At 60.1% G+C, this 56,106-nt stretch carries 57 protein-coding genes and 1 pseudogene (1 of these 58 running past the window's edge); 18 read left to right on the top strand and 40 right to left on the bottom strand.

Annotation, left to right across the window (positions count from 1 at the left end):
• Positions 1-41: 41 nt before the first annotated feature.
• From lpdA to sdhC, 14 genes are all read right to left on the bottom strand, one after another.
• Complete coding sequence (gene lpdA, locus MRBLMR1_RS26320) at positions 42-1,448, bottom strand: dihydrolipoyl dehydrogenase (protein ID WP_148148164.1); 1,407 nt, start codon at positions 1,446-1,448, stop codon at positions 42-44.
• Between the two features lie 62 nt (positions 1,449-1,510).
• Positions 1,511-2,152 carry a LysE family translocator gene (locus MRBLMR1_RS26315; protein ID WP_148148163.1) on the bottom strand — a complete coding sequence of 214 codons (642 nt, stop codon included), beginning with the start codon at positions 2,150-2,152 and terminating at the stop codon, positions 1,511-1,513.
• Between the two features lie 12 nt (positions 2,153-2,164).
• The gene (locus MRBLMR1_RS26310; RefSeq protein ID WP_148148162.1) at positions 2,165-2,578 is read right to left on the bottom strand and encodes an MAPEG family protein; all 414 of its coding nucleotides are present in this window, start codon (positions 2,576-2,578) and stop codon (positions 2,165-2,167) included.
• Positions 2,579-2,608: 30 nt separating this feature from the next.
• Positions 2,609-3,841 carry a 2-oxoglutarate dehydrogenase complex dihydrolipoyllysine-residue succinyltransferase gene (gene odhB, locus MRBLMR1_RS26305; RefSeq protein WP_148148161.1) on the bottom strand — a complete coding sequence of 411 codons (1,233 nt, stop codon included), beginning with the start codon at positions 3,839-3,841 and terminating at the stop codon, positions 2,609-2,611.
• 60 nt (positions 3,842-3,901) lie between these two features.
• A complete protein-coding gene (locus tag MRBLMR1_RS26300; protein WP_183686351.1) occupies positions 3,902-6,901 on the bottom strand; it encodes a 2-oxoglutarate dehydrogenase E1 component in 3,000 nt (999 codons plus the stop codon).
• Positions 6,902-7,106: 205 nt separating this feature from the next.
• Complete coding sequence (sucD, locus tag MRBLMR1_RS26295; RefSeq protein WP_148148159.1) at positions 7,107-8,012, bottom strand: succinate--CoA ligase subunit alpha; 906 nt, start codon at positions 8,010-8,012, stop codon at positions 7,107-7,109.
• Between the two features lie 17 nt (positions 8,013-8,029).
• Positions 8,030-9,223 carry an ADP-forming succinate--CoA ligase subunit beta gene (sucC, locus tag MRBLMR1_RS26290; RefSeq protein ID WP_092999534.1) on the bottom strand — a complete coding sequence of 398 codons (1,194 nt, stop codon included), beginning with the start codon at positions 9,221-9,223 and terminating at the stop codon, positions 8,030-8,032.
• Positions 9,224-9,291: 68 nt separating this feature from the next.
• Positions 9,292-10,254, bottom strand: coding sequence for a malate dehydrogenase (gene mdh / locus MRBLMR1_RS26285; protein ID WP_112509119.1), 963 nt, complete (start codon positions 10,252-10,254; stop codon positions 9,292-9,294).
• Between the two features lie 175 nt (positions 10,255-10,429).
• Positions 10,430-11,596 (bottom strand): cell division protein ZapE, encoded by a 1,167-nt coding sequence (zapE, locus tag MRBLMR1_RS26280; protein ID WP_148148158.1) that lies wholly within the window; start codon positions 11,594-11,596, stop codon positions 10,430-10,432.
• A gap of 24 nt (positions 11,597-11,620) precedes the next feature.
• Positions 11,621-12,148 (bottom strand): protease inhibitor Inh/omp19 family protein, encoded by a 528-nt coding sequence (locus MRBLMR1_RS26275; RefSeq protein ID WP_148148157.1) that lies wholly within the window; start codon positions 12,146-12,148, stop codon positions 11,621-11,623.
• Positions 12,149-12,358: 210 nt separating this feature from the next.
• On the bottom strand, positions 12,359-13,138 hold the full coding sequence (locus MRBLMR1_RS26270) for a succinate dehydrogenase iron-sulfur subunit (RefSeq protein ID WP_148148156.1): 780 nt from the start codon (positions 13,136-13,138) through the stop codon (positions 12,359-12,361).
• Between the two features lie 18 nt (positions 13,139-13,156).
• Complete coding sequence (sdhA, locus tag MRBLMR1_RS26265) at positions 13,157-15,001, bottom strand: succinate dehydrogenase flavoprotein subunit (RefSeq protein ID WP_148148155.1); 1,845 nt, start codon at positions 14,999-15,001, stop codon at positions 13,157-13,159.
• A gap of 6 nt (positions 15,002-15,007) precedes the next feature.
• Positions 15,008-15,388 (bottom strand): succinate dehydrogenase, hydrophobic membrane anchor protein, encoded by a 381-nt coding sequence (gene sdhD / locus MRBLMR1_RS26260; protein ID WP_148148154.1) that lies wholly within the window; start codon positions 15,386-15,388, stop codon positions 15,008-15,010.
• Positions 15,389-15,400: 12 nt separating this feature from the next.
• Complete coding sequence (gene sdhC, locus MRBLMR1_RS26255; RefSeq protein WP_148148153.1) at positions 15,401-15,790, bottom strand: succinate dehydrogenase, cytochrome b556 subunit; 390 nt, start codon at positions 15,788-15,790, stop codon at positions 15,401-15,403.
• A 278-nt stretch (positions 15,791-16,068) separates the two neighbouring features.
• On the opposite strand from sdhC, the gene MRBLMR1_RS26250 reads away from it, so the two are divergent.
• Positions 16,069-16,551 carry a hypothetical protein gene (locus tag MRBLMR1_RS26250; RefSeq protein ID WP_148148152.1) on the top strand — a complete coding sequence of 161 codons (483 nt, stop codon included), beginning with the start codon at positions 16,069-16,071 and terminating at the stop codon, positions 16,549-16,551.
• Positions 16,552-16,563: 12 nt separating this feature from the next.
• Here the strand turns inward: MRBLMR1_RS26250 and MRBLMR1_RS26245 are convergent, their stop codons facing one another.
• The 6 genes from MRBLMR1_RS26245 to tsaD all read right to left on the bottom strand — a co-directional run bounded on the left by MRBLMR1_RS26245 (position 16,564) and on the right by tsaD (position 21,346).
• Entirely contained in the window at positions 16,564-16,947 is a 384-nt protein-coding gene (locus MRBLMR1_RS26245) for an ester cyclase (protein WP_148148151.1), read from the bottom strand.
• Positions 16,948-17,837: 890 nt separating this feature from the next.
• Complete coding sequence (locus MRBLMR1_RS26240; RefSeq protein WP_183686353.1) at positions 17,838-18,482, bottom strand: class I SAM-dependent methyltransferase; 645 nt, start codon at positions 18,480-18,482, stop codon at positions 17,838-17,840.
• A 9-nt stretch (positions 18,483-18,491) separates the two neighbouring features.
• Positions 18,492-18,932 (bottom strand): EVE domain-containing protein, encoded by a 441-nt coding sequence (locus MRBLMR1_RS26235; protein WP_148147846.1) that lies wholly within the window; start codon positions 18,930-18,932, stop codon positions 18,492-18,494.
• A gap of 8 nt (positions 18,933-18,940) precedes the next feature.
• Positions 18,941-19,243 (bottom strand): YciI-like protein, encoded by a 303-nt coding sequence (locus tag MRBLMR1_RS26230; protein WP_148147845.1) that lies wholly within the window; start codon positions 19,241-19,243, stop codon positions 18,941-18,943.
• Between the two features lie 25 nt (positions 19,244-19,268).
• Positions 19,269-20,252, bottom strand: a complete 984-nt coding sequence (locus MRBLMR1_RS26225) for an NAD(P)H-dependent glycerol-3-phosphate dehydrogenase (RefSeq protein ID WP_148147844.1) — start codon at positions 20,250-20,252, stop codon at positions 19,269-19,271.
• Entirely contained in the window at positions 20,249-21,346 is a 1,098-nt protein-coding gene (gene tsaD / locus MRBLMR1_RS26220) for a tRNA (adenosine(37)-N6)-threonylcarbamoyltransferase complex transferase subunit TsaD (RefSeq protein ID WP_148147843.1), read from the bottom strand. The genes MRBLMR1_RS26225 and tsaD overlap by 4 nt, the downstream gene beginning before the upstream one ends.
• A gap of 70 nt (positions 21,347-21,416) precedes the next feature.
• Between tsaD and hemC the strand changes: the two genes are divergently transcribed.
• From hemC to MRBLMR1_RS26190, 6 genes are all read left to right on the top strand, one after another.
• Positions 21,417-22,346 (top strand): hydroxymethylbilane synthase, encoded by a 930-nt coding sequence (gene hemC / locus MRBLMR1_RS26215; protein WP_148147842.1) that lies wholly within the window; start codon positions 21,417-21,419, stop codon positions 22,344-22,346.
• Positions 22,347-22,349: 3 nt separating this feature from the next.
• Positions 22,350-23,060 (top strand): uroporphyrinogen-III synthase, encoded by a 711-nt coding sequence (locus MRBLMR1_RS26210; protein WP_148147841.1) that lies wholly within the window; start codon positions 22,350-22,352, stop codon positions 23,058-23,060.
• 91 nt (positions 23,061-23,151) lie between these two features.
• Positions 23,152-24,465, top strand: a complete 1,314-nt coding sequence (locus MRBLMR1_RS26205) for a mitofilin family membrane protein (RefSeq protein ID WP_148147840.1) — start codon at positions 23,152-23,154, stop codon at positions 24,463-24,465.
• A 14-nt stretch (positions 24,466-24,479) separates the two neighbouring features.
• Complete coding sequence (locus MRBLMR1_RS26200; RefSeq protein ID WP_148147839.1) at positions 24,480-26,099, top strand: heme biosynthesis protein HemY; 1,620 nt, start codon at positions 24,480-24,482, stop codon at positions 26,097-26,099.
• Positions 26,100-26,122: 23 nt separating this feature from the next.
• Positions 26,123-26,605, top strand: a complete 483-nt coding sequence (locus MRBLMR1_RS26195) for a tellurite resistance TerB family protein (RefSeq protein WP_148147838.1) — start codon at positions 26,123-26,125, stop codon at positions 26,603-26,605.
• 3 nt (positions 26,606-26,608) lie between these two features.
• Positions 26,609-27,391 (top strand): glutamine amidotransferase, encoded by a 783-nt coding sequence (locus tag MRBLMR1_RS26190; protein ID WP_148147837.1) that lies wholly within the window; start codon positions 26,609-26,611, stop codon positions 27,389-27,391.
• A gap of 28 nt (positions 27,392-27,419) precedes the next feature.
• Here MRBLMR1_RS26190 and MRBLMR1_RS26185 read toward each other — a convergent pair whose 3' ends face one another.
• Entirely contained in the window at positions 27,420-28,658 is a 1,239-nt protein-coding gene (locus MRBLMR1_RS26185; RefSeq protein WP_183686355.1) for an MFS transporter, read from the bottom strand.
• A gap of 189 nt (positions 28,659-28,847) precedes the next feature.
• On the opposite strand from MRBLMR1_RS26185, the gene MRBLMR1_RS26180 reads away from it, so the two are divergent.
• Together MRBLMR1_RS26180 and MRBLMR1_RS26175 are read left to right on the top strand one after the other, a co-directional pair.
• Positions 28,848-29,138, top strand: coding sequence for a YggT family protein (locus tag MRBLMR1_RS26180; RefSeq protein WP_148147835.1), 291 nt, complete (start codon positions 28,848-28,850; stop codon positions 29,136-29,138).
• Positions 29,135-29,443, top strand: coding sequence for a DUF167 domain-containing protein (locus tag MRBLMR1_RS26175; protein ID WP_148147834.1), 309 nt, complete (start codon positions 29,135-29,137; stop codon positions 29,441-29,443). The genes MRBLMR1_RS26180 and MRBLMR1_RS26175 overlap by 4 nt, the downstream gene beginning before the upstream one ends.
• Here the strand turns inward: MRBLMR1_RS26175 and ppa are convergent, their stop codons facing one another.
• From ppa to MRBLMR1_RS26140, 7 genes are all read right to left on the bottom strand, one after another.
• Positions 29,444-29,977 (bottom strand): inorganic diphosphatase, encoded by a 534-nt coding sequence (gene ppa, locus MRBLMR1_RS26170; protein WP_148147833.1) that lies wholly within the window; start codon positions 29,975-29,977, stop codon positions 29,444-29,446.
• A gap of 135 nt (positions 29,978-30,112) precedes the next feature.
• Positions 30,113-30,622: a GNAT family N-acetyltransferase gene (locus MRBLMR1_RS26165; protein WP_148147832.1), complete on the bottom strand. Its 510-nt coding sequence runs from the start codon at positions 30,620-30,622 to the stop codon at positions 30,113-30,115.
• Positions 30,623-30,820: 198 nt separating this feature from the next.
• Complete coding sequence (gene typA / locus MRBLMR1_RS26160) at positions 30,821-32,641, bottom strand: translational GTPase TypA (protein ID WP_148147831.1); 1,821 nt, start codon at positions 32,639-32,641, stop codon at positions 30,821-30,823.
• 124 nt (positions 32,642-32,765) lie between these two features.
• Entirely contained in the window at positions 32,766-34,445 is a 1,680-nt protein-coding gene (locus tag MRBLMR1_RS26155) for an ABC transporter permease (protein WP_148147830.1), read from the bottom strand.
• Between the two features lie 128 nt (positions 34,446-34,573).
• On the bottom strand, positions 34,574-35,533 hold the full coding sequence (locus tag MRBLMR1_RS26150; protein WP_148147829.1) for an ABC transporter substrate-binding protein: 960 nt from the start codon (positions 35,531-35,533) through the stop codon (positions 34,574-34,576).
• A 28-nt stretch (positions 35,534-35,561) separates the two neighbouring features.
• Positions 35,562-36,656 carry an ABC transporter ATP-binding protein gene (locus MRBLMR1_RS26145; protein ID WP_148147828.1) on the bottom strand — a complete coding sequence of 365 codons (1,095 nt, stop codon included), beginning with the start codon at positions 36,654-36,656 and terminating at the stop codon, positions 35,562-35,564.
• A gap of 112 nt (positions 36,657-36,768) precedes the next feature.
• The gene (locus MRBLMR1_RS26140) at positions 36,769-38,856 is read right to left on the bottom strand and encodes a M3 family metallopeptidase (RefSeq protein WP_148147827.1); all 2,088 of its coding nucleotides are present in this window, start codon (positions 38,854-38,856) and stop codon (positions 36,769-36,771) included.
• A gap of 158 nt (positions 38,857-39,014) precedes the next feature.
• Here MRBLMR1_RS26140 and MRBLMR1_RS26135 point away from each other — a divergent pair, with 158 nt between their 5' ends.
• Together MRBLMR1_RS26135 and MRBLMR1_RS26130 are read left to right on the top strand one after the other, a co-directional pair.
• Complete coding sequence (locus MRBLMR1_RS26135; protein WP_148147826.1) at positions 39,015-39,512, top strand: MarR family winged helix-turn-helix transcriptional regulator; 498 nt, start codon at positions 39,015-39,017, stop codon at positions 39,510-39,512.
• Between the two features lie 22 nt (positions 39,513-39,534).
• A complete protein-coding gene (locus MRBLMR1_RS26130) occupies positions 39,535-40,710 on the top strand; it encodes a multidrug effflux MFS transporter (protein ID WP_148147857.1) in 1,176 nt (391 codons plus the stop codon).
• Between the two features lie 53 nt (positions 40,711-40,763).
• Here MRBLMR1_RS26130 and MRBLMR1_RS26125 read toward each other — a convergent pair whose 3' ends face one another.
• From MRBLMR1_RS26125 to MRBLMR1_RS26115, 3 genes and pseudogenes are all read right to left on the bottom strand, one after another.
• Positions 40,764-41,987 (bottom strand): argininosuccinate synthase, encoded by a 1,224-nt coding sequence (locus tag MRBLMR1_RS26125; RefSeq protein WP_148147825.1) that lies wholly within the window; start codon positions 41,985-41,987, stop codon positions 40,764-40,766.
• A 111-nt stretch (positions 41,988-42,098) separates the two neighbouring features.
• The gene (locus MRBLMR1_RS26120) at positions 42,099-42,272 is read right to left on the bottom strand and encodes a type II toxin-antitoxin system RelE/ParE family toxin (protein ID WP_500066956.1); all 174 of its coding nucleotides are present in this window, start codon (positions 42,270-42,272) and stop codon (positions 42,099-42,101) included.
• A 111-nt stretch (positions 42,273-42,383) separates the two neighbouring features.
• Positions 42,384-42,635 (bottom strand): annotated as a pseudogene (locus MRBLMR1_RS26115) (type II toxin-antitoxin system ParD family antitoxin).
• 102 nt (positions 42,636-42,737) lie between these two features.
• On the opposite strand from MRBLMR1_RS26115, the gene MRBLMR1_RS26110 reads away from it, so the two are divergent.
• Together MRBLMR1_RS26110 and MRBLMR1_RS26105 are read left to right on the top strand one after the other, a co-directional pair.
• The gene (locus MRBLMR1_RS26110) at positions 42,738-43,595 is read left to right on the top strand and encodes an SDR family NAD(P)-dependent oxidoreductase (protein WP_148147824.1); all 858 of its coding nucleotides are present in this window, start codon (positions 42,738-42,740) and stop codon (positions 43,593-43,595) included.
• A 71-nt stretch (positions 43,596-43,666) separates the two neighbouring features.
• Complete coding sequence (locus tag MRBLMR1_RS26105; protein WP_148147823.1) at positions 43,667-44,308, top strand: LysE family translocator; 642 nt, start codon at positions 43,667-43,669, stop codon at positions 44,306-44,308.
• Positions 44,309-44,329: 21 nt separating this feature from the next.
• Here MRBLMR1_RS26105 and MRBLMR1_RS26100 read toward each other — a convergent pair whose 3' ends face one another.
• The 3 genes from MRBLMR1_RS26100 to MRBLMR1_RS26090 form a co-directional block, all read right to left on the bottom strand.
• Positions 44,330-45,124, bottom strand: a complete 795-nt coding sequence (locus tag MRBLMR1_RS26100; protein WP_148147822.1) for an ABC transporter ATP-binding protein — start codon at positions 45,122-45,124, stop codon at positions 44,330-44,332.
• Complete coding sequence (locus MRBLMR1_RS26095; RefSeq protein WP_148147821.1) at positions 45,121-46,032, bottom strand: ABC transporter permease; 912 nt, start codon at positions 46,030-46,032, stop codon at positions 45,121-45,123. Before MRBLMR1_RS26095 ends, MRBLMR1_RS26100 begins: the two co-directional genes overlap by 4 nt.
• Positions 46,033-46,101: 69 nt before the next feature.
• On the bottom strand, positions 46,102-47,055 hold the full coding sequence (locus tag MRBLMR1_RS26090; protein WP_148147820.1) for an ABC transporter substrate-binding protein: 954 nt from the start codon (positions 47,053-47,055) through the stop codon (positions 46,102-46,104).
• Between the two features lie 263 nt (positions 47,056-47,318).
• On the opposite strand from MRBLMR1_RS26090, the gene MRBLMR1_RS26085 reads away from it, so the two are divergent.
• Entirely contained in the window at positions 47,319-47,714 is a 396-nt protein-coding gene (locus MRBLMR1_RS26085; protein ID WP_500066945.1) for a MarR family winged helix-turn-helix transcriptional regulator, read from the top strand.
• Positions 47,711-49,579, top strand: a complete 1,869-nt coding sequence (locus MRBLMR1_RS26080; protein ID WP_148147818.1) for an FUSC family protein — start codon at positions 47,711-47,713, stop codon at positions 49,577-49,579. Before MRBLMR1_RS26085 ends, MRBLMR1_RS26080 begins: the two co-directional genes overlap by 4 nt.
• Positions 49,580-49,590: 11 nt before the next feature.
• Here MRBLMR1_RS26080 and rlmN read toward each other — a convergent pair whose 3' ends face one another.
• The gene (rlmN, locus tag MRBLMR1_RS26075) at positions 49,591-50,835 is read right to left on the bottom strand and encodes a dual-specificity RNA methyltransferase RlmN (RefSeq protein ID WP_148147817.1); all 1,245 of its coding nucleotides are present in this window, start codon (positions 50,833-50,835) and stop codon (positions 49,591-49,593) included.
• Positions 50,836-51,053: 218 nt separating this feature from the next.
• Entirely contained in the window at positions 51,054-51,557 is a 504-nt protein-coding gene (locus tag MRBLMR1_RS26070; protein WP_148147816.1) for an invasion associated locus B family protein, read from the bottom strand.
• Positions 51,558-51,810: 253 nt separating this feature from the next.
• On the opposite strand from MRBLMR1_RS26070, the gene MRBLMR1_RS26065 reads away from it, so the two are divergent.
• Positions 51,811-52,371, top strand: a complete 561-nt coding sequence (locus tag MRBLMR1_RS26065; protein WP_148147815.1) for a sigma-70 family RNA polymerase sigma factor — start codon at positions 51,811-51,813, stop codon at positions 52,369-52,371.
• A gap of 19 nt (positions 52,372-52,390) precedes the next feature.
• Here the strand turns inward: MRBLMR1_RS26065 and MRBLMR1_RS26060 are convergent, their stop codons facing one another.
• From MRBLMR1_RS26060 to MRBLMR1_RS26045, 4 genes are all read right to left on the bottom strand, one after another.
• Positions 52,391-52,783 carry a YkvA family protein gene (locus tag MRBLMR1_RS26060; protein ID WP_148147814.1) on the bottom strand — a complete coding sequence of 131 codons (393 nt, stop codon included), beginning with the start codon at positions 52,781-52,783 and terminating at the stop codon, positions 52,391-52,393.
• Between the two features lie 97 nt (positions 52,784-52,880).
• Positions 52,881-53,183 (bottom strand): 4a-hydroxytetrahydrobiopterin dehydratase, encoded by a 303-nt coding sequence (locus MRBLMR1_RS26055; RefSeq protein WP_148147813.1) that lies wholly within the window; start codon positions 53,181-53,183, stop codon positions 52,881-52,883.
• Between the two features lie 30 nt (positions 53,184-53,213).
• Positions 53,214-53,801, bottom strand: a complete 588-nt coding sequence (thpR, locus tag MRBLMR1_RS26050) for an RNA 2',3'-cyclic phosphodiesterase (RefSeq protein ID WP_148147812.1) — start codon at positions 53,799-53,801, stop codon at positions 53,214-53,216.
• 69 nt (positions 53,802-53,870) lie between these two features.
• Complete coding sequence (locus MRBLMR1_RS26045; RefSeq protein ID WP_148147811.1) at positions 53,871-54,521, bottom strand: arylesterase; 651 nt, start codon at positions 54,519-54,521, stop codon at positions 53,871-53,873.
• Between the two features lie 55 nt (positions 54,522-54,576).
• On the opposite strand from MRBLMR1_RS26045, the gene MRBLMR1_RS26040 reads away from it, so the two are divergent.
• Together MRBLMR1_RS26040 and MRBLMR1_RS26035 are read left to right on the top strand one after the other, a co-directional pair.
• Positions 54,577-55,308: an ABC transporter ATP-binding protein gene (locus MRBLMR1_RS26040; RefSeq protein ID WP_500066944.1), complete on the top strand. Its 732-nt coding sequence runs from the start codon at positions 54,577-54,579 to the stop codon at positions 55,306-55,308.
• On the top strand, positions 55,305-56,106 hold the start of the coding sequence (locus MRBLMR1_RS26035; protein ID WP_148147809.1) for an ABC transporter permease. The gene runs 1,742 nt beyond the window's last position; only the first 802 of its 2,544 coding nucleotides appear in the window; its start codon is at positions 55,305-55,307; its stop codon lies off the right edge, out of view. Before MRBLMR1_RS26040 ends, MRBLMR1_RS26035 begins: the two co-directional genes overlap by 4 nt.

Here is a 56,106-nt window from a genome sequence, read left to right as displayed (position 1 = left end):
GACTCTAGTCCCGCCTTTCGCATTTCGAATATTCGGACCGATTACATATGGATCGGCTTGGCGAAGGTCGACAGGGCTGCTTCCTTGACGGCTTCCGACATGGTCGGATGCGCGTGGCAGGTACGGCCGAGATCTTCCGACGAACCGGAGAATTCCATCAGCACCGTGATTTCGTGGATCATCTCGCCGGCGCCGAAGCCGACGATGTGACCGCCGAGAACCCGGTCGGTTTCCTTGTCGGCGAGGATCTTGACGAAACCGTCGGTCGCCAACATCGCGCGGGCGCGACCGTTGGCGGTGAACGGGAACTTGCCGACCTTGTAGGCGATGCCTGCAGCCTTCAGTTCCTCTTCCGTCTTGCCGACCGAAGCGACTTCCGGCTGGGTGTAGACGACGCCAGGAATGACGTCATAGTTCACGTGACCATGCTGGCCGGAAAGGATTTCGGCGAGAGCAACGCCTTCGTCTTCCGCCTTGTGCGCCAGCATCGGGCCCTTCACCACGTCGCCGATCGCATAGATGCCGGCAACATTGGTCTTGAAGCCATGGTCGATTTCGACGCGACCGCGATTGTCGAGCGCAACGCCTGCACCTTCGAGGCCGAGACCTTCGGTATAGGGCTTGCGGCCTGTGGAGATCAGAACCACGTCGGCTTCGACGGTAACGGCCTCGCCACCCTTGACCGGCTCATAGGTGACCTTGGCGCCGTTTGCGGTCTTCTCGACCGCCGTCACCTTGGCTTCGGTGCGGATATCCATGCCCTGCTTGGCGATCATCCGCTGGAACTGCTTCGACACGTCGGCATCCATGGCGCCGAGCAGCTTGTCTAGATATTCGATGACGGTAACCTTGGCGCCGAGGCGCATCCAGACCGAGCCGAGTTCCAGACCGATGACACCACCGCCGACGACGATCATGTTCTGTGGAACCTTGTCGAGCGAAATCGCACCGGTCGAGGACACGATGACCTTCTCGTCGATCTCAACATTGACGCCCGGAATGCCGGCAACGTCGGAACCGGTAGCGATGACGATGTTCTTCGTCTCCAGTTCCTGCACCTTGCCGTCTTCGCCCGTGACGGAAACCTTGCCGGCGGCAACGATCTTGCCAGTGCCGATAAAGCCGTCGATCTTGTTCTTCTTGAACAGGAAGGCAACGCCATCGGTGTTCGACTTGATGGTCGCATCCTTGTGCGCCATCATCTTGGTAAGGTTCAGCGTCGGTGCTGCAACCTCGACGCCCAGCGTATCGACGCCGTGGGCGACCTGGTGGAACATTTCCGACGCGTGCAGCAGGGCCTTGGACGGAATGCAGCCGACATTCAGGCAAGTGCCGCCATAGGTGGCGCGCTTTTCGACGACAGCGACCTTGAGGCCGAGCTGCGCTGCCTTGATTGCGCAGACATAACCACCGGGACCGCTTCCGATAACGACGACATCATAAGCCATGTTCTAATTCCTGATTTCTGGTTTTGGCAGGCTCATTCCCGCCAGCGTTTCGAGAATGGCCCTCAGGCCGCTTTTTCAGTTGCGAGTTTAATTCCGAGCGCGATGAACACCACGCCGCTGGTTCTATCGATCCACTTGCTGGCGCGCGAAAATGCAGCCCGCATGCGCGGCGTCGTCATGAACGCGCTGACGCCGACGAACCAGATGATCAGGCAGGTCGCCATCACCAGCCCGTAGCTGAACTTGATCGCCATCGGCGTATGGGCGCTGACGACTGTCGAGAAGATCGACAGGAAGAAGAAGACCGGCTTCGGGTTGAGCGCATTGGCGGCGAAACCGAGCGTGAATGCCTTCAATGCCGACTGTACCTTGGAAGCATCACCCTGCGCCTCGGTGGAAACCGTGATCTCCGTCCGCCCGGCCTTCAATGCCTTGATGCCGATATAGACGAGATAAGCAACGCCCAGCCATTTGACGATGTTGAACAGATAGACCGACTGCGAGATGATCAGCCCGAGGCCGAGGATCGTGTAGCTGACATGAAACATCAGAGCCGTGCCGATCCCGAAGCTGGTGATGATCGCCTGCCGGCGGCCATGAACCAGCGCCTGCCGCATCACCATGGCGAGATCCGCACCCGGCGAAACGATCGCGAAGGAGAAGATCGCCATCAGCGAGATCAGTTCGATCATATAGGCATGCATGTTGAATATCCCTCAGAGCAGCAGCGCGGCCATCATGATCAGCAGTCCGGCAAGGCTCAGTAGCCAGACCATCGAGCGGACATAGGGAATGCCCGCCAGATAGAGCGGAACATAGGCAATCCGCGCGATCAGCCACACCCAGGCGCCACCGATGCCAAGCCCGGTCGGGTCGCCGATAAAGGCAAGCCCGAGAAGCAGGCCAATAAAGGCCGGATAGGTTTCCTGATAGTTCTTCGAGGCACGCGCAGCACGCCCCGCCGCCGCATTCTTCGGTGCGATATCCTCGTCGCGCGGTCCGGCATTCCATTTGGAACCCAGTTCACGCGTGGCAAGAAATCCCTGCAGCAGAATATGAAAGAGCAGCAGGACCACACTCAGACAAAGCACGACCACGAGATGGGTTGCATTTGCCGAAGCGGGTTCCATGCTGCTCTCCCTTAGATCAGGACGTAAGGCTTAGAGATCGAGAACCAGGCGTTCCGGATCTTCCAGGCTTTCCTTGACGCGAACGAGGAAGGTGACCGCTTCCTTGCCGTCGACGATGCGGTGATCGTAGGAGAGCGCGAGATACATCATCGGGCGGATGACGATCTGGCCGCCGACGACGACCGGACGCTCCTGGATCTTGTGCATGCCGAGGATACCCGACTGCGGAGCATTGAGGATCGGCGAGGACATCAGCGAACCGTAGACGCCACCATTGGTGATGGTGAACGTACCGCCCTGCATGTCGGCCATCGAAAGCGAACCGTCGCGCGCTGCCTTGGCAAGACGGCCGAGTTCCTTTTCGACGCCGGCGATCGAGCGCTGGTCGGCGTCACGGATGACCGGAACGACGAGGCCCTTGTCGGTGCCGACAGCCATGCCGACGTGGCAGTAGTTCTTGTAGATGATGTCGGTGCCGTCGATCTCGGCGTTGACAGCCGGCAGTTCCTTCAGCGCGTGGGTCACGGCCTTGGTGAAGAAGCCCATGAAGCCAAGCTTGACGCCATGCTTCTTCTCGAACACGTCCTTGTAGCGGTTACGCAGGTCCATGACCGCCTTCATGTCCACCTCGTTATAGGTGGTCAGCATGGCGGCGGTGTTCTGCGCATCCTTGAGGCGCTTGGCGATCGTCTGGCGCAGACGGGTCATCTTCACGCGCTCTTCGCGAGGCGCATCCTCGGCCGAGGAAACCGCGCGCGGAGCAGCCGGAACGGCAGCCAGGGCCGGAGCGGACGGGCCTTTGGCGATGGCGGCAAGAACGTCGCCCTTCAGAACCTGGCCGCGCTTGCCCGAACCGTCGATATCGGCAGTCGAGATGTTGTTGTCGGCAGCAACCTTGGCAGCAGCCGGTGCAGCCGGCATCGAGGACGCGGCAGCAGGAGCAGCAGCGGCCGGTGCGGCGGCAGCCGGGGCCGGAGCAGCTTCTGCAGGCTTTGCAGCAGGAGCGGCAGCAGCCGTGCCAACAGCGCCTTCTGCGATCTGGCCGAGCAGCGCGTCGAGACCGACAGTCTCACCGTTCTGCGCAACGATTTCGGTCAACACGCCGGAAGCCGGGGCCGGAACTTCGACGGTAACCTTGTCGGTTTCCAGTTCGACCAGCGGCTCATCGGCCTTGACCGTATCGCCGACCTTCTTGAACCAGGTGCCGACGGTCGCCTCGCTGACGGACTCGCCGAGGGTTGGAACGCGGATTTCGGTTGCCATGATCTGTTTCCGTTTTTCTCAAGATTCGTTTCGAACAAATTAGGGGAGACGGCTGAAAAATCAGCCGCCGAGAGCGTCTTCGAGGAAAGCTTCCAGCTGTGCCAGATGCTTCGACATCAGGCCGGTCGCAGGCGATGCTGCTGCCGGACGGCCCGTGTAGCGGACGCGCTGATACTTGGCATCGATATGCGCCAGAACCCATTCCAGGTAAGGGTCGATGAACGACCAGGCGCCCATGTTCTTCGGCTCTTCCTGGCACCAGACCATTTCCGCGTTCTTGAAGCGCGACAGCTCGTTGATCAGAGCCTTGGCCGGGAACGGGTAGAGCTGTTCGATACGCAGCAGGTAGACGTCGTCGATGCCGCGCTTTTCGCGCTCTTCGAGAAGGTCGTAATAAACCTTGCCGGAGCACATCACGACGCGACGGATCTTGGCATCCTTCTGCAGCTTGATCGGGCCATCCTTGATGACTTCGGCATCGTCCCACAGCAGGCGGTGGAAGGAGCTTTCGCCCGCCAGTTCCGCAAGCGTCGAGGTTGCACGCTTGTGGCGCAGCAAGGACTTCGGCGTCATCAGGATCAGCGGCTTGCGGAAGTCGCGCTTCACCTGGCGGCGCAGGATGTGGAAGTAGTTGGCAGGCGTCGTGACGTTGGCAACCTGCATGTTGTCTTCCGCGCAGAGCTGCAGGAAGCGTTCCAGGCGAGCCGACGAATGTTCCGGGCCCTGACCTTCATAGCCGTGCGGCAGAAGGCAGACGAGACCGGACATGCGCAGCCACTTGCGTTCGCCAGACGAGATGAACTGGTCGAACACGACCTGCGCACCGTTGGCGAAGTCGCCGAACTGGGCTTCCCAGAGCGTCAGCGCATTCGGACGTGCCAGCGAGTAGCCGTATTCGAAGCCGAGAACGGCTTCTTCCGACAGCATGGAGTTGATCACTTCATACTTGCCCTGGCCCGGCTGCAGATTGGCAAGCGGGATGTAGCGTTCTTCGGTGTCCTGATCGTAGAGAACCGAGTGACGCTGCGAGAACGTGCCGCGTTCGCAATCCTGGCCGGAAAGACGGATCTTCGTGCCTTCGACGCAGAGCGAACCGAAAGCAAAGGCTTCCGCCATCGCCCAGTCGAGGCCTTCGCCGGTCTCGACCATCTGCGCACGGTTTTCCATGAAGCGCTTGATCGTGCGGTGCGCGTTGAACCCTTCCGGAATGGTTGACAGCTTGCGGCCGATTTCCTTGAGGCTCTTCATCGGCATCGAAGTCTTGCCGCGACGCTGCTCGTCGGCATCGTCGGCGGAACGCAGACCCGACCACTGGCCGTCCAGCCAATCGGCCTTGTTGGGCTTATAGGCCTGGCCGGCTTCGAACTCGGCGTCGAGATGCGCACGCCAGTCAGCCTTCATCTTGTCGAATTCGGCTTCGGTCAGCACGCCTTCGCCAACCAGACGGTCGGCATAGATTTCGGCCACAGCCTTGTGGGCGCGGATGACCTTGTACATCTTCGGCTGGGTGAACGCCGGCTCATCGCCTTCGTTATGGCCGAAGCGGCGGTAGCAGAACATGTCGAGCACGACCGGCTTGTGGAACTTCATCCGGTATTCGGTCGCAACCTTGGCGGCATAGGTAACCGCTTCCGGATCGTCGCCGTTGACGTGGAAGATCGGTGCTTCGATCATCTTGGCAACGTCGGACGGGTATGGAGACGAACGGGAGAAGCCCGGATTGGTGGTGAAGCCGATCTGGTTGTTGATGATGACGTGCATCGTGCCGGCGACGCGGTGACCGCGCAGGCCGGAAAGGCCGAGGATTTCGGCAACCACGCCCTGGCCCGCAAAGGCCGCATCGCCGTGCAGAAGCAGCGGCAGAACCTTGGAGCGCTCGGAAAGCGGGATGATATTGTCCTTTTCCCAGACCTTGGCCAGCATGTCCTGCTTGGCGCGAGCCTTGCCCATGACGACCGGGTTGACGATCTCGAGGTGGGACGGGTTTGCGGTCAGCGACAGGTGAACCTTGTTGCCGTCGAATTCGCGGTCGGAAGAGGCACCGAGGTGGTACTTCACGTCGCCCGAACCTTCGACTTCGTCAGGCTTGAACGAACCGCCCTTGAACTCGTGGAACACGGCGCGGTGCGGCTTGCCCATGACGTTGGTCAGAACGTTCAGACGGCCGCGGTGGGCCATGCCGACGATAACTTCTTCAAGACCCAGCTGGCCGCCGCGCTTGATAATCTGTTCGAGTGCCGGGATCAGTGCTTCGCCGCCATCGAGGCCGAAACGCTTGGTACCCTTGAACTTGACGTCGAGGAACTGTTCGTAGCCTTCGCCTTCGATCAGCTTCGAAAGGATCGCCTTCTTGCCTTCCGGGGTAAAGGCGACGCCTTTGTCCGGACCTTCGATCCGTTCCTGGATCCAGGCCTTTTCTTCCGGGCTCGACATATGCATGAACTCGACGCCGATCGTCGAGCAATAGGTGCGCTCGAGGATCGCGATCATCTCGCGAACGGTCGCGTATTCCATGCCCAGAACGTTGTCGATGAAGATCTTGCGATCGTAATCGCTCTCTTCGAAGCCGTAGGACTTCGGCGACAGTTCGTTGTAATCCTCGACCGGGCTTGCGATGCCGAGCGGATCGAGCTTGGCATGCAGGTGGCCGCGCATCCGGTAGGCGCGGATCATCATGATGGCGCGCACGCTGTCGCGGCTCGCCTGATGAACATCGGCTTCGTTGACGGTTGCACCCTTGGCGGCAGCGGCGGCTTCCGCCTTCGCCTTGACCTTGGTTTCGATCGCCTTTTCCACCACCGGCCAATTGCCGTCGAGAGCGGAAACCAGGTCGCCGCCGGCTGCGATCGGCCAGTTCGAACGCTTCCAGGAAGCGCCCTGCGCTGCCTTCTTCACGTCTTCGGGGCTGTCGGCCAAGGCCTTGAAGAAGGCCTGCCACTCTTCCGAAACCGAATTCGGATCGGCTTCGTAATTGGCATAAAGTTGTTCGATATAGACGGCGTTCGCGCCATCTAGGAACGAAGTGATGAGAAACTGCTCGTTGGCTTCTTGCCGGGACATGGCCTATTGCGGGCGCCGCGCCCGCCTCCTCACGTGGTCGGAACCGAGGACCTCGCCGGCTCCGCATTCTCTTTGTGTCTGTTTTGCCGCCGTTGCAGCCCGTCCTGTGACGGTTGACCTGCAGGCAAAAGCCTCTGCCTGCAGGTTCCAACCCTTGAGGTCCATCGTCGCCTGCCTATCGGCGACGAGTGACCGTTATGTGGCGTCAGCCCTTGAGGACTTCAACCAGCGTCTTGCCGAGGCGTGCCGGCGAAGGCGACACCTTGATGCCTGCTGCTTCCATGGCTGCGATCTTGGATTCCGCATCGCCCTTGCCGCCGGAAACGACAGCGCCGGCGTGACCCATGGTGCGGCCCTTCGGAGCCGTACGACCGGCGATGAAGCCTGCCATTGGCTTCTTGCGGCCCTTCTTGGCTTCGTCGATCAGGAACTGGGCTGCATCTTCTTCAGCCGAACCGCCGATTTCGCCGATCATGATGATCGACTGGGTGGCGTCGTCTGCGAGGAACATTTCCAGCATGTCGATGAATTCGGTGCCCTTGACCGGGTCGCCGCCGATGCCGACAGCCGTCGTCTGGCCGAGGCCTTCGTTGGACGTCTGGAACACGGCTTCGTAGGTCAGCGTGCCGGAGCGCGAAACGATACCGACCGAACCCTTGCGGAAGATCGAGCCCGGCATGATGCCGATCTTGCATTCTTCCGGCGTCAGAACGCCCGGGCAGTTCGGGCCGAGAAGGCGCGACTTCGACTTGTCGAGCTTGGCCTTGACGCGCACCATGTCCATGACCGGGATACCCTCGGTGATGCAGGTGATGAACGGAACTTCAGCTTCGATCGCTTCGATGATCGCATCCGCAGCACCTGCCGGCGGAACGTAGATCACGGTCGCATCAGCACCGGTGCGCTCCTTGGCTTCGGCAACCGAAGCAAAGATCGGCAGCGCCGTGCCGTCGACGCCCGACGACCAGGTTTCGCCACCCTTCTTCGGGTGGATACCGCCGACCATCTTGGTGCCGTAGTAAGCAAGCGCCTGTTCGGTGTGGAACGTGCCGGTCTTGCCGGTCAGGCCCTGAACGAGGATCTTGGTGTCTTTATTGACGAGAATAGACATGTAACAGGTTCCTCAGATTAGGCTTTGATCGCCGCAACGATCTTCTTGGCGGCATCGTCCAGATCGTCAGCAGCCGTGATAGCAAGGCCGGATTCGTTGAGGATCTTCTTGCCGAGCTCGACATTGGTGCCTTCGAGGCGAACAACGAGCGGAACCTTCAGACCGACTTCCTGAACAGCTGCGACAACGCCTTCGGCGATGACGTCGCAACGCATGATGCCGCCGAAGATGTTGACGAGGATGCCCTCGACCTTCGGGTCAGCGGTGATGATCTTGAAGGCAGCCGCAACCTTCTCCTTGCCGGCGCCACCGCCGACGTCGCAGAAGTTGGCAGGCTCTTTGCCGTAAAGCTTAATGATGTCCATCGTCGCCATGGCGAGACCGGCACCATTGACCATGCAGCCGATATTGCCGTCGAGGGCAACGTAGGCGAGGTCCCACTTGGAGGCTTCGATTTCCTTGGAGTCTTCTTCGGTCTCGTCGCGCAGCGCCTTGACGTCGTCATGGCGGAACAGGGCGTTGCCGTCGAAGGACATCTTGGCGTCGAGAACGCGCAGGTGTCCGTCCTTCATGACGATCAGCGGGTTGACTTCGAGAAGAGCCATGTCCTTTTCGCCGAACGCCTTGTAGAGCGCCGGGAAGAGCGACTTTGCGTCTTCGGCAGCTGCACCCGAGAGTTCGAGAGCCTTGGAGATCTTGGCAACGTCGTCAGCCGTCACACCGGTTTCCGGGTCGATGGCGATCGTGTGGATCTTCTCAGGCGTATCGTGGGCAACGGCTTCGATGTCCATGCCGCCTTCGGTCGAAACGACGAAAGCAACCTGACCGACAGAACGGTCGACCAGCAGCGAGCAATAGAGTTCGCGGTCGATGTCTGCACCGTCTTCGATGTAGAGGCGGTTGACCTGCTTGCCGGCTTCGCCGGTCTGCGCGGTTACCAGCGTGTTGCCGAGCATGTCCTTGGCGTGAGCCACGACTTCCTCGATCGACTTGGCCAGGCGAACGCCGCCCTTGGCATCGGGCCCAAGTTCCTTGAACTTGCCCTTGCCGCGACCGCCGGCATGGATCTGGCTCTTGACGACGTAGAGCGGGCCTGGGAGCTGCTTGGCAGCAGCTTCGGCTTCTTCGACCTTGAGGATCGCGACGCCTTCGGCAACCGGTGCGCCGTAACCCTTCAAGAGAGCCTTGGCCTGATATTCATGGATATTCATGGGGCTTGATCCCTATTTGAATGACGTGAGCGCTGGCAAAAGCCAGCGCCGAACTTTTTGGAAGCTGATTATTTCAGCGAAGGAACGAGGGCGATGCAGGCTTCGCAGAGACCGGCAACAGCGCCGACCGACTTCTGGAAGGCGGCTTCTTCGTCCTTGTTGAATTCGACTTCGACGATGCGCTCCACACCGCCGGCGCCGAGAACGACCGGAACGCCGACATACATGTCCTTGACGCCGTACTGGCCGGAAAGGTGAGCCGCGACCGGAAGAACGCGCTTCTTGTCCTTGAGGTAGGATTCAGCCATTTCGATCGCCGAAGCGGCCGGAGCGTAATAGGCGGAACCCGTCTTCAGGAGACCGACGATCTCTGCGCCGCCGTCACGGGTGCGCTGGATGATCTGGTCGAGCTTCTCCTGCGTGGTCCAGCCCATCTTGACGAGATCGGTGAGCGGAACGCCGGCAACCGTCGAGTAACGGGCAAGCGGCACCATCGTGTCGCCATGGCCGCCGAGGACGAATGCAGTGACGTCCTGAACGGAAACGTTGAATTCTTCGGCGAGGAAGAGACGGAAACGGGCCGAGTCCAGAACGCCGGCCATGCCGACGACCTTGTTCTTCGGCAGGCCGGAGAACTTCTGCAGCGCCCAGACCATCGCGTCGAGCGGGTTGGTGATGCAGATGACGAAAGCGTTCGGAGCATATTTCTTGATGCCGGCGCCGACCTGTTCCATGACCTTGAGGTTGATACCGATCAGGTCGTCGCGGCTCATGCCCGGCTTGCGGGCGACACCGGCGGTTACGATGCAGACATCGGCGCCTTCGATCGCAGCATAGTCGCTGGCGCCGGTCAGCTTCGCATTGAAGCCTTCAACCGGACCGGACTGAGCGATGTCGAGGCCCTTACCCTGCGGGATCCCGTCGGCGATGTCGAAGAGGACGACGTCGCCCAGCTCCTTCAGGCTGGCAAGATGCGCCAGCGTGCCACCGATCATGCCCGAACCAATAAGTGCAATCTTCTTACGCGACATGGAAATGCTTCCTCTTCAAATCCTGACCTGCGGCAAGTTAGCGCAGGCTCATCTTGCGGCAGCACGGATAGCCTCATCTGCCAAAAATGGCAAACGATTATTTTGAGACTATATTTTTCAATCGGTTAGATATGATTTGAGTTACGTAAACGTAAGAATTTCTGCCATAAATATGTCAGACTTCCTGCCGCTTCTCATTATGGAGCAACAGATATTCCGCACTTCTCATCTCGAAAAGTCGCGAAACCGTGCGGTCGAATTCGAAACCTTCGGTGCCTCTACGCTCCGTCAGCAATTCGTCTGGTGTGACTGCAGCCGAAATGAAAAGCCGCACGGAATGATCGTAGAGCGCATCGACCAGATTGATGAACCGCTTCACTTCATTGCGCTTTTCCGCGCCGAGCTTCGGCACGTGATCAACAAAGACGACGTCGAAACGCGCGGCGATGGCCAGATAGTCCGAAGCGCCGAGCGGCTTTTCGCAAAGATCGGAGAATGAGAAACGCGCAGCCCGCCCGACTGCCGCAGGCACATGAATGCTGCGCCCCTTCATCGGCAGTTCGACCGGCTCGGCCCTGTCACCATCGGTAACCTGATGCCATGCGGCCTCCATCGCCGCATCCGCACGCCCGTCGAGCGGCGTCAGATAGACGGGCAGATTGGCATTCTTCTGCATCCGGTAATCGGTTGGACTGTCCAGCGTCACCACATCGACATGGCTGCTTAGAAGTCCGATAAACGGCATAAACAGGCCGCGATTGAGCCCGTCCTTGTAGAGATTTTCCGGCGCAACATTGGAGGTCGCGACCAGCACGCAGCCAAGATCGAACAGCTCGGTGAAAAGCCGCGCCAGGATCATCGCATCGGTAATGTCGGTCACGGAGAATTCATCGAAGCACAGAAGCTCGGCTTCCGCATAAAGTGCGGCGGCAACCGGCGGCACCGGATCGGCCTGCTTCGTCTCGCCCCGCTTCAGCTTCTGCCGCTGTTCGTGGATGCGGTTATGCACGTCGGCCATGAACTCATGAAAATGCGCCCGCCGCTTTTTCTGCGTGGGCGCCTTCTTGAAGAACATGTCCATGATCATGGTCTTGCCGCGGCCGACACTGCCATAGACATAAAGGCCGCGCACCTTTTCCGCATGGCCATTGCCGCGACGGGCAAAGAGCCAGCCAAGCGCACTCGACTTCTTCGCGGGTTTTGCCTCGCGCAACGCGACGAGCACGCGGTCGAGCCTGGCAGCGACCTCCATCTGCGCCTTATCGGGCGTCAGAACGCCGGACGCCGCCAGAGCCTTGAGCTCTTCGCAGACGCTCGACGTATATTCTGGAATGGGTTCCACCGAGGGACGCCCCTTATGTCAGTATTAGCGGCTCAGACTGACCTGCTGGCCCGAATTCGTGGTACCGTCGAAGCGGTTGTCGGCGCTCTTGTAGACCCGACCGATCACATCGCCTGCACGGTTCTTGAACTGAACCATCTTGCCGGAGACTTCCCATGAGCCCATGGTCGTCAGCTCACCGGCGCAACCGCGGGTACCACCGCGCGAACCGCTGCCGAGATTGGTGAGCGTCAGGAACATGTCGCAGGATGCGCCGCCATTGGAAACGCGCCAGTTGCCGACCATCTGCTCCTTGGTGACATCGAGCGCGCTGGCGGGAGCAGCCGCGTTCGGGTTAGCCATGGCCATGTTCTGACCACCCTGAGGTGCGGAAGGATATTGCGAAGCGCCACCCGGAGGCGGAAGCTGACCGCCCTGAACACCCTGAACGGGCTGGGCCTGAAGCGGAGCGGGCTGCGCCGGCAGATCACTATAAGGGCTGTAGGATGTCCGCTGGCAACCAGCCAACGCAAGGGTCAGTACCAGACCTGTTGCCACATATTTGAACTGCATCAAAAACTCCTGTCCGGATCATTTCACACTGCCCTACAACTTGGGCACGACAGTTTGGCCGGGAATATCGTAAACGACCTTGGTTAATCAAGGGTATCCAGCCAATCCGGCATAATCGCGACGATCTGCACGGTCAATTCGGCGTGCGCACCGGGCAGCAAGACAAACCAAAGGCCGCAACGAAAGCTGCGGCCCTGGGCTTTTCAAAGACTAGACGCGGCGCTCGACCATCATCTTCTTGATTTCCGCGATCGCCTTGGCCGGGTTCAGCCCCTTCGGGCAGGCCTGCGCGCAGTTCATGATCGTGTGGCAACGATAGAGCCGGAACGGATCCTCGAGATTGTCGAGGCGCTCGCCCTTGGCTTCGTCGCGGCTGTCGATCAGCCAGCGATAGGCCTGCAGAAGAACTGCCGGACCGAGGTAACGGTCGCCGTTCCACCAATAGCTCGGACAGGAGGTCGAGCAGCAGGCGCACAGAATGCACTCATAGAGACCGTCGAGCTTGAGGCGATCCTCATGGCTCTGCTTCCATTCCTTCGCCGGCGTCGGAGACACCGTCTTCAGCCAAGGCTCGATCGAGCGATGCTGGGCGTAGAAGTTGTTGAGGTCCGGAACGAGGTCCTTCACCACCGGCATATGCGGCAGCGGGTAGACTTTGACCGTGCCGGAGATGTCGTCCATGCCCTTGGTGCAGGCGAGCGTGTTCGTGCCGTCGATATTCATCGCGCAGGAACCGCAAATGCCTTCGCGACAGGAACGGCGCAGCGTCAGCGTCGGGTCGATCTTGTTCTTGATGTACAAGAGACCGTCGAGCACCATCGGGCCGCAATCGTCGAGATCGACATAGAACGTGTCGATGCTCGGGTTCTTGCCGTCGTCCGGGCTCCAGCGATAGATGCGATATTCGCGAACGTTCGTGGCGCCTTCCGGCTTCGGCCAGACCTTGCCTTCGGACATCTGCGAGTTTTTGGGGAGAGCGAGTTCAACCATGGTCCAATTCCCTCCGGATCAATACACGCGAGCCTTGGGCTCGATCTTGTAGGGATCGATGCCTTCGGCGATCAGGTCCGTATGGACCGGACGGTAATCGAGCTTGACGTCGCCCTTTTCGTTGACCCAGGCCAACGTGTGCTTGCGCCAGTTGACGTCGTCGCGGCCGGCGAATGCGCCTTCCGTGAAGTCCTCGCGGGCGTGGGAGCCACGGCTTTCCTTGCGGGCCTCGGCGCCATAGACGGTGGTGATCGCATTCGCCATAAGGTTATGCAGTTCCAGCGTCTCGACCAGATCCGAGTTCCAGATCAGCGAACGGTCGGTGACCTTGACGTCGGGCAGCTCGCTCCAAATCTGCGACATGCGCTTGCAGCCCGATTCCAGCGATTCCTGCGTCCGGAACACGGCGGCATCGTCCTGCATGGTGCGCTGCATCTTGTCACGCAGCACGGCCGTCGGCGTTGCGCCATTGGCGTGACGCAGGCCGTCGAAGCGGTCCATGATCTTGTCGCAGGCAGCAACATTGAGCGCCGGGATCGCGCCTTCGCGGTCGATCACCTGGCCGGCGCGGATTGCGGCGGCGCGGCCGAAGACCACGAGGTCGATCAGCGAGTTGGAGCCGAGGCGGTTTGCACCGTGAACCGAAGCGCAACCTGCTTCACCTACAGCCATCAGGCCCGGAATGATCCGTTCCGGATTGCTCGAGTCGGCGTTGAGCACTTCGCCCCAGTAATTGGTCGGAATGCCGCCCATATTGTAGTGAACCGTCGGCAGAACCGGGATCGGCTCGCGGGTCACGTCGACGCCGGCAAAGATCTTCGCCGATTCCGAAATGCCCGGAAGGCGCTCGTGCAGCACGGCCGGGTCGAGATGGTCGAGATGCAGGAAGATGTGGTCCTTGTTCTTGCCGACGCCGCGGCCTTCACGGATTTCCATCGTCATGCAGCGCGAAACGACGTCACGCGAGGCAAGGTCCTTGGCCGAAGGCGCGTAACGCTCCATGAAGCGCTCGCCCTCGGAATTCACGAGGTAACCGCCTTCGCCGCGTGCGCCTTCGGTGATCAGACAGCCGGAGCCGTAGATGCCGGTCGGGTGGAACTGGACGAATTCCATGTCCTGCAAAGGCAGGCCGGCACGCGCCACCATGCCGCCACCGTCGCCGGTGCAGGTATGGGCAGAGGTTGCCGAGAAATATGCGCGGCCGTAACCGCCGGTCGCCAGAACCACCATCTTGGCGGCAAAGCGATGGATCGTGCCGTCGTCCAGGTTCCAGGCAACGACGCCTTCGCAGCGGCTGCCGTCATCGGACATGATCAGGTCGAGCGCGAAATACTCGATGAAGAACTCAGCGTTGTTGCGTAGGGACTGGCCATAAAGCGTGTGCAGGATGGCGTGGCCGGTACGGTCGGCCGCAGCGCAGGTACGCTGTACCGGCGGGCCGGCGCCAAAATTCTGCATGTGGCCGCCGAACGGACGCTGGTAGATTTTGCCTTCCTCGTTACGCGAGAAGGGCACGCCGTAGTGCTCAAGCTCGTAAACGGCTTTCGGCGCTTCCATGACCATGTACTGCATGGCGTCAACGTCGCCGAGCCAGTCGGAACCCTTGACGGTGTCATAGAGGTGCCACTGCCAGCTGTCCGGCGTCATGTTCTGCAGCGAGGCGGCAATACCGCCCTGCGCCGCGACGGTGTGGGAACGTGTCGGGAAAACCTTGGTGATGCAGGCGGTCTTGAAACCCTGCTCGGCCATGCCGAGCGTGGCGCGAAGACCCGCACCGCCGGCGCCCACGACGATAACGTCGTAGGAATGGTCGACATAATTATATGCTTTGCCGTTCTGGGCTATCGGAGTCACGGATGCCATGATGGATTATCCTACGAACGCAATTTTCAGAACGGCGAAAAGACAGAGGCCACCGATCAGCATTGCAAAAAATGTATTGAGCATGACGGCCAGGAATTTCAGGCCTTCGTTATGCACGTAGTCGACGATGATTTCCTGAACGCCGATGCGCATATGCACGAGACCGGCAATGATCATCAGGCCGAAAAGCACGGCGATGAGCGGGTTCGACAGCGCCTGGACGACTTCCTCGTAAGGCGCGCCCGCATAGCGGATCAGGAAGATAATGAAGAAGATGGCGAGCGGCACGAGTGCCACTGCAGACATCCGCTGCATCCAGAAATGTTCGGTGCCGTCCTTTGCTGATCCGAGACCACGAACCTTGCCGAGGGGAGTACGCATATCCATGATGTTTCCTCCTCAGATGGCCAGGCCGATGATCCAGACCAGCACGGTCAGACAGATCGATACGATCGGCAGGATCACCGCCACCTTGGTCGCGAAGTGTTTTTCAAAACCATGACCCATGTCCCACACGAAATGGCGGATACCGCCGAGCATGTGGTGGATCAGAGCCCAGGTATAGCCGAACAGGACCAGCAGCCCGATCCAGGTGCCGAACAGCCAGCTGACCCAGTCGAAATAGGGCTTGCCGGATGCAGCTGCGATCAGCCACCAGGCAAGAAGCACGGTGCCGACAGCCAATGCACCACCGGTAATACGGTGGATGATCGACATCAGCATTGTGGGAATCAGTTTGTAAACTTGAAGATGCGGCGACAGAGGCCGATTATTTGTTATATTCGCCATCATTACCTCGCGGCGTCGTCTCAGCGGGCGGGCGCCCGGCAATGCACCATGCCGAGAAAATGTGCATTGCATCATCGGCGTGGTTTAATCTTGGAATTCCAAGACGACAAGATCAATTCCGACGTCGCGTGAATTTAATCGATTGTGAATTGCAAGAGGAAAAGCCTCGGACAAATCGCCGCGGCGCATTAACCATCAATTCCAAAGATTTGGGCGCCGACGTGCACTGGCGCAGAGAACATGTTAACCTTTGATTAACCATGATCTCGGAGTTCGCCATGATCGCGAATCGCATGAAACCTGTTCTTTTTGCACTTACGCTATCCGGCGCCTTCGCCTCTGCAGCCTCCGCGCGCGATCGTTCTCCGGATTTTAACAGCGGCGAAACCGGTTACCGGGGCCATTATTACGGCCACGGGCATCATGGCCGACGCGGCCAGCTAAAGCTGTTTTCCGATCAGCGCCTGGGCGGCGCCAGCCGTGTAGTGTCATCGGCACGAAACAGCCGTCCCGACAAAGGTTCCATTCAGACACTCGGCTCATTCGCTACTGTCTCGGGCTCGTCGATCATCTACACTGACGGCTATCGCGAAATATACGTCGGCGAGTATGCCTCGGAACCCTCGCGCTCAGGTCTTTCCTATCCCGCACCCAAGGCGAAGATCATCACCGTCACGGAAGAACTTACCAACGGCAACTTCCGGCCGGTCAACGGCTGCAGTTACGAGATGGATGTCTGCGTCATCCGTGGGGAGAAGTGAGGCCGGATATCCTCACCCAAGCTGGGCTTCGATCGCAGCCTTGTCGATGGCCGACCAGACCTGAGCGATCAGTCCGCCGGAAAATTGGTAGAAGACGTTTTCGGAAAACCGGATACGACGACCATTGACCGGAAGGCCGAAAAGCTCGCCTGCAGGCGTACAATCGAAAACCAATCGGCTCGCCACTTTCGGGGCCTCGACTACCAGGAAGTCGATGGTGAAACGCAGATCCGGAATGGCGCGAAAATCTCCCACCAGCATCTCACGATAACCGGCAAGCCCGATTTGCCGTCCATTATGGACCGCATTCTCATCGATGAAATCGCCAAGACTTTGCCAATCCTGCCGGTTCAGGCAATCGATATAACCGCGATAGATTTCGGACAACTCACACATTCCTATCACTCCTTCCGCATATCTTCCGACCGGTGGCGAACGCGACAAGCAGACGGCCCGTTCCATCCGAGCGCTCACGGCGGATCGCAGGCCTTGGACATCAAGAACACATCGGCGACAGACAACACAGGGGGTAAAATACCCGGACCACGGGGATGATTTCACCCCTCCACCTCAATCTCATCAACGGCTTGAGCCTTGTTGCATCCCCGCCCTCCCGACCCGGGCCTACAATCCCCCGGCCTCCGTCGCCGGAGTGTTGCGCGAGACGTTCGCGGGCAGGCGGGAGCCGGCGCTTTCGCTTGAACCGTAACGTACGGCAAGGGCGCAAGGGGTGAAACGCATGGGAGAGGGACAACCTTTTCCCTATCAAGCCTCCCCCCGGTAGCCATGCCGGGTTCGGTTGAGCCGTCCAAGTGTGGGAAACCACATGCAGCGAGGCGAGAGGATCACCCGTAGGGACCGGAAGTCCCGAGACAAGCCGAAGGCCACGCATATGCGGAGCCACATTTTATATTCCAAAGAGGTTCCGCATTTGCGTGCGCTTCTCCGGAATGTTTTTTGACAACCACGGCGGGAGACTGCGCGGGGCAGGATTGGTGCGTCTGGAACCTGACACCGTAATCGCTTGTGCATGGATCCTCGGGTCGAGCCCGAGGATGACGGCCGATGGGTGGTGCAAAGGTGCCCAAAACATAACTCCCATGGCAATGGATACAGTAACCAGGGCACGAGGCCTGTTTTGGCCTCCAACAGAAACCAAAACCTCCTTCATCCTCGGGCCTGACCCGAGGATCCAGACACAAGCACGCCGCAGTTCATTTGGTTGTCGCCATCGTCTCTCTGCAGGCGGATGAGGGGCAATCCGCAACGATGTAGAAAAGCCTCCCCTACCCGAACCGCCAGACCGTCGTCTTCTTGACCTCGCTATCCTCCAGCGCCCGCGTCACTGGCACCTCGTAAACCGCAAGCTTCTCCAGCCGCTCCTTCGGCAGATAGCTCCGCCCCGGATCACCGACCAAGACCACCTTGCCTGCATCGGCTAAGGCCGTGAACCACGGCACCAGCGCCGCCGCAAAATCCCGGTCGTAGAAGACATCTCCGGCAAGCACGACCTCGGCATCAACCCTAAGGCCAATCTGGTTCTCGCCCGTGAACCCGATCTCGACCCCGTTCTCGGCCGCATTCAGCGTCACTGCCGTCCGCGTCCATGGATCGATATCCGCCGCCAGCACATGCGCTGCCCCCGCCATCTTTGCCGCAATCGCCACCAGCCCGGACCCGCTGGCAAAATCCAGCACTCGTTTGCCGGCTACCGTTTCAGGATTGTCGAGAATGTAACGGGCCAGCCCCTGCCCGCCCGCCCAGGCAAAGGCCCAGAACGGCGGCGGCAGGCCGATCGCCTGCAGATCCTCCTCCGTCTTCAGCCACAGATCATGCGCCTCCGTTGCCAGATGCAGCAAAATCTCCGGCACATGCGGCGGCCGCATGAGATCGGTATTGTCGAGAATGAAGGCCTTCGGATCGGTCTTCACATGACGAACTCAGGCGGGAGATTTTGGCGGATTGTCGAGACCGCCGAGACGGCAGATCTCGAAATATTCCTCTTCCGTCACCGGCTGCACCGAAAGCCGCATGGACGTGACCAGCGCCATCTTCTCGAATTTCGGATTGGCCTTGACGTCCTTCAGCGTAACCGGCTTCGGCATATCTGTGACAGCGCGGATATCGACGCAATCCCATTTGGGATCGCCCTTGGCCGAACTATCCGGATGCGACAGCGCACAGACCTCGACGATCCCGACGATCTCCAAACCCTCGTTCGAGTGGTAGAAAAAACCCTTGTCGCCGATTTTCATCGCCCGCATGTTGTTGCGCGCCAGATAGTTGCGCACGCCGGTCCATTCCTCGCCGACCTCGCCCTTGGCCTTCTGCTGTTCCCAGGACCAGACATTCGGCTCGGACTTGTAAAGCCAATAGGCCATCTATTGCCTCACTTCTGCTCGTTGGCCGGGTTGTTGAACACCCAGTTCCACGGCTTCACATCGACCTTCTCGAACAGGCCAGCAAGGTAATAGGGGTCCGCTTCCGCAATCGTCCGGGCGGCAGCAATATCGGCGGCCTCGACCACGACAAGGCTGCCATTCGGCTTGCCGTCGTCATCGAGGAACGGGCCGGCAAATTTCAGCGTGCCTTCGGCATTGAGCTTGTTGAGATGTTCCACATGCGCGGGACGGGTATCCATGCGAACCTGCAGGTGGCCGGACTTGTCGGTGCAGAGAAAGGCAAACAGCATTGGGGTCTCCCGAGTTTTAAATGGACTACTCGGCCTTGATCGGCCGGGTCATGAGCTGTTCCATCGCGGTCATCACATCGAGACGTCCGTCGATAATGGCCGCGACCGCATCCGTAATCGGCAGATCGACCGAAAATTTCCGACCGAGCCGGGCGGCGACCGAGGCCGCAAATGCACCTTCGACCAGCGGCCCACCGACGGTCTGCGCCGGCTCACCCTTTCCGATCGAAATGCCGAAACTCAGGTTGCGTGACTGATGGCTGGTACCGGTCAGCACGAGGTCGCCGAGTCCGGACAGGCCCCGTACAGTATCCGCATTGCCGCCCATTGCCTCGACCAGCCGGGACATCTCGGCCAGGCCCCGGGAAATCAGCGCCGCACGGGCCGACTCGCCAAGCCCCGCGCCTTCGACGATGCCACATGCAATCGCCAGCACGTTCTTGAGCGCCCCGCCGAGCTGCACGCCGATCACATCCGACGAAGCGTAAAGCCGGAAACTGCGGCTGGAGAGAACCTGCGCAAGCCTTTCCGCCAGCACCGGGTCCTGCGCGCCGAGCGACATCGCCGTCGGCAGACCGCGCGCGATATCGGCGGCAAAACCAGGCCCCGAAAGCACCGCCAGAGGCGTCTTCGGCAATTCCGCCGATATGACATCGGTCAGCAGCCGCTCGGCCCGATCGAGCCCCTTGGCGCAGATGACAACGGCCGCATCCGGGGAAAGATAAGGTCCGTAATGCCGCGCCGCATCGAGCTGCGCCCGTGATGGCATGGCGAAAAGCACGACATTGGCTTCCGCCACCGCATCCGGCTCTGCCGAAAACCGCAGGGCATCCGGCAAGGGAACGCCGGGCAGTGCCGCATCATGCATGCGGTCATCGCGCAGATCGGCCATCAGGTTCGGCTGGCGCCCGACAAGCGTCACCGGGTAACGACCCTCCAATGCGAACACGGTCGCAAGTGCCGTTCCGAATGCGCCTGCGCCGATGACGGCGATCCGCTCGTTGGTCATGCCTTCGCCCCTCGTTTGCCGGATCCGAGCAAAGTCTTCGCATCCTTATCCAGCGGCCAGCGCGAACGGGGTGCCACATTGAGATCATCGGCCGGAAACTCTTCCGCCATCCGCTCCAGGCCCGCCCAGGCGATCATCGCGGCATTGTCTGTGCAGAGCCTCAGCGGCGGTGCGATGAAGCGGAACCCGTGCTCGAGGCAAAGCGCCTGCAGTGTGCGCCGGATTTCCTGATTGGCGGCAACGCCGCCGGCAACAACCAGCGCCGGCTCGGTTTCTAGACCGGCAAACTCTTCGCGGAACCGAAGCAGTCCGCGGCCGATACGGTCGCGAAGCGTACGCGAAACGGCCTTCTGGAACGAGGCGCAGATATCGGCAATATCCTGCTCCGTCAGCGGCGCGATCTCGGTCGCGGCCTGACGCACGGCAGTCTTCAGGCCGGAAAAGGAAAAGTCGAGACGTGCCTCGCCCACCAGCGGACGCGGCAGCTTGAATCGGTCCGGATTGCCGGAAAGGGCGGCCTTTTCCACGGCCGGCCCACCCGGATAAGGCAGGCCGAGCAGTTTTGCCGTCTTGTCGAAGGCCTCGCCCAGCGCATCGTCGATCGTCGTGCCCCAGCGCTCATATTGGCCGACACCGCGGATCAGGATGAGCTGCGTGTGTCCGCCGGAAACCAGCAGCATCAGATAGGGGAAGGAAAGCCCGTCCGTCATCCGCGCCGTCAGCGCATGGCCTTCGAGATGGTTGATGGCGAGAAGCGGCTTACCCGAAACGCGGGCGATCGCTTTTGCCGTCATCAGGCCGACCAACAGACCACCGATCAGGCCGGGACCGGAGGTCGCGGCAATCGCATCGACATCGTCGAGCGTCACGTTTGCGCGACGCAAAGCTTCCTCGACCAGTTCGTCCAGCGCCTCGACATGGGCACGCGCCGCAATTTCCGGCACGACACCGCCATAGGCCGAGTGTTCGTCGAGCTGCGACAGGACCACATCGGACAAAATCTCGCCGCGCCCGTCCTCATGGCGTGCGACGACCGCAGCGGCGGTCTCGTCGCAGCTTGTTTCAATGCCGAGGATGCGCAGATATGAGGTCATTGGCCCTTGTTCATTGCGATGCCGGATGATCCGGTTTACGAGAGCTTCCGGTAACAACGGAATGAGACGGATGCAAACAAAACCTTTCCGGATCGGTACGCGCGGCAGCCCGCTGGCACTGGCGCAGGCCCATGAAACGCGGTCACGGCTGATGGCGGCCCACGGCCTACCGGAAGAGATGTTCGAGATCGTCGTGCTGTCGACCACCGGCGACCGCATCACCGATAGATCGCTCTCGGAGATCGGCGGCAAGGGCCTTTTCACCCAGGAACTGGAAGAGCAGCTGTCTTCCGGCGAGCTGGATATCGCCGTGCATTCGTCGAAGGACATGCCGACGAAACTGCCGGAAGGCCTGCACATCGCCGCCTACCTGCCGCGCGAGGACTTTCGCGATGCTTTCATCGGCCGCACGGCCTCGACGCTCAAGGCCCTGCCCGATGGCGCAACGGTTGGCACGGCCTCGCTGCGCCGCCAGGCGCTCATCCGCCGTCTCCGCCCCGATATACAGCTGACGATCTTCCGCGGCTCCGTCGGCACCCGATTGCGCAAGCTGGATGAAGGCCAGGTCGATGCGACCCTGCTCGCCTTTGCCGGCCTAAAGCGGCTTTCGATGGAAGAGGTCGTGACCGAACTTCTCGATCCCGCCGATTTTCCGCCGGCTCCCGCACAAGGAGCGATCTGCGTCGAAAGCCGCATCGGCGATCCGCGCACGGATGCCCTCATCGCCCCGATCAACGACCGCCTGACTTATGACGCCGTAACCTGCGAACGCGCTTTCCTTGCCGCGCTCGACGGCTCCTGTCGCACGCCGATCGGCGGCTTCGCGATCTGTGGCGGAGATCACCTGAAATTCTCCGGCCTGATCCTGACACCCGACGGTCGGCGCGAACATGCAATCGAAGTCGAAGGCAAGCGCTCGGATGCCGAGGCACTCGGCCTGCGCGCCGGCGAAGCCGTCCGTGCCGCGGCCGGTCCCGGCTTCTTCGACAGCTGGAGCTGACCCTTGCGGGTCGTCGTCACCCGACCTGAAATTTCAGCCGCTAGAACGGCTGAGCGGCTGAAGCTTCTGGGCCATGACCCCGTGCTTCTGCCGCTCAGCAGGGCGATACATCACCGGCAGGTAGCGACACAGGCTCTGGTCCTGCCCCATTCGGCGCTGATCGTGACCAGCGCCGAAGCATTTCGTGCACTTGGCGGCATCGACACCGGCTTGAAGATTGACCGGGATATCCAACTCTTTGCAGTTGGCGAGAAAACGGCTGCGGCAGCAAGGTCAGCAGGTTTCACCAACATCCATATCGGTTCCGGCGACGGTGCCGGACTGGCCGATCTGATCGACTCTAAATTCGAAAGCCCGGACCGTCCGCTCCTCTATCTCGCCGGAAAACCCCGTGCCGAATCGCTTGAAAATCGGCTTGAGGAACTGGGTCTGCCCGTCCGGGTAGCCGAAATCTACGAAATGATCCCGATTGATTATCACGCAGAAGAATTACGCGAACGACTGCTGACATCTCAGGCTCAGGCCGTGCTTCTCTACTCGCGGGAAAACGCCGCCCGATTTTTCGAGATCGCAGAACAGCACGCGGTCTCCCTTCCCGAAACCGCATTCCTCTGTATCAGCCCCCGCACCGCCCATGCCGTGCCCGCGGCGTTTCGCCCTCATGTAAGGATTGCCGAAACTCCGGACGAAAACGCCCTGTTCGCGCTTCTTTAACCTGCGACTGATCCAAATTCCGGCTGCGCCCCTTTCCTTAACCGGGGGCACCGACTAGGTTTTAGTGAACGCATGCAGAAAAGAGGTCGAGATGGTATCCGAAAAACCACCGCGCCGGTCCAACCCGAACAAGGAACCGGTCACGATCGACCTGACGGCGGAGGAAACCGCCGCAGTGGCCGAGCCCGTCCGCGCCAATGATAGCGACGATGTGATCGATGCGCGTGAGAACGATGCCGCCGAAACGCCGGTAGCTTCAGATATTCCGGAAGCCACGCCAATGCCGGAAACGGCAGTGACCGAAACAAAGGCCGAGGCGGAAGCTGCGACGCCGGAAACGCCACGCCTCGACGAACCGGATCCCGAACCGGTAACGGCATCTGCCAAGACGACGGAAGAAAAGGCCAAGGAAGAAGAACCGGGCCTCTTCCAGCCAAGGGCCAGAACTGAAGACTATTCGACCAGAAATGCGGCCCCGACACCATCGAAGCCCGCAACCTCGACGCTGGTCGCATCCGGCATTTTCGGCGGCATCGTCGCTCTGCTTCTGGCCGGCAGCATGCAATATGCCGGCGTCCTGCCCGGCGGCGCATCCTCGTCTTCATCGAGCGACAGCGACGTTTCTGCAGAGATCGCCTCGCTTCGTCAGGAAATCGCATCCCTCGCCAGCAGGCCAGTCGAACCTTCCGCCGATATCACAAGCCGCCTGGCTGCGCTGGAAAGCAACGCCTCGACGGGTGGCGGCGGATCGACCGAGACGGATCAGAAGTTAGCCGCCCTCGAAGCTGAGCTTACCAGCCTGAAATCGGCAAATGCAGCGGCTGCCGCAACCTCGACCCAACTGGCCGGCCGCCTGCAGCAGGCGGAAGCCCAGATCGCCGACAAAGGCCCCGAGCAGCAGGCCGCGCGCGCTGTCGCCGCAGCAGCCCTGAAGAGCGCCGTAGATCGCGGCGGCTCGTTCGAGGCAGAACTGCAGACCTACAAGACCGTCGCTGGCGACGATCCGGCAATTGCAAGCCTCCAGCCGTTCGCCGCCAAGGGCGTTCAGTCGCGCGTCGAGCTTCAGCGTCAGGTCTCCGGCGTGGCGGACAGCATGGTCGAGGCGGTCGCCCAGCCTGATCCCGATCAGGGCCTGGCCTCCAGGCTCTATTCGTCTGCCCTCTCGGTCGTGAAGGTGCGCAAGGTCGGCGACGTCACCGGCAACACACCAGAAGATATCGTCGCCCGTTTCGAGGACCGGCTTCGCTCCGGCGATTTTGCCGCCGCCGCCCGCGAATGGGAGACGCTTCCAGACGCGGCCAAGACGGCATCCCAGTCGTTCAAGCAGGAACTCGACGCCCGCATAGAGGTTGAAAATCTCGTAGGCGGCGCGTTGACCCGCGCGATTACCGGCACTCAAGGCTGAGGACGAAAAACGGAATGGTCAGACTTTTCATTTTCCTTCTCGTCGTTCTCGGTCTCGGCTGGAGCTTTGCATGGCTCGCCGATCGCCCCGGCCTGCTCTCCATCACCTGGCAGGACCACCTGATCGAGACGAGCCTGATGGTTGCCGCAACGATGGTCGTAGCGCTGATTGGCGCCGTCATGCTTTTGTGGTGGATCATCGGCATCATCTGGACCTCGCCTTATTCGGTCCGCCGTTATTTTCGCGCCCGCAAGCGCGACCGTGGTTATCAGGCGCTGTCGACTGGCCTGATCGCGGCCGGCGCCGGCAACGCGCTTCTTGCCCGAAAGATGAGCATCCGTACCCGCAATCTGCTCAGCGCTGACCAGGAACCGCTGATCCACCTTCTCGATGCGCAAGCCGCTCTCATCGAAGGCAAATATGACGACGCCCGTGCCAAGTTCGAGAGCATGTCGAACGATCCCGAAACGCGCGAACTCGGACTGCGCGGCCTCTACATGGAAGCGCGCCGCCTCGGTGCCAACGAAGCGGCCCGGCAATATGCCGAAAAGGCCGTCGAACACGCGCCTTACCTGCCCTGGGCATCCCAGGCGACGCTGGAATCCCAGAGCCAATCCGGCCGCTGGGACGAGGCCTTGGAAACGCTGGCGCAACAGCGTGCTGCCAATATCATCAGCAGGTCCGAAGCCGACCGCCTGAGAGCGGTTCTCCTGACCGCCCGCGCGGGCGAGCGACTGGAAAGCGACCCGAGCGGTGCCCGCGAAGATTCCACCGATGCACTGAAACTGGCCAAGGACCTCGTCCCCGCCGCTATCATCTGTGCCAAGGCGCTGCTGCGGCAGGAAAATATCAAGAAGGCCGCATCGGTCCTGGAAGGCGTTTGGAAGCTTTCGCCGCATCCGGATATCGCCCGCACTTATATCCGCGCCCGCAGCGGCGATAGCACGCTCGACCGGCTGAAACGCGCCGAAAAGCTAGAGGCCATGCGTCCGAACAATATCGAGTCGCTTCTCGCCGTTTCGCAGGCAGCGCTTGATGCTCAGGATTTTGCTAAGGCCAGGGCAAGGGCGGAAGCCGCGGCTCGTGTTGAACCGAGCGAGCGGGTCTACCTGCTGCTGGCCGATATTGAGGAAGCCGAAACCGGAGATCAGGGCCGCATCCGCCACTGGATGCAGCAGGCTCTTCGCGCTTCGCGTAATGCAGCCTGGGTTGCTGACGGCTTCGTTTCGGAAAACTGGCTTCCTGTTTCGCCGGTCACCGGCAAACTCGACGTCTTCGAGTGGAAAGTGCCATTCAGCCAGTTGGAAGGTCCGCTTGTCGAAGGCAAGGTTGCTGCGGACGAAGCGATTGCCGCTCTTCCGCCTGTCATCGTGAACGAGCGGCCACCGGTGGAAACGACAAGACAAAACGCATCCGCAGAGCCGACAATCGTCATAGAAAAGAAACCGGCAAAGCCGGCAGCCGAGCCTGCTGTTGCAGCAAAGACAACAGAGCCGGAGAAAGTCATACCAGCACCTGCTAAAACGCAAGAAAATGACGCCGAACCGGTTCCATTTTTCGGGCGTCCACCGGATGATCCCGGTGTGAAGGATCAAAACGCCGACCCGACCAAAACGCGGTTACGGCTGTTTTAAGGAAAGATGGAGAAGGCCTATCGATGTTGGACCGCATACAGGCCTTTCTCCATACCCTGACATCTCATGAAGACAAGGAATTTGCACCGGACGACCCGCGGGTCGCCTTCGTTGCGCTCTGTTTCCAAGTCATGGAGGCGGATGGTGCCATCTCCAAAAAGGAACAGCAAAAATTCCGTGAACTGATCCGCCAGCGGTATGATCTCAGCGAGGATAGGCTGAAGGCGTTGATCGAGGCCGGCCACGAGGCGGGCCATGAAGCGGTTGACTATTACCGGTTCACTTCCGATCTAAGACGTCATCTCGTCAATGAAGACGACCGCGTCGAACTTCTCGGCATTCTCTGGGACATTGTCTATGCCGATGGTCAGAGAAGCGAGATCGAGGATCATGTGATTTGGAGGATCGCTGACCTTCTCGGTGTTTCTTCGCGGGATCGTGTGCTGCAGCGCCAAGAGGCAGCTGTGCGCCGCGCCGAAGAAAATGCGGAGGAGAGTAAGGACTAACTGATGCTCGTAATGCCTCCGCGAAAGACAGATTTCTTTCCCGTTCTCGTCGTTCTCCATCAGGAGCGCTCGTCGTCCGGCCGCGTTGGCCAGATGCTTCTTGAGAAGGGCTTTCCGCTCGATATCCGCCGTCCGGTTCTGGGCGAAGCATTGCCGCAAACGCTCGCCGGACATTCCGGCGCCGTCATTTTCGGTGGACCGATGAGCGCCAACGATCCCGACCCGTTCGTCAAGCAGGAGACCGACTGGATCGGTGTCCCCTTAAAGGAAAACAAGCCTTATCTCGGCATCTGCCTCGGCGCCCAGATGATGGTGCGCCACCTCGGCGGCAAGGTAGGCGCGAAACAGGGCGAGATCACCGAGATCGGCTGGTACCCCTTACGCCCGACCGAACATGGCCGGCTGCTGATGCAATGGCCGAAAATGGTCTACCATTTTCATCGCGAAGGCTTTGACGTTCCGCGCGGTGTCAAGCTTCTGGCGGAAGGTGACGCCTATCCCAACCAGGCGATCCGTTACGGCGACAATGCCTGGGGCGTGCAGTTCCACGCGGAACTGACCCGCGCGATGATGCAGCGTTGGGTCGTTCACGGCGCAGAGCGCTTCACCATGCCCAACGCGCAGCAGGGCAGCGAGCACCTCGAAGGCCGCATGATGTTCGATGCGCCGCTCAAGGCCTGGCTGTCGGAATTCCTCGATATGGTGTTCCTGAACAAAAAGGCCGTAGCAGCAGCTTCACCCCGATACGGCGCATCGATGCCGGCAACCGAAGTGGCGCAAAGCTGAGCTGCAGCGGGTGTCCGCAGCGACCGGATTAGTTGCGCTCCGGCGCTTCCAGCGTGTCGATCCTTCTGAGCTTCGAAAAGCCGAGCGCCCAGATGACGGTGACGGCAAGCGTGCCGACGCCGCCGATGACGACGGCGGGCACTGCGCCGATGAAATGCGCCATCGTGCCGGCGCGGAATTCGCCTAGCTCGTTTGAGGCCCCGACGAACACCATATTGACGGCGTTGACCCGCCCGCGCACCTCGTCTGGCGTCCAAAGTGCGATCAGCGTTTCGCGGACATAGACGGAGATCATGTCGGCCGCGCCCATGATCATCAGTGAAACGATCGAGAGCCATGGCGTCGAGGAGAGGCCGAAGATCAGCGTGCCGAGACCGAAAAAGCCGACGCCGACAAACATCGCAACCCCTGCATGATGCCGGATCGGGTGGAAGGCAAGCCAGACGGCAACGACGATCGCACCGATACCTGGTGCGGCACGCAACAGGCCGAGGCCCCATGGGCCAAGTTCGAGCACGTCACGTGCGAAGATTGGCATGAGCGCGACAGCGCCGCCGAGAAGCACCGCGAACAGATCGAGCGAGATCGCGCCGAGAACCACTTTCTCGCTGAAGATGAAACGGAACCCGGCAAGCAGATGGGCGACATCGACCTTGGCAGCCGAGGTCCGCTGCGCCGGCTTCGGGATCATGAAGACGAGAAGTGCGGCAAGCGTCAGCAATACGAACGCCACGATGTAGGCAGCCGTCGCGTTCAGCCCATAAAGCAGGCCGCCGAAGACCGGGCCGAGAATGGAGGCTGTCTGCCAGGAAGACGAATTCCAGGCGATCGCATTGGCAAGGTCCTTCTCCGGCACGAGGTTCGGCCCGAGCGACTGCACCGCCGGCCCCATGAAGGCACGCTCGATGCCGAATACGACGAGGATGGCGAAAACCAGCCAGGGTGAAAAGGCGCCGGCGACCGTCAGCCCAAGAAGCGCCGCCGCACAGCCTGCACCGATGACCATGCAGATCGCCATGATCATGCGCCGGTTATACCGATCGGCCACCGTACCCGTGACAAGGATAAGCAGCAGCGAAGGCAGGAACTGGAACAGTCCGATCAGACCCAGATAGAGCGGGTTGCGGGTTTCATCATACATCTGCCAGCCGACCGAAACGCTGATGATCTGGATGGCGAAGCCAGCGAAGAACCGCGACAGGAAGAACTTTGTGTAGGACGAATGGCGAAAAGCTGCAAAGCGGTCGTCAGAGGCAGGAATGGACATCACAAGCGACTTTCAGTGGACCGTCATGGACGAATTCGCGTAGCGCCACTGTTAAACATGCTGAAACTGCGGCGGGTGCGACACTTGCCCGTTAGTTCCCCAATGTCTACATGTCTGTCAACTTGGAATTTGTGGGCCGACCGCCGCGATCCTGAAGGATGGGGCCTGGCAACAAGATTGGAGACCTGAATGCTCGCCCTGTTTCAGACCATTGACCTGGCCTTGAACCTCTACACCTGGATATTGATCGCCAGCGCCATCTTCTCCTGGCTCTTCGCCTTCAACGTTATCAATTCGAGCAACCAGTTCGTCGATGCCATCGGCCGCTTCCTCTATAACGTCACGGAACCAGTCCTGCGCCCGATCCGTCGTGTCATGCCCAATCTCGGCGGAATCGACATCTCCCCGATCATTGTTCTGCTGCTGATCTTCTTCCTGCGTTCCTTCATGTGGACGACCCTCTACCCGATCTTCGCGTGACTTCGATAAGCGTTCACGCCGACCATATAAGGCTGAGCATCAAGCTCACCCCGAATGGCGGCCGCAACGCGATCGATGGTATCGAGACGGATGCGGAGGGTAACGCGTTTCTCAAAGCGCGTGTCTCTGCGGTGCCGGAAGATGGCAAGGCCAACAAGGCGCTGATCACACTTCTCTCAAAGAAGCTGCGCGTGCCGAAAAGCTCGATATCTTTCATCTCCGGTGAAACGGCGCGTAAAAAAATCCTCCGGATCGATGGCGACCCGGAGGATTTGAAAGTGAAGATCGAAAGCCTGATTGGCTGATTACTTCTGGGCCTTGTAGCGGTCGATCGCCTCGACGATCAGGCGCTTTGCGACGTCGACATCCTGCCAGCCGCCGATCTTGACCCACTTGCCGGGCTCCAGATCCTTGTAGTGCTCGAAGAAGTGCTCGATCTGCTTCAGCGTGATTTCCGGCAGATCGGTGTAGTTCTTGATCTTGTCGTAGCGCTGGGTCAGCTTCGGAACCGGAACGGCGAGGATCTTTTCGTCCTTGCCGCCATCGTCTTCCATGATCATCACGCCGATCGGACGAACGTTGATGACGCAGCCCGGAACCAGCGGACGGGTGTTGCAGATCAGAACGTCGCACGGGTCGCCGTCTTCGGAAAGCGTGTGCGGTATGAAGCCGTAGTTACCCGGATAGGTCATCGGCGTGTAGAGGAAACGGTCGACGATCAGAGCACCGGCTTCCTTGTCCATCTCGTACTTGATCGGCTGACCGCCAACCGGCACCTCGACGATGACGTTGACGTCTTCAGGCGGGTTCTTGCCGATGGAAATTGCATCGATACGCATCGTGATCCTCAATTAGGTTCAATTCACCAAGCGTCGATAGCGAAAATCCGGCTCCAAGGCAATAAGCCATTGAATTGACGGGGGCCGGTCACGCAAGGAGAGGAAAGTTATTCCCCGACACGCCCCAAGGGCGCATCAGCTCTGCCAGACGAAGCCGACTTTCTTCAGTTGCGAACCACCGAAATCCTCCATTCCCTCAACGGCATCGTTGCCACCGTGACGGCGGAAGAAGCGGATCGCATGATCGCTGTCCTCCAGGCACCAGACGACCAAACCGCGGCAACCGAGCGAAGTCAAAAGCTTGCGGCTTTCGCCGAAGAGCCGCCGTCCCAGCCCGATACCCTGGAATTCCGGCCGCAGATAGATCTCGTAGATTTCGCCGTCATAGGGCAGCGCCCGGGCCCGGTTGAGGCCAACCGTCGCATAACCGGCAATCTCACCGGCGACGTCAACCACGAGAAGCGTTGCCGGCCCGTCCGTTGCCTTGCGCCACCATTTCTCGCCACGACGTTCCAGCATCTGGATCAACGGCTTGTGCGGAATGAGACCCGCATAGGCCTGCACCCAGCTCTGCCGGTGTACATCCGAGATGGCTCGGGCATCCTGCGGATCTGCCCGCCGAACATCGATAGACAACGTCTTCATAACGCGACTTTAGGTCCTGCTATGCGGGCTCCGCCATCGGTCAATCATTAACCAGACGGATTGCCCACAGAGTTCTGATGGGGACAATGTCCATCGAGTTAACGCTTTTTTAACCTCGGTTACAAGCTGTGCGATTTGCAGGAACACAAAAAAGCCCGGCTTGTGGCCGGGCTTTTCACAACTAGATTTCAGGACGGCTTAGAGAGCTGCCTTCGACTTGTCGAAGCGCTTGCGGTCGTTGGCGTCGAGATAGATCTTGCGAAGACGGATCGACTTCGGCGTGACTTCCATCAGCTCGTCGTCCTGGATCCAGGAGAGCGCGCGGTCGAGCGTCATGCGGATCGGCGGGGTCAGGCGGACGGCTTCGTCCTTGCCGGCCGAACGGATGTTCGTCAGCTGCTTGCCCTTCAGAACGTTGACTTCGAGGTCGTTGTCACGGGTGTGGATGCCGATGATCATGCCGGCATAGACCTTCTCGCCCGGCTCGATAATCATCGGGCCGCGGTCTTCCAGGTTGAACATGGCGTAAGCAACAGCTTCACCGGCCTGGTTGGACAGAAGAACACCGTTGGTACGACCGGCAATTTCACCCTTGTAAGGCTGATAATCATGGAACAGGCGGTTCATGATCGCCGTGCCGCGTGTGTCGGTCAGAAGTTCAGACTGGTAGCCGATCAGGCCACGGGTCGGAGCGAGGAACTTCAGACGAACGCGGCTGCCGCCCGAAGGACGCAGTTCGGTCATCTCGGCCTTGCGCTCGGACATCTTCTGAACGACGACGCCGGAATGTTCTTCATCGACGTCGATGACGACTTCTTCGATCGGCTCCATCGTGGTGCCGTTCTCGTCCTTGTGCATGACCACGCGCGGACGCGAAACGGCAAGCTCGAAGCCTTCGCGACGCATGGTTTCGATCAGAACGGCAAGCTGAAGTTCGCCGCGGCCGGACACGTAGAACGAATCCTTGCCTTCAGCTTCTTCGATCTTCAGCGCAACATTGCCTTCGGCTTCCTTGAACAGACGATCACGGATGACGCGGCTCGTCACCTTGTCGCCTTCGGTGCCGGCAAGCGGGCTGTCGTTGACGATGAAGGACATGGTAACGGTCGGCGGATCGATCGGCTGAGCCTGCATGGCCTCGGTCACCGAAGGATCGCAGAACGTGTCGGCAACGGTGCCCTTGGACAGACCGGCAATGGCGACGATGTCACCAGCGATCGCTTCGTCGATGGCAGTACGCTCGATGCCGCGGAATGCGAGGATCTTGGAAATACGGCCGGTTTCAACCGTCTTGCCGTCCTGGGACAGAACCTTGACGGCCTGGTTCGGCTTGATCGAACCGGAAGCGACGCGACCGGTGATGATACGGCCGAGGAACGGGTTGGCTTCGAGAAGCGTACCGATCATGCGGAACGGGCCTTCTTCGACTGTCGGCTCAGGAACGTGCTTGAGCACGAGATCGAGCAGCGGTGCCAGACCTTCGTCCTTCGGGCCTTCCGGGTTGACGTTCATCCAGCCATCGCGACCCGAACCGTAGAGGATCGGGAAGTCGAGCTGCTCGTCGGTGGCGTCGAGGTTTGCGAACAGGTCGAAAACTTCGTTGATGACTTCTTCGTGGCGACCGTCCGGACGGTCGATCTTGTTGATCGCGACGATCGGCTTGAGGCCGACCTTCAGCGCCTTGCCGACGACGAACTTGGTCTGCGGCATCGGGCCTTCAGACGAGTCGACCAGAACGATCGCACCGTCCACCATCGAAAGAATACGTTCGACTTCGCCGCCGAAGTCGGCGTGGCCGGGGGTATCGACGATGTTGACGCGAACGCCCTTCCATTCAACCGACGTCGCCTTGGCGAGAATCGTGATGCCGCGTTCCTTTTCGAGATCGTTCGAGTCCATGACGCGTTCTGCAACGCGCTGGTTTTCGCGGAACGAGCCCGACTGTTTCAGGAGCTCGTCAACGAGCGTCGTTTTGCCATGGTCAACGTGCGCGATGATCGCGATGTTGCGAAGTGCCATATTAGAGGTTCTCTGAAGTTGGGGCGCAACAATCACGGGGCCACGCCAATTTCGTTGGCGCGCTCATACCCCGTTTTTTGCAAATGCGAAAGGGGGGCCGAGCGCAACGGCTTAATCCATGGGTCTATTCGGCGACGAGACCGCTCCTTCTCAACAATGCAAGCAGGAGAAGCGGCAGGAGAGTGGTGATGAGAATGGCGATGAACGCCATGGCCATGCCGAGCCCGATCGACCCCTGTTCGAACTGACGCCAGATGAAGGTGGCGATCGTCTGCATGCCGACCGGCGCGATGACGACGGACGCTACCAGCTCACGCGAGGCAAGCGCAAAAACGAGCAGCATGGCCGAGGCGAGGCTCGGAAACACGAGCGGCAGAAGGATACGGCGGAAGGCCGTGATGCCGGACGCGCCGAACACGCGGGCTGCGGCTTCGAGATTGTCACCGATCTGCTGGAAGGCGGCCGTGGAGTAACGCATCGTCTGCGGCAGCAGGATGCAGCAGTAGGCGAGCAGCAGGATGAACGGCGTATTGTAGGGAGTCGCCGGCAGCCACGGCATGTTCCAGGCGAGGATCAGGCCGACGGCAACGACGATGCCGGGAAGCGCATTCGGAATGATCGTCAGGCTGTCGATCGCCAGCCGCCCGCGGATTTTCGTCTTCACCACCGTGTAAGCGGCTGTCACCCCGATGAGACCCGTAATCAGCGCCGTACCGATACCGAGCGAGAAGCTATTGGCCAGCGCGCCGAGTGCGCCTGCACTGTTCTGGAAAACCTGCAGGAAATTGTCGAAGCTCATGTTGTCGAACGCCAGCCCGCCGGAAATCGTCCGCGACATGGCGGTGGCAAGGATCGACAGAAGCGGTACGCCGGTGGCAAGGAACGAGACGATGATGAAAGCCGTAAGTACCGGCCACTTCATCGCCCCGAGCGGCCGCTTGTCCTTGGCGGTCGGCTTACCGTTGACCGTCTGGTAGGAGCGGCGCGCGAGAATCCAGCGCTGGCCGAGGAATGTCACAATTGACAGACCGACCAGCAGCAGCGACATGATCGAGGCACCCGGCAGGTCGATCGGCCAGTCGGAAATGCGAAGATCGATGCCGGTGACGAGAACCTGGAAACCGGCACGACGGCCAAGCGCTGCCGGTGTGCCATATTCCTCGATCGCCGCGGCGAATACCAGCATCAGGCTGGCGGCAAGACCCGGTGCGGAAAGCGGCAGCGTGATCCGCCAGAAGGCGCGTGCAGGTGTTGCGCCGAACACGCGGCCGACATCCGCATACCGCGCGCCAACCGCTTCGACCGTGCGCGACACGGCGAAATAGACAACCGGAAACGTGTTGAACGCCATGACCATGGTCATGCCGGCCAGAGAAAACAGGAAGGGCGAAAGATTGAAACCAAGCAGCTGCTGCAGATACCCGCGCGGCTGCAGCGTCATGATCCAACCGAGCGTGGCGATATAAGGCGGGATCATGAAGGGCACGAGCAGGAGCACATCGAACAGCGCCGCGCCCGGCACGCGATAGAGCGCGCGAAACACGCCGAGCGGCACTGCGACCACGGCCGAAGCCAGCACGACGCAGAAACCGAGCAGGACCGTGTTGCCGGCCATGCCGATCAAGGCACCGTCATTCAGCGTGGCAATGAAGGAGGAGAACGGCTTCGCAAACGAGCCTTGGCCAAGCTCGGGGAAAATGCTCTGCATGACGACGGCGGCAAACGGGACGGCGACGACCAGAAGCAGCCCCGCAATCGCAAGCCATGCCGCCGGGGCCGGTCCGCCAACGCTTTTTGCCGACATGGTTCAGTCCTTCATGTCCTGTCGCAGCATTCTTCAAACCACCCGATCCGGTGGCCTTAAAAATGATGCGCGACGTTCAAAACAAAACAGCGCCGCCTGCCCGAAGGCTGGCGGCGCCGCAAAGAGAATTACTTGCCGCCGAAGATCTTGGTGATCTCGCCGAGCGTTTCCTTGCGCTTGCCGTAAACGGCAGCGTTATCGAACTTCAGGAGCTTCAGGTCGCTGATCAGCGGACGATCGGCAGCAACGTCGGAGCGGGCCGGCATCAGCATCTGGGCGGCAACCATCTTCTGGCCGGCGTCGGACAGCATGTAGTCGATGAACTTCTTGGCCTCGTCCTGGTTTTTGGACGAGTTGAGGATCATCGCCGGACGCGGTGCAATGACAGTGCCGGAAGCCGGGAAGACGACCTCGACGCTTTCACCCTTCTTGGCGGCGGCAAGCGTGATGTAGTCGACCGCGCCGAAGACGGCAGCCTTGGCACCCTGCAGAACCGGGTTCAGCGCTTCGGCATTGGCACCGGCAATGATCGCGCCGTTTGCCTGCAGATCCTTGAACAGCTTGAAATCGTCCTGGCCGGCAAGGGCAGCCGTCAGTTCGAAGGACGAGCCGGACTGTGCCGGGTCGGGAATGTTGACCATGTCCTTGTATTCCGGCTTGGTCAGGTCAGCCCATTCGGACGGCTTAGGCGTGCCGCTCTTGGTGTTCCAGGCAATGCCGAGAGCCGAGATGCCCTGTGCGACGGCATAGTCGGACTTGAGGAAATCCGGAACCTTGGCAGCGTTGGGGCTGGAATACTTGACCAGCCAGCCGCGCTTTTCGAAGTCGGTCGCGGTATCCCAGGAAGCCGAGATCAGAACGTCGACGACCGGGTTCGATGCTTCCGCTTCGATACGGGCCATGACCTTGCCGGTGGTCGCCTGGAAGACATTGACCTTGATGCCGGTTTCCTTGGTGAAACCTTCCGACATCTTGTCGATCAGGCTCTGCGGGCCGGCGGTGTAGACGGTGATGTCGGCATGCGCGACACCGGCCATCAGGACGGCGGCAACGGCGCCAAGTGTAATGCTCTTCAACGACTTGAACATGTCCCAAAACTCCTGTTGGGGTGAATGCTTATGGATGCGGATGAACTGGATTTTCGAACCAGCGGATCTGGTCGAGATCGATGGAAAGACCGACGCCATCGCCGGGCTTCAGCTTGTGGCGGCTCAGGACCTGCAGCTCGACCTGATCGGCACCGATCAACGAGACGGTTGCCAGATGCCCGTCGCCCCGGAACTGCGAGCGCAACACGCTGGCGGCCACTCGATCCGGCTGGATTTCGCCGGGCGTGATCGCCGACACGGGAATGAGAATGCTACGCGAGCCGGACGGGCCTTGATCGGCGCGCATCAGGGCGACGTCGCTATTTCCGAAGAACCAGCAGGCATCGCGGTTTTGCAACTCGGCAATGCCACCCAGTCGCAGGAAGTCCGCAACTTCGGGGGTCGCCGGCTGCGCCACCAGTTCGTCCGGGCTCGCGAGCTGTTCGATCAACCCGCCGCGCATGACGGCGACCTGATCGGCAAGCGTCAGCGCTTCCGAGTGATCATGGGTGACATAGATGGCGGTGAGGCCGAGCGAGGCGATCAGTTCCGCCAGTTCGCCAACCATGTTTTCGCGCAATTCGCGGTCGAGATTGGAAAGCGGCTCGTCGAACAGGATAAGCTGCGGCTCAGCGACGATCGCCCGCGCGATCGCCACGCGCTGCTGCTGACCGCCTGAAAGATCGCTCGGCCGGCGAGCGGCATAGGCGGAAAGCCCGACGCGCTCCAGCGCATGCATGGTGCGTTGCTCGCGCTCGGCGCGACCGATGCCGCGCATCTTGAGCGGAAAGGAGACATTGCCGCCGACCGTCATATGCGGCCAGAGCGCGTAATCCTGGAAAACCATGCCGAGATTGCGCTTTTCCGGCGGCGCGAATGCACCGCTCGTGGCATCGGCAACCACCTGGCCGGCGATCGAGACGGAACCCTTGCTTGGCGCCAGAAGCCCGGCCACCAACCGCAGGAGCGTGGTCTTGCCGCAACCGGAAGGACCGAGAAGCGCCAGCGTCTTGCCCTGCCCCAGCGCCACATCGATGCCTTTCAGCACCGGCGTTGCACCATAGTGCAGCTCCAGTCCGGCCGTCGATACGGCAACGTTGCGTGCAAGGCTATCAATTGTCATGGGAACCGGCGTCGGCAGAAGATGATGCCGGTTCCATAGTCAGCCTGCATGACAGGCGGGTTACATTTTTATGACACCAAGATGACAGTTGTTCGCGAAGAGCGGGATAAGATCAGGCGTCACCGCCCGAAAGCTCAGCCACCATCGCCAATCCCTTCTTCTTCAGCATCGCCGTCGGATCAGGCAGCTTGCCGCGGAAAGCCTTGTAGGTGACTTCCGGATCGATCGAGCCGCCGACAGAATAGATGTTGTTCTTGAGCTTGCGCGCCATCACCGGATCGAAGGCATTGCCGACCTCTTCAAAGGCCGAGAATGCATCCGCATCCAGCACTTCCGACCACATGTATGAGTAATACCCGGCCGCATATCCCTCTCCGGAAAACACGTGCTGGAAATGCGGCGTTGCGTGGCGCATGACGAGCGAGGCCGGCATTTTCAGTTCCGACAGGATTTCGGCCTGCACCGCCATCGGATCATCCGCAGGAGCCCGCGTGTGAAACGCCATGTCGACCAGTGCCGACGAGGTGAACTCGACCGTCGCGAAACCGGCATTGAAGGTGCGCGCCGCCAGAACCTTGTCGAGCAGCTCCTTCGGCATCGGCTTGCCGGTCTCGTAATGCACCGCATATTTTTCGAGGATTTCCGGCACCGTCAGCCAGTGTTCGTAAAGCTGCGACGGCAGTTCGACGAAATCGCGCGACACGCTCGTTCCGGAGACGGACGGATAGGTCACATCCGAGAGCATGCCGTGCAGCGCATGGCCGAACTCGTGGAAGAGCGTGCGGGCGTCATCGAGCGAAAGCAGAGCAGGCTTGCCTTCCGCCGGCTTGGCGAAATTGCAGACATTGTAGATGATCGGCAGCTCGCCCTTAGCACCATTCTTCAATGGCAGTTTGTGCTGCGACTGGAACGAACTCATCCACGCGCCGGACCGCTTGGAGGACCGGGCGAAATAATCGCCGAGGAACAGTGCCTTCAGCGCACCGCTCTCGTCGCGCAGCTCGAACACCCGCACATCCGGATGATAGGCGGCAATGCCTTTCAGCTCGGCCAGCGTCACGCCGAACAGCCGCTTGGCAACATCGAAACAGGCTTCGATGACCTTTTCCAGCTGCAGATAGGGCTTAAGCTCGGATTCGGAGAAGGAGAAGGTCCGCTCGCGCAGCTTCTCGGCATAATAACGCCAGTCCCACGGCATGACCGGGTGGTTCTTGCCCTCTTCCGCCACCAGCTTGCCGAGGCTTGCTTCTTCTTCCAGCGCCTTGGAACGCGCCTTGTCCCAGACCTTGTGCAGCAGGTCGTTCACGTTGTCGGCGGTCTTTGCCATCGTGTTGTCGAGCTTCAGGGCCGCAAAGTTTTCATAACCCAGAAGCTTTGCCTTTTCCGCACGCAGCGCTAGCGTCTCGCGAACGATCGCTACATTGTCCCGCGCACCACCGTTTTCACCGCGCGCCACCCAGGCCTTGAACGCCTGCTCGCGCAGGTCGCGCCGGGCCGAGAATGTCAGGAACGGCTCGATGATCGAGCGCGACAGCGTCACCATATAGCCGTCGGCCTCGCCGCGATCCCTGGCGGCAGCAGCCATCGCATCGCGCAGAAAATCCGGCAGGCCTTCCAGCTCGGCCTCGTCGGTCAGCTTCAACGACCATTCCTTCTCGTCTCCGAGAACATTCTGGCCGAACTGCGCACCGAGACCGGCAAGCTTTTCGCCGATCGAAGAAAGCCGGTCCTGCTCGGGCTTCTCAAGCTTGGCACCCGATTTGACGAAGCCTTTCCAGTGGCGCTCCAGCACCCGCTCCTGCTCGAGCGTCAAGCCAAGCTCCGCCCGCTTTTCCCACAAAGCATCGATGCGACCGAAAAGAGCGGCATTGGTGCCGATCTTCGAATAATGCCGTGACATTTTCGGCGCGATTTCCCGCTCCAGCGCCTGGATCGTCTCGTTCGTATGCGCGCCGGCCTTGCCCCAGAACAGGGAGGAGACGCGGGAAAGCTCGTCACCGGCAATTTCCAGCGCCACGACGGTGTTCTCAAAGCTAGGCGCTTCCGGATTGTTGGCGATAGCGTCGATCTCCGCCTCGTGGCTTGCCAGAGCCACCTCGAAAGCGGGAGCGAAATCCTCGTCTTTCACGAGATCGAACCGCGGCAGGCCTTCATGCCCGCTCCAATCGACAAGGGCACGGTTGACGGAAGCGTTGGCCATAAGGGAAATCCTTCTGCGATTCTGATTTGTTTCTGGTCTACAGGATAGGTTGTCGAGTGTCTGGATCAAGTACGACAAAGCGAAGCTTCACGCAGTCGTTCCACGCGGCGGCGAGCTTTTCCGTTTGCGGCCACGCGGAAAGATAGTAAGTCAACCTTATGAGCCTTCCAGTCAAAATCTCCCATGATGTGCCGCAAGGCGATATCCTGGGTCTGTTGATCGTCGATACCGCGCGTGCATTGCGAACGGCGTTTGAAAATCGCATCAACGCGGCAGGGCTGGGCCTCACCCCCGGCGAGGCAAGGGCGCTGATACACATCGCCGATCATGAAGGCAGCCGGCAGCTCGATATTGCCTCGCAGATGAGCGTCGAGCCGATGACGCTCTGCACCTATCTCGACAAATTGCAGACACTTGGTCTGATCGAGCGCCATAAATGCGCAGCCGATCGGCGCGCCAAGCGGATTGCCCTGACAAATACGTCGGATGACATGATCCGCAGGATCCGCGCCGAGCTCCACGTCATTCTCGACCATGCGACATCCGGCCTGTCTCTGGAGGCAAAAAGCCAACTGGAAGCGTCGCTTTCCGCGGTGAACAGGAATCTCCAGGAGACCTCTCCTCCCGCTCCAACGGGTGCCGATGAGCGACGCTGATACCGCCGCCCGCCCGACAATCATGACGGAGCGGCGCACGAGCGTCATCGGTGCGCTTCTGACTGCAATCGGGCCAGTGTCGATGGCGGTCTACACACCCGCCATGCCGGAACTGGTTCGCGCTTTCGGCACGACGGAATCCGCCATCAAGCTGTCGCTCTCGCTTTATTTCGGCGGCTTCGCCTTAGCCCAGTTGCTCGCCGGCCCCGTTTCCGATGCCTATGGCCGGAGAAAAGCCTCGATTGCCTTCCTGACGATCTATGTTCTGGGCTCGCTGATCGCAGCCATGGCGATCGACGTCGACTGGATCCTCGCAGGACGACTGATCCAGGGGATCGGCGCTTCGGTCGGCGTCACCGTTGCCCGTGCCGCCGTTCGCGACCAGTTTCTCGGCATACAGGCCGCGCGGATCATGAACATGATCGGCATCATTCTGGCGATCGGTCCAGCGCTCGGACCGACCATCGGCGGACTTGCCCTTTCCGCCTTCGGCTGGCAGTCGATCTTCCTGCTGATGATCGCCTTCGGCGCGAGCGCATTGCTGACCTGCGTCTTTGCGCTCAAGGAAACAGCCGTTCCGGACCGGTCGCGCCTGCGGCCCGTCACGCTGGTAAAAACCTATGCCGGCCTGATCACCGACCTGCGCTTTCTCTTTCCCTCGCTCATTCTCGGCGGCTCGATCGGCGCGCTTTATGCCCAGGGCACCATGCTGCCCTTTGTCCTGATCGATGTGGTCGGCCTCAGCCCGACGCAATTCGGCCTCGGCATGCTGGCGCAGACCGGCTCTTACCTGACGGGTTCGATCACTCTGCGCATGATCTCCGGCCGCGTATCCGGTCCCGCCGCGGTTGCGATCGGCATCGGCTTCTGCGGAACAGGCGGCTTCCTGATGCTGTTGTCCGTACACCTGCTCGATCCGACATTCCTGTCGATCATGGTCCCGGTCGGCATCTGCACCTTCGGCATCGCCTTTCTGACGCCGCATGTCGTCACCTCCGGCCTCGCCGCATTTCCGAAGGTCGCAGGCTCAGCCTCCGCACTGATGGGCTTTATCCAGATGGGCGGCGGCTTTCTCGGCGGGCTGGTGGCTGCCTCTTTCGCAAACCCGCTCACCTCATTCGGCACGATCATCCCGGTGATGGAATTCACGGCGGTCACGGCCTATCTCGCCCATCACTTCATCAGCCGCCGGCAATAAAAAACCCCGCTGCGATGACAGCGGGGCCTGATCGGATAAATCGGTAAACCCGATTATTTCAGCTGGTTGCGCTTGGCGAGCGTGCGCAGGCGCAGCGAATTGAGCTTGATGAAGCCGGCTGCATCCTTCTGGTCGTAGGCGCCGTGATCGTCTTCGAAGGTGACGAGCTGGTCGGAATAGAGCGACTTGGCGCTTTCGCGGCCGATCACCATGACATTGCCCTTGTAGAGCTTCAGCGTCACTTCGCCTTCGACATGTTCCTGGCTCTTGTCGATCAGGGCCTGCAGCATTTCGCGCTCCGGCGAGAACCAGAAGCCGTAATAAATTAGCTCGGCATATTTCGGCATCAGCTCATCCTTGAGGTGAGCAGCGCCGCGATCGAGCGTGATCGATTCTATTGCGCGGTGAGCAGCCAGCAGGATCGTGCCGCCGGGGGTCTCGTAGACGCCACGCGACTTCATGCCGACGAAGCGGTTTTCAACGAGATCGAGACGGCCGATGCCGTTGTCGCGACCGTAGTTGTTGAGCTGGGCCAGCAGGGTTGCCGGCGACATGGCGACACCATTGATCGAGACGGCATCACCCTTGTTGAAGCCGATCTTGATCGTGGTTGCCTGGTCGGGAGCGGCTTCCGGCGAAATCGTGCGCATATGCACGTATTCCGGGGCCTCGACGGCCGGATCTTCGAGAACCTTGCCCTCGGAAGACGAGTGCAAGAGGTTGGCATCGACGGAGAACGGCGCTTCACCCTTCTTGTCCTTGGCAACCGGGATCTGGTGCTGTTCGGCAAAGTTCAAAAGATCCGTACGGCTCTTGAACGTCCAGTCGCGCCACGGAGCGATGATCTTGATATCCGGGTTCAGCGCATAGGCCGACATTTCGAAACGAACTTGGTCGTTGCCCTTACCGGTCGCGCCGTGCGCGATCGCATCGGCGCCGGTCTTCTTGGCGATCTCGATCAGGTGCTTGGAGATCAGCGGACGGGCGATCGACGTGCCAAGCAGATAGACGCCTTCATAAACGGCATTGGCGCGGAACATCGGGAAAACGAAGTCACGGACGAATTCTTCGCGGACATCCTCAATGAAGATTTCCTTGATGCCCAGCATCTCGGCCTTCTTGCGCGCAGGCTCGAGCTCTTCGCCCTGGCCAAGGTCGGCCGTGAAGGTCACGACTTCAGCGTTGAGTTCGGTCTGCAGCCATTTCAGGATGATCGAGGTGTCGAGACCGCCGGAATAGGCGAGGACGACCTTCTTTACGTCTTTCGGGAGTGCCATGATGAATATGTCCGTCTGCGGGTGGCGGCGGAGACAAATCCGCCGAAATTGGATCGCCGAAGTTTTTAGCGAGTTTCTGGGGCCGTGCAAGGAAAACCCGGAGAAACAGCGTCAGAGATGACGCCGCACGTTCATCCGCTGGTGAAGGATGCGGATGATTGTGAGGTGCGTATCTGTCTGACGGTAGATAACGACGTGAGATCTGAAGGACAGCGCGAGATAGTTTCGTTTCAGATCCGGCATCATGCGGCCGGATCGAACCCCTTCCGCAAGCATTCGGCACACATCCCGGAGTTCGAAAGTATAGGCTTCGGCCTTCTCGAAGCCCCAATGCTCTTCCGTAGTCGTAGATTTCGTCGATATCGGCTTCGGCCTTTGGCGAGAAGACAAGTGCCTTCATCGTTGTGTGCGCTGAGCCCTTTTGCGCTCGATGAAAGCACCGAAATCGAACGGCTGCGGCTCTCCCGAAGCCTCGCCTTCATCAATCGCGGCCCGAAGCGCCTCGATCTCGTCCTCTTCGCTTTACTTCAGAAGCCTCAGCGCCTCTTCGATCACTTCGCTTTCGGAAGCATAACGTCCGTCATCCACCTGCTTCTTGACATAGGCGGCCGTTTCTTCATCCACCCTGATCGATATGATCTCGCCCATCGGCTTGGCTCCGCTTCAATATCCCGTCATGTTGACGGGGTAGCGATAGATACCATATCCCCCCGGACCTTTGAACAGCAGCGTCATAGAGGAGACCGACCCATGACCGTTACTCATCCCGCTCTGAAAAAGGACAATGTCGCCGTCATCACCGGAGCCGCTTCCGGCATCGGGCTTGCAGCGGCCAAGGAGTTTGCTCGGCAGGGCCTATCCGTCGTGCTTGTCGATCTGGAGGGGGAAAAGCTCGTCGAGGCCTGTCGCGAAGTGACGGCACTTGCCGAAGGCGGCGAACACGATGTCGCGGCGATCGGCACCGATGTGTCGAAGCCGGACGAGATCGCAGCGCTTGAGCGGGCCATCATCCAGCGTTTCGGCCGCGTCCATGTGCTGATGAACAATGCCGGCATCCAGCCCGGCAGCAGCATTTTCGGCCCGCAGGCGAACTGGGAAAACGTGCTCGCCGTCAACCTGATGGGCGTCGTCAACGGCAGCCGCATCTTCGGCCCCGCGATGATCGCCCATGGCGAACCGGCATTGATCATCAATACCGGCTCTAAACAGGGCATCACCACGCCACCGGGAGACCCCGCCTACAACGTCTCCAAATCCGGCGTAAAAACCTTCACGGAAGCGTTGCAGCACGAGCTACGCAACACCGAAGGCTGCCAGGTTTCGGCGCACCTTCTGATCCCCGGCTTCGTCTTCACCCCGCTTGCAGCCAATGGCCGGACGGAAAAGCCGGAAGGCGCATGGACCTCGGAACAGACGGTCGAGTTCATGATGGAAAGCCTCGGTCGCGGCGACTTCTACATTCTCTGCCCCGACAACGATGTCGATCGCGCCACAGACGAGCGCCGCATGGCCTGGGCGATCGGCGACGTGATCGAAAACCGCCCGCCGCTTTCCCGCTGGCACCCGGACTTTGCCGACGCATCAAAACAATTCATCAACAACCGTTGATTGATCGAATTGGCATGGGCTCGAAAGCCGGATAAACGGGATCGACGATCCTCCGGCTTTCGAGAACGACCATGGAATTCCTGCCGAGCCTGCCGACCCTTATTGCCTTCACCGCCGCCGGTCTTCTCCTGTCGATCACGCCGGGGCCGGACATGACATTGTCGATCAGCCGCGCGATCAGCGAAGGCCGCAAGACGGCGCTGCTTGTCGTGCTCGGAACGAACTTCGGCATCGTCTGCCACACACTTCTGGTGGCCTTCGGCATCTCGGCGCTGATCACCGCCTCGCCGACAGCCTTCTTCATCCTGAAAACCGGTGGTGCGGCCTATCTTCTCTGGCTGGCCATCCAGGCAATCCGTTTCGGCTCCAGCCTCTCGGTCGAAAAGGTCGAGCGGCCGCAAAGCAGCGCACTCGCCAGCATGTCGCTCGGTTTTTGGGTCAACATCCTCAACCCCAAGGTCATCATCTTCTTCATGACCTTCCTGCCGCAATTCGTCTCGGCGCAGGATCCGCATGTCACCGGAAAGCTGATCTTCTTCGGGCTTTATTTCATCGCCATCGGCATGCCGATCAACGTCATCGTCGTGCTGGCTGCAGACAGGCTTTCAAACTGGCTGCAGGCCAATCCGAAAGTCCTGCGCGGCATCGACTACACCTTTGCCGGCGTCTTCTCGATCTTCGCGGCAAAAATCTTCTTCACACAGGCGCGCTGACAAATGACGCGCTGACCAGCGTCAGCCGATCAGCAGCGCGTCGTCGTCCAGCGTCTCGCCACGCATCTTGCGGAACATGGCGATCAGGTCCTCGACCTGCAGGTCCTTGCGGCTATCGCCGCTGACATCGAGAATGATCTCGCCGCCATGCAGCATGATCGTGCGGTGGCCGAAATCCAGGGCCTGACGCATCGAATGCGTCACCATCAGCGTCGTCAGCTTGCGCTCCGAGACGACGCGCTGGGTAAGCTTCATGATGAACTCCGCCATGCCCGGATCGAGCGCCGCCGTATGCTCGTCGAGCAGAAGCACATCCGAACCAGCCATCGTCGCCATGACCAGCGACACCGCCTGGCGCTGACCGCCGGAGAGAAGATCCATGCGGTCCTTCATCCGATTTTCAAGCCCCAGATTAAGTTCGGCAACCCGCTCGCGAAAGAGCTCGCGGCGGCGCGGGCCGAGCGCCGAGCGCAGGCCGCGGATCTCGCCACGGCGTGCCGCAAGAGCAAGATTTTCCTCGATCGACAAGGAGCCACAGCTGCCCGCCAGCGGATCCTGGAACACGCGGGCGACCAGACCGGCACGCGCGGATGTCGACTTGCGCGTCACATCCGTATTTCCGATCATTACCTTGCCTTCGCTCGCCAGCACGTCGCCGGCAAGAACGCCGAGCAGGGTCGACTTGCCCGCACCGTTGGAGCCGATCACGGTCACGAAGGAACCTTCCTCGATCGTCAGATTGACGCCCTTGAGCGCCTCCTTCTGCAGCGGCGTGCCCTTGCCGAAGGTGACATGGATATTGCTAAGATCGATCATGACGAGGCTCCCCGGCGCAGGCGCGGCAGAACGAGCGCCACGGCCACCAGGACGGCGGTGACGAGATTGAGGTCGGAAGCCTTGAGGCCGAGCGCATCCGTCGACAGGGCCAGCTGAATGGCGATACGATAGAGGATCGAGCCGACGACGCAGCCGATCAGCGCCAGAAGAATGCCTCGTGCGCCAAACAGCGTCTCGCCGATGATGACGGCGGCAAGGCCGACGACGATCGTGCCGACACCGGAGGTGACATCTGCAAAGCCGTTGGTCTGCGCAAACAGCGCGCCGCCCAGCGCCACAAGCGCATTGGAAAGCGCAAGCCCGAGATAGACCTGCCAGCTCGTATCGATGCCCTGAGCGCGAGACATGCGCGGGTTGGCGCCGGTCGCGCGCATCGCAAGCCCGGCATCGCTTTCGAGAAAGCGCCATACCGCGATGACCGCAATCACCACCAGCACGCCGACGAAGAGCGGGCGCACATAGACCTCACGCAGGCCAAGGCCGAAGAATGGGCTCAGCATCGTGTCGGCATTAATCAGCGCCACGTTCGGCTTGCCCATCACCCGAAGATTGACGGAGAAGAGCGCGATCATCGTCAGGATCGAGGCAAGCAGGTTGAGGATGCGGAAACGCACGTTGAGAAACGCCGTCACCGTACCGGCGGCGGCACCGGCCAGCATGGCGGCCAAGGCTGCAAGCCACGGATTGATGCCAACGGTAATCAGCACGGCAGCAACCGCTGCACCGAGCGGAAACGATCCGTCGACTGTGAGATCGGGAAAATCGAGCACGCGGAAGGCAAGAAATACACCGATGGCGACAAAGGCGAAAACCAGCCCGAGTTCCACTGCGCCCCAGAAGGCGATCTGACTAAGCACCTTGTCGTGCTCCCCTTTTATCCGTCGCATAGCGCGCCGGTTGGTCGTCGGTCACACCGGATGACGATGGTATCATCCGGTGCGTTGATGAAAGGCGGCTTATTCGACCGTGCGCGTGGCACGCGAAACGATGGCCTCAGGCAGCGTAACGCCCATGCGGCTGGCTGCACCCTTGTTGATAACGAGATCGGTACCGACAGCAACGGTCACCGGAATATCGCCGGGAGCCTCACCCTTGAGGATACGGGCAACGATCGCGCCGGTCTGCTTGCCGACATCGTAATAGTTGAAGCCGAGAGCGGCAACGGCACCACGATCGACCGAGCCGGTATCGGCGGCATAAAGCGGGATCTTGGCTTCTTCGGCAACACCGACAGCTGCCTCGAAAGCCGAAACGATCGTGTTGTCGGTCGGGATGTAGAAGACATCGGCGCGGCCGACGAGACCGCGGGCAGCGCCCTGCACTTCAGCGGACTTTGTCGCAACCGATTCCACCACCGTCATGCCGTTCTTGGCAGCTTCTTCCTTCAACGCCGCGAGGATCGAAACCGAGTTGGTTTCAGCCGTGTTGTAAAGGAAACCGATCGACTTCGCGTTCGGCGAGATTTCCTTGATCAGCTTGATATGCTCGGCAACCGGCGACATGTCCGAAAGACCGGTGACGTTGCGACCGGGCTTTGCCACATCCTTGACCAGCTGCGCGCCGACCGGATCGGAAACCGCAGTAAAGACAACCGGAATATCGCGAGTTGCCGAAACGACGGCCTGGGCCGAAGGCGTGGAGATCGGCACGATGACGCTCGGCTCTTCGCCGACGAACTGGCGGGCGATCTGCGCGGCCGTGCCGGGATTGCCCTGCGCGGACTCATACAGGAACTTCAGGTTCTCGCCGTCCTTGTAGCCGGCCTCGGCCAGTGCTGCCTTCACGCCGTCACGAGCGGCATCGAGTGCAGGATGTTCGACGATCGCCGTCACGGCGACGGTAACGTCGGCAGCTTTTGCAGGCATGGCGAGAGCCGTCGCTGCAGCAAGGGCAAGAATGAAAGCGCGCATAGGTTTCCTCCGGGCGATTTTTAGCTTTTTGGCTTCTTAGGGAGCCGGGCAGCCGAAATCAACAAACACCTGACCGCAGCGACTGATCCGCGACACACCGACACCTGCTTTCGGCAGCCATGCAACAATTGCATCACACCAAGTCGGCAAATTCGCTTGCGTGAAAAATACTTTTAATCCAAATAATTTGAATGCACAGAAAATCAAATGATCCAAAAGCCGTATTCGGCGGCACCGTTGTCGTGTTTGCCAGAAGGTGGCGCATGTTCATCGATGAAAAGCTGGCGGAAAGCGGCCTGACGGACGCCAGCTGGACACCGCTGATCTACCTGCACCGGCTGGGTGACGGCCTGCTTCAGAAGGAACTCGCCGCCACTTCCGGCCTCGACGAATCCAGCCTCGTGCGGCTGATCGATATCCTGTCGAAACGCGGCCTTCTCGAACGCCGGATCGATCCGGACGACCGCCGCGCACGCAGGCTCCATCTCACCGAAGAAGGCAGGAAGACGGCCTGTGCCATCCGCGCACAGCTCGTGGCGCTGGAAAAAGACCTGCTCGACGATTTCAGCGACGAGGACATTGCAGCCATGCTGCACATCTGCGAACGCGTCGAGGAGAAAATGGAGAAGGCTAAAGCCGGAATGAAGACTCAATCATGAGAGCGCTTTCCGCCATGTTCGATATCGACCCGGCCCGGTTACGCTTCACCGCGCGCACAGCGATCGCAGCCTGCTTGGCGCTGGTGATCGGCACTCTCATCGGCCTTGATCATCCGCAATGGGCAGCGATGACTGTCTGGATTACTGCCCTGCCGACACAGGGCCAGCGGCTGGAGCGGAGCCTGGCCCGTGTCGTAGGCACCATCGCCGGTGCGCTGGCAGGTGTCGGCCTTATGGTTTTGGCCGGCAATGATCCGCTTGGCATCATCATCGGGCTTTTGCTCTGGCTTGGATTGTGTTCAGGGATCGGGAACCTGATTACAGGCCCCGCGTCCTATGTCAGTCTTCTCGCCGGCTATTCCGCGGCGATGGTAGCACTCCTCGGCTACGGCCACGAAAGCTCGCTTTTACTGCTCGCGATCGATCGGATAGCAACAATCTGCCTCGGCGGCACGGTGGGTACGATCGTCGCCTTGGTCTTTTCTCCCAAGCCTCAGCCAGTCGACATTTCCAAGCGTGTGAAAACCGTCATGTACGACTGCCTCGACCATATAGCCGCGGGAGCAAGCGACAAGGCCGAACGCACACGCCTGATTCTGGAAATTGCTGCACTGGATGAAAACCTCGACATCGCATCTGCCGGTTCGATTGGCGTTCGCCGAAAAGCCCGGGACATCCGCAGTCTCCTATCCGCTCTCACTGAACTGCTTCTGGATACACAATCGCCAAGCCATCCAAGTCCTGAAGGTGTACGGATGACACCCCTCGAGCAGAATGACATACCCGAACGATTGCAACTGATGGCAGACGAACTAGAGGCGGATAAACCGTATCAGGCAAACCTGTTGAAAGCATTGGCGCCGCTCTGGCAGCGGGCGAACCGAACAGCGGCAACGATTGGTCCGCTGGCGGATCGCCGCCGGCTTCCGCTTCCGCATCACGACTGGATAGGTGCCCGTTATGCGGCATTCAGATCAATGAGCGCAGTTGCGGCAACCGGGCTGGTTTGGATCCTCACGGGCTGGGCACTCGGACCCTACATGGTCATGGGCGCAGCAATTATGACCTCGGTCTTCTCGACCTTCCCGAATCCCGGTCTGCAAATGCGCTGGGTCGTCGGAGGCTCGATCAGTGGTGCCCTAGCTGCAGTGCTGGCTCATCTCTTCATTTTACCTATGGCAGGCAGCGTCACTATCGCCGCCCTGCTTACAATGCCTCTGATCCTTCTCGGCATGTTCGTCATGGCTCATCGCCGCGTCGGACTGGCTGGCATGGAATACAATCTCATTTACCTGCTGATGATGAATCCGACCGTGCCGGCGGATCCTGAGCTTGGTCATGTACTGTTGCAGGCCTCCGCTGTCCTGCTCGGCCCGGTCAGCGCCTATCTCGCCTTCGTCGCCCTGCCCGTCGACACCCGCCGCCGGCTGGATTTCGTCATCAGGCTGATGGTGCATGAGCTGACCGCCATAGCCGGGGGCGCATTCGACAAGCCCGGGCGCCACCTGCATTGGCGCATGCGCATCTATCATCGCCTTGTCACGCTCGTTCGCTGGAGCGAACGCAGCGGAAACGGAGGAGACTTTGCCGTGAATGGCGGCATGGGAACTCTGCTCATCGGAAACAGTCTACACGCAATCCGCAGCATGATGGAGGAGCCTGACGTTGATGCCGGCTCGAAACGCGCGCTTCGCGCAACGTTGTTAAGCGTTGCCCACCTGTCACGAAAACCCGATCGTGTCGTGAGAGCTTTCAAGAGGGCAGCAGCAAAACTGCAGGCGACATATCCGCAAGATGCCAGCCGATTGAGCGAGACGGCCGCTCTCGTCGCGGCCAATCAGGATTTCTTTCGCCGGGCTGGCTGAGCCCAAAAGGCTCAGTCGTCGTCCTCACCGTGGCCGGCGATCATCATCGCCTCGAAGGCCAGACGCTCGGTCTTGCGCATGCGTTCAGATTCCGACTTCAGCTGGCCGCAGGCAGCGAGAATATCGCGACCGCGCGGCGTGCGGATCGGGGAAGCATAACCTGCCGCATTGATGAAATCTGCGAACTTTTCGATCGTCGCCCAGTCGGAGCACTGGTAGTTGGTGCCCGGCCACGGGTTGAACGGGATGAGGTTGATCTTCGCCGGAATGCCTTTCAACAGCTGAACCATCAGCTTGGCGTCTTCCAAACTGTCATTGACGTCCTTCAGCATCACATATTCGAAGGTGATGCGGCGGGCATTCGACAGGCTCGGATAGGCGCGGCAGGCGTCGAGCAGTTCCTTCAGCGGATATTTCTTGTTGATCGGAACCAGCATATCGCGCAGCTCGTCGCGCACCGCATGCAGCGAAATCGCCAGCATGACGCCGATCTCTTCGCCCGTCCGGTAGATTTCCGGCACGACACCCGAAGTCGACAATGTCACGCGACGCTTCGACAGCGACAGACCGTCACCATCGGTAGCGATCAGCAGCGCGGTCTTGACGCTCTCGAAATTGTAGAGCGGCTCGCCCATGCCCATCATCACGATATTGGTGACCTTGCGGTCGCCTGTCGGAACGAAAGCGCCCGGCGGCGTGTCGGCGCCCGGAAAATCGCCCAGACGATCGCGCGCCAACAGAAGCTGCGACAGGATTTCTTCCGCCGTCAGGTTGCGCACCAGCTTCTGCGTGCCGGTGTGACAGAAGGAACAGGTGAGCGTGCAGCCGACCTGACTGGAAATGCACAACGTGCCGCGGCCTTCTTCCGGAATATAGACGGTCTCGATCTCGACCGGACGACCGGCACCGCGCGACGGGAAGCGCAACAGCCACTTGCGGGTGCCGTCATTCGAGATCTGCTCCTCGACGATTTCCGGGCGGGCAATAGTGAAATGCTCCTTCAGCATCTCACGCATGTCCTTGGCGACATTGGTCATCGCATCGAAATCGGAGACGCCGCGGATATAGAGCCAGTGCCACAGCTGGTTGACGCGCATGCGCAGCTGCTTTTCCGGCACGCCCTTCTCATGCAGGGCTTTCGCCATCTGCGGCCGCGTCAGGCCGATCAGCGAGGGCTTGGATGTGAAAAGATCCGGATTGGCAACCAGCGGCTTCTTGGCGATGGCACCGGGGGCAATGGCCTCTGTGACTGACATATTCTATCCCGTTCGAGCACATGCACATCGCCACCGCTTAGGTAGGCGGAAGGGCTGGGGCATGTCTGTGCGTGAAACCTGTATCGGTCGTGGCAACATCAGGCCCGACCATGTTGGCGCGGGCTTTAGCATCAAAATAGGCCGGCGTCACCCTGTCTTCAACAAACACGAAAGGCCGGTCGAACGACCGGCCTCCGCTTAAATCGACGGCGTGCCGCTTACTTGCAGGTTTCGATTTGCTTCAGTGCAGCCGAAATGCCCTGCAGAGAATAGGCGTAATTGGTTTTCGTGCCACGGCCGGAAACGGCGCTGACGCTCATATTGTGGCCGGTCTTCATCGCGTTGACGAGTGCCGGCTCTTCCGCCGCATTCTCGACCCAGGCAGCCTTTTCCTTGGTGAACATGGTAAAATTCTTGCCGTCGATGGTGACCGTCACCTTCGAATTGGCCTGCAGCGGATAACCGACCATTGCCTGCGGCTCATAGGAAACGCTCTGGCCCGGACGTTGCGACACGATGAAGAAAATGTCACCGTGATCGACGCTGGCAGGTTCCTTGGTGGTCGGAACGGAAAGGACATAGCAGACCGTGCTGTTGCCGGACTTGTACGAATAGGCACCCCATGCCTTGAATTGCTGGATGCGGGTCGGCGTCTGAGCCGAGGCGATGCTTGCGCTTACGAAGGTAAGAGCAAGGGCGAGTGCGACTGTGCGTGCGGACATGGTTTCCTGCCGAGTTTTGTTATACGTGACGCTTCAACGGTAAGGGTGGGTGAAGCGGGCCATGATCTGGTTCATTTTGACTTAATTCTGGTTACCAATCCGTCAACATTGGAATTGGTTGCGCGCTCGCTGTAATGTGCTGTCAATGACACAAGGAATAGGGCAACAGTTTGTCCTCTTCCAAACTCACGCAATGACATTAGTATGGTTGCATAGATGCGAATCTAGGCTTTGAAAGAATTGCGTAGTTTGGATGCAGGGTGACGATCGGGACTACTTTGCGCGCTTGACCAGGGCTGTCGCCATGGAGCGTGATCAGGCAGCCTTTGGCGTGCTCTTCGATCACTTTGCGCCCCGATTGAAAACCTGGCTGATGAGCCAGCGAATTCCCGTCGATGAAGCGGAAGAGCTTGTCCAGGAAGTGATGACCGTACTCTGGCATCGTGCGTCCCTCTACGACCCGCAAAAATCCTCGCTTTCTACCTGGCTGTACCGCATCGCGCGCAATCGCCGCCTGGATGCGCAGCGGCGCGCCAAGGGCAAGGATGCGCTCGGTGATGCGCAGTGGCAGATGATGGATATGCAGGCGACCGACTTGCTTGTCGAAGTCAAAGAACGCGACGCACGGGTGCGTGAGGCGCTGAGTAGGATACCGGGCGAACAGATGGAACTGGTCAAGGCCGCCTTTTTCCTCGGCCAAACTCACACAGAAATTGCCGAGGCTACCGGTCTTCCGCTCGGCACGGTGAAATCCCGCATCCGGCTTGCGTTCCGGCATTTGCGCCGCGCGCTCGAAGACGCGGTGCCGCCGTAAGACTGCATCTGGCCCCAGATCATGCCCGAGCTTTTGCGATATCGGGATCGTCGGCGAGAACCTGATCCGCCGCGTCATAATGGCGATCGGCGATATGGCCCTGTATCAATCTCAGCGCCGCCGCCAGTACCGCGACGTCATCGGTAAAGCCGACCATGACGAACATATCCGGCACCAGATCGAAGGGCAGCACGAAATAGGCGAGTGCCGCCAGAAGCACACCACGCACTCTGGTCGGTGTCTTAGGATCGACAGCGCAGTAATAGGCAGCCACCAAATCCCGGCTGAACGGCACGAACTTCACCGCCCGCTTCAGCGTCGGCCAGAATTTTGCACGCACCTGCTTTTCGCGACGATCCTGGGTGTCATCGTCGCCGGGCAGGAGAATTTCACCGATCTTTACGTCGTCCATGAGCGCTCCGTTGGAGACCTTCATCGATTTCACGTTTTCTATATGGAGAGCGACAATGGTCTTTCAAAGGCGCCAGTATCTCAAAGGCAGCGGCCTTTCAAAGGCGCCGCCCCCAGGCCTGGTCCATCATTGCGGCGAGGCGGAAATCACGGTCGGTCAACTGCTTCCTCGCATGCGTCGTCAATTTGACATCCACGCGGGAATAACTGTTGCTCCAGTCGGGATGATGATCGAGCTTTTCCGCAGCCAACGCGCATTCTGTCATGAAACCGAATGCCTCGGCAAAAGATCGGAATTTGAAGCATTTGCGAATAGCAAGACCATCCGCCGAAAGCTCCCAGCCTTCGAGCTTGACCAACTCCCGGCTGACCTCGTCCGGTTCCAGCAATTCGTAACTCATGGGCGCAACGCCCTTCCAGAAACAGCTCTCTTAGAAATAGCTCTTCGCCGTTTCCGCGTCACTATATTCGTAGGCGTAACTGTCATCCCTCAAGGAAAAGATCTCTTCGGTCACATATGGACCTCCGCCGACTGACTCCTTTGAAGACAGGAGCACGAAACGCGAGACCTTGAACGGCGCGGTATGAAAATTGCCCCGGCCCGAGAGGTAGTGCACCACGTCGTCGAGACGGCAGTGCTTCAATCTTGCAAGTGTCACATGCGGCATGAACTTGCGCGGATCGGGCGGCAGTGCGATCCGCTGGCAGATCCGCTCGATTTCGGCCTGCAACGCCAGCATGTCCGGAGACATGGAAACACCAGCCCAGATCGAATGCGGTTTTTTTGATCCGAAAGAGCCGATACCTGTCAGTTGCGCCTGGAATTCGGGCCGGTCGATCCGGTCCAGCCGATCAACGATCTCGTCGGCGGTACGGTTGTCGACATCGCCGATGAAGCGCAGGGTGATATGATAATTCTCGACGTCGATCCATCGCGCGCCCGGTATTCCACCCCGAAGGAGGGACAGGCTCAAGGCAACATGGCGCGGGACTTCGAGGGCGGTGAAAAGTCTCGGCATACGCAGAACCTCCTCGAATCTCTAGCAGATATCAATAGCGGAACACGCAATCTCGTTCCGTGCAAGTTGTTATTTTGTGGCTGAACTGATCTCCCCTAAAAATGATTCCACCATGGGGAGAGTACGCTCGACCATCACGGCCACGCCCCTTGCGTTCGGATGCATTCCGTCTTCGAGCTGCATGCCCGGCACGGTCGTGACCCCGTCGAGAAAGAATGGATAGACCGGCACGGCATGTTTTTCGGCGAGCCTTTTGTAGATCGGATTGAACTTTTCCGCATAGTCGCCCCCCATATTCGGCGGCGCCAGAATGCCGGCCAGGAGAACCTTGATGCCGCGTTCCTTCAGCCGCGTCAGCATGGCATCGAGGTTCTTTTCCGATTGTTCGGGCGCAATGCCGCGCAGCGCATCATTGGCGCCGAGTTCGAGAATGACGCCGCCCGTCCCGTCCGGAACCGACCAGTCGATGCGCGAAAGGCCGCCGGAAGTCGTATCACCCGAAACGCCCGCATTGGTAATCATCACATTCAGCCCCTTGGCTTTCAGCGCCGCCTCCAGCTGGGCCGTGTAGGATTCCGAGGGCGCGAGCTGATATCCGGCCATCAGGCTGTCGCCGAAACCAACCAGATTGATCGCCTTCTCCTGCGCTTTGGCCGAACCTGAGCCGGCAAAGAGAGCAACCATGACGATGAAGTGAAGAAGGCTTGCTTTAAAACTCAACTCACGTCTCCTAGATTTCTACAACTGCGCTGCAGCAAAAGCCCGGCACTACTCCATGGATATAGGGTTATTCGCTTTGACTGAAACCGTTATCGACCTCAAAAATGCCGACCTCACTCTCGGAAGCGCTGCAGCCTCCGTCCATGTACTGAAAGGCATCGACCTGACGATCGCAGCCGGCGAAGCCGTCGGCATCATCGGCCCGTCCGGTTCCGGCAAATCGACCCTGCTGATGGTTCTGGCCGGTCTCGAACGGCTGGACAGCGGCGAAATCTTCATCAAGGGCGAACCCCTTCACAGCTTTTCCGAGGATGTGCTGGCAGAATTCCGCGGCCGCAACATCGGCATCGTCTTCCAGTCCTTTCATCTGATCGCCAACATGACGGCGCTGGAAAACGTCGCCGTGCCGCTGGAGCTCGCCGGCGTTTCCGACGCCTTCGACATTGCCAGGCGCGAATTGACGGCGGTTGGCCTGGGCGAAAGGCTCAGCCACTATCCCGGCCAGCTTTCCGGTGGCGAACAGCAGCGCGTGGCGATCGCCCGTGCGCTCGCCCCCTCGCCCGCGCTGCTGATCGCCGACGAGCCGACCGGTAATCTCGATACCGAAACAGGAAGGCAGATCGCCGATCTTTTGTTTTCAAAGCAGGCCGAGCGCGGCATGACGCTGCTTCTCGTCACCCACGACAACAGTCTTGCGGCTCGCTGCTCGCGCCAGATCCGCGTAAGATCCGGCGAAATCGTCGAGGATAGCGCCGCCCGCACCGCCGGTCAGGCGGTGTCGGCATGAGTGCGGCGATCGCCCGTATCTCCATCGCCTTCCGTCTGGCGCTGCGCGAAATGCGCGGCGGTCTCGGCGGCTTCTACATCTTCCTCGCCTGTATCGCACTTGGAACCGGAGCGATCGCGACCGTCAATTCCGTCTCGACGGCGATCACCGGTGCAATTGCCAATCAGGGCCAGGCACTGCTCGCCGGCGACATCCGCTTCGAACTCAACAACCGCGAAGCCAGCGAAAAGGAACGTGCCTTCCTTGATGGCCTCGGTGAAGTTAGCGTCTCGTCCGGCTTGCGCTCGATGGCGCGGATGCCGGACGGCTCCGGCCAGGCGCTGGTCGAGGTCAAGGGAGTCGACGGCGCTTACCCGCTCTACGGGCAGATGCAGACCGATCCGCAGCAGCCGATTGACCAGCTTCTGGCACAACAGGGAAATACCTTCGGTGCCGTCGCCGCGCCGCTGCTTCTGGAGCGGCTGGGCCTTTCGGTCGGCGACGAACTCCTTCTGGGAAATACCCGCCTTGTGCTTAAAGGCACGATCGTCAATGAGCCCGACGCCCTGTCCGACGGTTTCGGTTTTGCACCAAGGCTGATGATCAGCGGAGATGCCGTCGCCGCATCCGGCCTGATCACCATCGGCAGCCTTGTCGAGCATTCCTACAAGATTCGTCTCGAAGACCCCTCGACCCGATCCGCAATCGTCACCCGCGCAAACCGTGATTTCCCCGATGCCGGCTGGTCGATGCGCACCAGCGATCGCGCCGCGCCTTCGCTTGCCGAAAATATCGACCGTTTCTCGCAATTCCTCACGC

Source organism: Neorhizobium sp. LMR1-1-1.1 (assembly GCF_040675795.1).
Taxonomy (GTDB): domain Bacteria; phylum Pseudomonadota; class Alphaproteobacteria; order Rhizobiales; family Rhizobiaceae; genus Neorhizobium; species Neorhizobium cellulosilyticum.
Note: the sequence above shows the minus strand (reverse complement) of the source record. Positions and strands in the feature narration are given on the sequence as shown.

Coding starts and splice junctions, on each gene's coding strand:
- lpdA (WP_148148164.1), bottom strand. CDS start 1,448: ATGGCTTATGATGTCGTCGTTATCGGAAGCGGTCCCGGTGGTTATGTC.
- sdhA (WP_148148155.1), bottom strand. CDS start 15,001: ATGGCATCCGTGACTCCGATAGCCCAGAACGGCAAAGCATATAATTAT.
- MRBLMR1_RS26195 (WP_148147838.1), top strand. CDS start 26,123: ATGTTGGACCGCATACAGGCCTTTCTCCATACCCTGACATCTCATGAA.
- thpR (WP_148147812.1), bottom strand. CDS start 53,801: ATGCCGAGACTTTTCACCGCCCTCGAAGTCCCGCGCCATGTTGCCTTG.
- MRBLMR1_RS26135 (WP_148147826.1), top strand. CDS start 39,015: ATGAGCCTTCCAGTCAAAATCTCCCATGATGTGCCGCAAGGCGATATC.
- tsaD (WP_148147843.1), bottom strand. CDS start 21,346: ATGACCTCATATCTGCGCATCCTCGGCATTGAAACAAGCTGCGACGAG.
- odhB (WP_148148161.1), bottom strand. CDS start 3,841: ATGGCAACCGAAATCCGCGTTCCAACCCTCGGCGAGTCCGTCAGCGAG.
- MRBLMR1_RS26090 (WP_148147820.1), bottom strand. CDS start 47,055: ATGCGCGCTTTCATTCTTGCCCTTGCTGCAGCGACGGCTCTCGCCATG.
- MRBLMR1_RS26245 (WP_148148151.1), bottom strand. CDS start 16,947: ATGTGTGAGTTGTCCGAAATCTATCGCGGTTATATCGATTGCCTGAAC.
- MRBLMR1_RS26230 (WP_148147845.1), bottom strand. CDS start 19,243: ATGCTGTTTGCCTTTCTCTGCACCGACAAGTCCGGCCACCTGCAGGTT.
- MRBLMR1_RS26060 (WP_148147814.1), bottom strand. CDS start 52,783: ATGGACGACGTAAAGATCGGTGAAATTCTCCTGCCCGGCGACGATGAC.
- MRBLMR1_RS26310 (WP_148148162.1), bottom strand. CDS start 2,578: ATGGAACCCGCTTCGGCAAATGCAACCCATCTCGTGGTCGTGCTTTGT.
- MRBLMR1_RS26110 (WP_148147824.1), top strand. CDS start 42,738: ATGACCGTTACTCATCCCGCTCTGAAAAAGGACAATGTCGCCGTCATC.
- MRBLMR1_RS26095 (WP_148147821.1), bottom strand. CDS start 46,032: ATGCGACGGATAAAAGGGGAGCACGACAAGGTGCTTAGTCAGATCGCC.
- MRBLMR1_RS26080 (WP_148147818.1), top strand. CDS start 47,711: ATGAGAGCGCTTTCCGCCATGTTCGATATCGACCCGGCCCGGTTACGC.
- MRBLMR1_RS26040 (WP_500066944.1), top strand. CDS start 54,577: ATGGATATAGGGTTATTCGCTTTGACTGAAACCGTTATCGACCTCAAA.
- sdhD (WP_148148154.1), bottom strand. CDS start 15,388: ATGGATATGCGTACTCCCCTCGGCAAGGTTCGTGGTCTCGGATCAGCA.
- MRBLMR1_RS26145 (WP_148147828.1), bottom strand. CDS start 36,656: ATGACAATTGATAGCCTTGCACGCAACGTTGCCGTATCGACGGCCGGA.
- hemC (WP_148147842.1), top strand. CDS start 21,417: ATGCAAACAAAACCTTTCCGGATCGGTACGCGCGGCAGCCCGCTGGCA.
- sdhC (WP_148148153.1), bottom strand. CDS start 15,790: ATGGCGAATATAACAAATAATCGGCCTCTGTCGCCGCATCTTCAAGTT.
- typA (WP_148147831.1), bottom strand. CDS start 32,641: ATGGCACTTCGCAACATCGCGATCATCGCGCACGTTGACCATGGCAAA.
- MRBLMR1_RS26235 (WP_148147846.1), bottom strand. CDS start 18,932: ATGGCCTATTGGCTTTACAAGTCCGAGCCGAATGTCTGGTCCTGGGAA.
- MRBLMR1_RS26055 (WP_148147813.1), bottom strand. CDS start 53,183: ATGAGTTACGAATTGCTGGAACCGGACGAGGTCAGCCGGGAGTTGGTC.
- MRBLMR1_RS26205 (WP_148147840.1), top strand. CDS start 23,152: ATGGTATCCGAAAAACCACCGCGCCGGTCCAACCCGAACAAGGAACCG.
- MRBLMR1_RS26140 (WP_148147827.1), bottom strand. CDS start 38,856: ATGGCCAACGCTTCCGTCAACCGTGCCCTTGTCGATTGGAGCGGGCAT.
- MRBLMR1_RS26275 (WP_148148157.1), bottom strand. CDS start 12,148: ATGCAGTTCAAATATGTGGCAACAGGTCTGGTACTGACCCTTGCGTTG.
- sucD (WP_148148159.1), bottom strand. CDS start 8,012: ATGTCTATTCTCGTCAATAAAGACACCAAGATCCTCGTTCAGGGCCTG.
- MRBLMR1_RS26315 (WP_148148163.1), bottom strand. CDS start 2,152: ATGCATGCCTATATGATCGAACTGATCTCGCTGATGGCGATCTTCTCC.
- MRBLMR1_RS26270 (WP_148148156.1), bottom strand. CDS start 13,138: ATGGTTGAACTCGCTCTCCCCAAAAACTCGCAGATGTCCGAAGGCAAG.
- MRBLMR1_RS26185 (WP_183686355.1), bottom strand. CDS start 28,658: ATGTCCATTCCTGCCTCTGACGACCGCTTTGCAGCTTTTCGCCATTCG.
- MRBLMR1_RS26250 (WP_148148152.1), top strand. CDS start 16,069: ATGATCGCGAATCGCATGAAACCTGTTCTTTTTGCACTTACGCTATCC.
- MRBLMR1_RS26300 (WP_183686351.1), bottom strand. CDS start 6,901: ATGTCCCGGCAAGAAGCCAACGAGCAGTTTCTCATCACTTCGTTCCTA.
- MRBLMR1_RS26070 (WP_148147816.1), bottom strand. CDS start 51,557: ATGTCCGCACGCACAGTCGCACTCGCCCTTGCTCTTACCTTCGTAAGC.
- MRBLMR1_RS26125 (WP_148147825.1), bottom strand. CDS start 41,987: ATGGCACTCCCGAAAGACGTAAAGAAGGTCGTCCTCGCCTATTCCGGC.
- MRBLMR1_RS26190 (WP_148147837.1), top strand. CDS start 26,609: ATGCTCGTAATGCCTCCGCGAAAGACAGATTTCTTTCCCGTTCTCGTC.
- MRBLMR1_RS26180 (WP_148147835.1), top strand. CDS start 28,848: ATGCTCGCCCTGTTTCAGACCATTGACCTGGCCTTGAACCTCTACACC.
- MRBLMR1_RS26130 (WP_148147857.1), top strand. CDS start 39,535: ATGACGGAGCGGCGCACGAGCGTCATCGGTGCGCTTCTGACTGCAATC.
- sucC (WP_092999534.1), bottom strand. CDS start 9,223: ATGAATATCCATGAATATCAGGCCAAGGCTCTCTTGAAGGGTTACGGC.
- rlmN (WP_148147817.1), bottom strand. CDS start 50,835: ATGTCAGTCACAGAGGCCATTGCCCCCGGTGCCATCGCCAAGAAGCCG.
- MRBLMR1_RS26065 (WP_148147815.1), top strand. CDS start 51,811: ATGCAGGGTGACGATCGGGACTACTTTGCGCGCTTGACCAGGGCTGTC.
- ppa (WP_148147833.1), bottom strand. CDS start 29,977: ATGCGTATCGATGCAATTTCCATCGGCAAGAACCCGCCTGAAGACGTC.
- MRBLMR1_RS26150 (WP_148147829.1), bottom strand. CDS start 35,533: ATGTTCAAGTCGTTGAAGAGCATTACACTTGGCGCCGTTGCCGCCGTC.
- MRBLMR1_RS26085 (WP_500066945.1), top strand. CDS start 47,319: ATGTTCATCGATGAAAAGCTGGCGGAAAGCGGCCTGACGGACGCCAGC.
- MRBLMR1_RS26165 (WP_148147832.1), bottom strand. CDS start 30,622: ATGAAGACGTTGTCTATCGATGTTCGGCGGGCAGATCCGCAGGATGCC.
- mdh (WP_112509119.1), bottom strand. CDS start 10,254: ATGTCGCGTAAGAAGATTGCACTTATTGGTTCGGGCATGATCGGTGGC.
- MRBLMR1_RS26105 (WP_148147823.1), top strand. CDS start 43,667: ATGGAATTCCTGCCGAGCCTGCCGACCCTTATTGCCTTCACCGCCGCC.
- MRBLMR1_RS26155 (WP_148147830.1), bottom strand. CDS start 34,445: ATGTCGGCAAAAAGCGTTGGCGGACCGGCCCCGGCGGCATGGCTTGCG.
- MRBLMR1_RS26200 (WP_148147839.1), top strand. CDS start 24,480: ATGGTCAGACTTTTCATTTTCCTTCTCGTCGTTCTCGGTCTCGGCTGG.
- MRBLMR1_RS26225 (WP_148147844.1), bottom strand. CDS start 20,252: ATGACCAACGAGCGGATCGCCGTCATCGGCGCAGGCGCATTCGGAACG.
- MRBLMR1_RS26100 (WP_148147822.1), bottom strand. CDS start 45,124: ATGATCGATCTTAGCAATATCCATGTCACCTTCGGCAAGGGCACGCCG.